General features: G+C 55.4%; 67 protein-coding genes and 3 tRNA genes (1 of these 70 cut by a window edge). 50 read left to right on the top strand and 20 right to left on the bottom strand.

The window, feature by feature from the left end:
* The 9 genes from BL107_RS03980 to BL107_RS03940 form a co-directional block, all read left to right on the top strand.
* Positions 1-156, top strand: the 3' portion of a protein-coding gene (locus tag BL107_RS03980) for a hypothetical protein (protein WP_009788986.1). 78 nt of this gene lie to the left of the window's left edge; the window shows 156 of its 234 coding nt (coding positions 79-234); its start codon lies beyond the left edge, outside the window; the stop codon is at positions 154-156.
* On the top strand, positions 153-770 hold the full coding sequence (locus BL107_RS03975; RefSeq protein WP_037988036.1) for a phycobiliprotein lyase: 618 nt from the start codon (positions 153-155) through the stop codon (positions 768-770). Before BL107_RS03980 ends, BL107_RS03975 begins: the two co-directional genes overlap by 4 nt.
* 2 nt (positions 771-772) lie before the next feature.
* On the top strand, positions 773-1,480 hold the full coding sequence (locus BL107_RS03970; RefSeq protein WP_009788984.1) for a 15,16-dihydrobiliverdin:ferredoxin oxidoreductase: 708 nt from the start codon (positions 773-775) through the stop codon (positions 1,478-1,480).
* Positions 1,477-2,250, top strand: coding sequence for a phycoerythrobilin:ferredoxin oxidoreductase (locus tag BL107_RS03965; protein WP_009788983.1), 774 nt, complete (start codon positions 1,477-1,479; stop codon positions 2,248-2,250). Before BL107_RS03970 ends, BL107_RS03965 begins: the two co-directional genes overlap by 4 nt.
* A 184-nt stretch (positions 2,251-2,434) precedes the next feature.
* Complete coding sequence (locus tag BL107_RS03960; protein WP_006169891.1) at positions 2,435-2,953, top strand: phycocyanin subunit beta; 519 nt, start codon at positions 2,435-2,437, stop codon at positions 2,951-2,953.
* 42 nt (positions 2,954-2,995) lie between these two features.
* Positions 2,996-3,484 carry a phycocyanin subunit alpha gene (gene cpcA / locus BL107_RS03955; protein ID WP_009788982.1) on the top strand — a complete coding sequence of 163 codons (489 nt, stop codon included), beginning with the start codon at positions 2,996-2,998 and terminating at the stop codon, positions 3,482-3,484.
* A gap of 70 nt (positions 3,485-3,554) precedes the next feature.
* Positions 3,555-4,133: a chromophore lyase CpcT/CpeT gene (locus BL107_RS03950; protein WP_009788981.1), complete on the top strand. Its 579-nt coding sequence runs from the start codon at positions 3,555-3,557 to the stop codon at positions 4,131-4,133.
* Between the two features lie 110 nt (positions 4,134-4,243).
* Positions 4,244-5,623 carry a HEAT repeat domain-containing protein gene (locus BL107_RS03945; protein ID WP_009788980.1) on the top strand — a complete coding sequence of 460 codons (1,380 nt, stop codon included), beginning with the start codon at positions 4,244-4,246 and terminating at the stop codon, positions 5,621-5,623.
* Positions 5,624-5,657: 34 nt separating this feature from the next.
* Positions 5,658-6,131 carry a low molecular weight protein-tyrosine-phosphatase gene (locus BL107_RS03940; protein ID WP_009788979.1) on the top strand — a complete coding sequence of 158 codons (474 nt, stop codon included), beginning with the start codon at positions 5,658-5,660 and terminating at the stop codon, positions 6,129-6,131.
* Here BL107_RS03940 and BL107_RS03935 read toward each other — a convergent pair.
* Positions 6,115-7,641: a bifunctional pantoate--beta-alanine ligase/(d)CMP kinase gene (locus BL107_RS03935; RefSeq protein WP_071984226.1), complete on the bottom strand. Its 1,527-nt coding sequence runs from the start codon at positions 7,639-7,641 to the stop codon at positions 6,115-6,117. The two genes, BL107_RS03940 and BL107_RS03935, sit on opposite strands and share 17 nt — an antisense overlap.
* On the bottom strand, positions 7,638-8,225 hold the full coding sequence (locus tag BL107_RS03930; protein WP_009788977.1) for a septal ring lytic transglycosylase RlpA family protein: 588 nt from the start codon (positions 8,223-8,225) through the stop codon (positions 7,638-7,640). The genes BL107_RS03935 and BL107_RS03930 overlap by 4 nt, the downstream gene beginning before the upstream one ends.
* Before the next feature lie 286 nt (positions 8,226-8,511).
* On the opposite strand from BL107_RS03930, the gene purM reads away from it, so the two are divergent.
* Positions 8,512-9,549, top strand: coding sequence for a phosphoribosylformylglycinamidine cyclo-ligase (gene purM, locus BL107_RS03925; protein WP_009788976.1), 1,038 nt, complete (start codon positions 8,512-8,514; stop codon positions 9,547-9,549).
* A gap of 118 nt (positions 9,550-9,667) precedes the next feature.
* Entirely contained in the window at positions 9,668-10,288 is a 621-nt protein-coding gene (locus tag BL107_RS03920; protein WP_037988031.1) for a hypothetical protein, read from the top strand.
* 11 nt (positions 10,289-10,299) lie between these two features.
* Here BL107_RS03920 and BL107_RS03915 read toward each other — a convergent pair whose 3' ends face one another.
* Together BL107_RS03915 and BL107_RS03910 are read right to left on the bottom strand one after the other, a co-directional pair.
* Positions 10,300-11,283 carry an aldo/keto reductase gene (locus BL107_RS03915; protein ID WP_037988030.1) on the bottom strand — a complete coding sequence of 328 codons (984 nt, stop codon included), beginning with the start codon at positions 11,281-11,283 and terminating at the stop codon, positions 10,300-10,302.
* A 370-nt stretch (positions 11,284-11,653) separates the two neighbouring features.
* Positions 11,654-11,724: transfer RNA gene (locus tag BL107_RS03910), tRNA-Cys, on the bottom strand.
* 60 nt (positions 11,725-11,784) lie between these two features.
* Here BL107_RS03910 and BL107_RS03905 point away from each other — a divergent pair.
* Both BL107_RS03905 and BL107_RS03900 read left to right on the top strand, forming a co-directional pair.
* The gene (locus BL107_RS03905; protein WP_037988733.1) at positions 11,785-12,993 is read left to right on the top strand and encodes a lipid-A-disaccharide synthase-related protein; all 1,209 of its coding nucleotides are present in this window, start codon (positions 11,785-11,787) and stop codon (positions 12,991-12,993) included.
* A gap of 25 nt (positions 12,994-13,018) precedes the next feature.
* The gene (locus BL107_RS03900) at positions 13,019-13,276 is read left to right on the top strand and encodes a hypothetical protein (protein ID WP_009788970.1); all 258 of its coding nucleotides are present in this window, start codon (positions 13,019-13,021) and stop codon (positions 13,274-13,276) included.
* Between the two features lie 14 nt (positions 13,277-13,290).
* On the opposite strand, the gene BL107_RS03895 is transcribed toward BL107_RS03900, so the two are convergent.
* Positions 13,291-13,935, bottom strand: a complete 645-nt coding sequence (locus BL107_RS03895) for a ribonuclease D (RefSeq protein ID WP_009788969.1) — start codon at positions 13,933-13,935, stop codon at positions 13,291-13,293.
* A 102-nt stretch (positions 13,936-14,037) separates the two neighbouring features.
* Here BL107_RS03895 and BL107_RS03890 point away from each other — a divergent pair, with 102 nt between their 5' ends.
* The 3 genes from BL107_RS03890 (at position 14,038) to BL107_RS03880 (ending at position 15,889) form a co-directional block, all read left to right on the top strand.
* Positions 14,038-14,433 carry a helix-turn-helix transcriptional regulator gene (locus BL107_RS03890; protein ID WP_009788968.1) on the top strand — a complete coding sequence of 132 codons (396 nt, stop codon included), beginning with the start codon at positions 14,038-14,040 and terminating at the stop codon, positions 14,431-14,433.
* A 64-nt stretch (positions 14,434-14,497) separates the two neighbouring features.
* The gene (locus BL107_RS03885) at positions 14,498-15,055 is read left to right on the top strand and encodes a cofactor assembly of complex C subunit B (protein WP_009788967.1); all 558 of its coding nucleotides are present in this window, start codon (positions 14,498-14,500) and stop codon (positions 15,053-15,055) included.
* A 3-nt stretch (positions 15,056-15,058) separates the two neighbouring features.
* Entirely contained in the window at positions 15,059-15,889 is an 831-nt protein-coding gene (locus tag BL107_RS03880) for a hypothetical protein (protein WP_037988027.1), read from the top strand.
* Here BL107_RS03880 and hemF read toward each other — a convergent pair.
* Positions 15,882-16,970 (bottom strand): oxygen-dependent coproporphyrinogen oxidase, encoded by a 1,089-nt coding sequence (hemF, locus tag BL107_RS03875; protein WP_037988024.1) that lies wholly within the window; start codon positions 16,968-16,970, stop codon positions 15,882-15,884. The two genes, BL107_RS03880 and hemF, sit on opposite strands and share 8 nt — an antisense overlap.
* A 116-nt stretch (positions 16,971-17,086) precedes the next feature.
* Here hemF and BL107_RS03870 point away from each other — a divergent pair, with 116 nt between their 5' ends.
* From BL107_RS03870 to BL107_RS03835, 8 genes are all read left to right on the top strand, one after another.
* Positions 17,087-18,169, top strand: coding sequence for an Mrp/NBP35 family ATP-binding protein (locus BL107_RS03870; RefSeq protein WP_009788964.1), 1,083 nt, complete (start codon positions 17,087-17,089; stop codon positions 18,167-18,169).
* Positions 18,170-18,171: 2 nt separating this feature from the next.
* Positions 18,172-19,410, top strand: coding sequence for a rod shape-determining protein RodA (gene rodA, locus BL107_RS03865; RefSeq protein WP_009788963.1), 1,239 nt, complete (start codon positions 18,172-18,174; stop codon positions 19,408-19,410).
* Positions 19,407-20,774 carry a sensor histidine kinase KdpD gene (locus tag BL107_RS03860; RefSeq protein ID WP_009788962.1) on the top strand — a complete coding sequence of 456 codons (1,368 nt, stop codon included), beginning with the start codon at positions 19,407-19,409 and terminating at the stop codon, positions 20,772-20,774. Before rodA ends, BL107_RS03860 begins: the two co-directional genes overlap by 4 nt.
* Before the next feature lie 113 nt (positions 20,775-20,887).
* Positions 20,888-21,319, top strand: coding sequence for a photosystem I reaction center subunit II PsaD (locus BL107_RS03855; protein WP_009788961.1), 432 nt, complete (start codon positions 20,888-20,890; stop codon positions 21,317-21,319).
* A gap of 58 nt (positions 21,320-21,377) precedes the next feature.
* Positions 21,378-22,898: an anthranilate synthase component I gene (locus BL107_RS03850; RefSeq protein WP_009788960.1), complete on the top strand. Its 1,521-nt coding sequence runs from the start codon at positions 21,378-21,380 to the stop codon at positions 22,896-22,898.
* A complete protein-coding gene (gshA, locus tag BL107_RS03845; RefSeq protein ID WP_009788959.1) occupies positions 22,895-24,037 on the top strand; it encodes a glutamate--cysteine ligase in 1,143 nt (380 codons plus the stop codon). The genes BL107_RS03850 and gshA overlap by 4 nt, the downstream gene beginning before the upstream one ends.
* Before the next feature lie 30 nt (positions 24,038-24,067).
* Positions 24,068-27,055: a phosphoenolpyruvate carboxylase gene (ppc, locus tag BL107_RS03840; RefSeq protein ID WP_009788958.1), complete on the top strand. Its 2,988-nt coding sequence runs from the start codon at positions 24,068-24,070 to the stop codon at positions 27,053-27,055.
* 3 nt (positions 27,056-27,058) lie between these two features.
* Positions 27,059-27,514, top strand: a complete 456-nt coding sequence (locus BL107_RS03835) for a hypothetical protein (protein ID WP_009788956.1) — start codon at positions 27,059-27,061, stop codon at positions 27,512-27,514.
* A 17-nt stretch (positions 27,515-27,531) separates the two neighbouring features.
* Here BL107_RS03835 and BL107_RS03830 read toward each other — a convergent pair.
* Positions 27,532-27,605: transfer RNA gene (locus BL107_RS03830), tRNA-Arg, on the bottom strand.
* Positions 27,606-27,711: 106 nt separating this feature from the next.
* Here BL107_RS03830 and recF point away from each other — a divergent pair.
* A complete protein-coding gene (gene recF, locus BL107_RS03825) occupies positions 27,712-28,806 on the top strand; it encodes a DNA replication/repair protein RecF (RefSeq protein WP_232192753.1) in 1,095 nt (364 codons plus the stop codon).
* A gap of 30 nt (positions 28,807-28,836) precedes the next feature.
* Positions 28,837-29,298 carry an adenosylmethionine decarboxylase gene (gene speD, locus BL107_RS03820; protein WP_009788953.1) on the top strand — a complete coding sequence of 154 codons (462 nt, stop codon included), beginning with the start codon at positions 28,837-28,839 and terminating at the stop codon, positions 29,296-29,298.
* An 8-nt stretch (positions 29,299-29,306) separates the two neighbouring features.
* Here speD and larE read toward each other — a convergent pair whose 3' ends face one another.
* Entirely contained in the window at positions 29,307-30,185 is an 879-nt protein-coding gene (gene larE / locus BL107_RS03815; protein ID WP_037988021.1) for an ATP-dependent sacrificial sulfur transferase LarE, read from the bottom strand.
* Positions 30,186-30,238: 53 nt separating this feature from the next.
* Between larE and BL107_RS03810 the strand changes: the two genes are divergently transcribed.
* Positions 30,239-31,387 (top strand): cob(I)yrinic acid a,c-diamide adenosyltransferase, encoded by a 1,149-nt coding sequence (locus BL107_RS03810; protein ID WP_009788951.1) that lies wholly within the window; start codon positions 30,239-30,241, stop codon positions 31,385-31,387.
* A gap of 651 nt (positions 31,388-32,038) precedes the next feature.
* On the opposite strand, the gene BL107_RS03805 is transcribed toward BL107_RS03810, so the two are convergent.
* The 4 genes from BL107_RS03805 to BL107_RS03790 all read right to left on the bottom strand — a co-directional run bounded on the left by BL107_RS03805 (position 32,039) and on the right by BL107_RS03790 (position 34,919).
* On the bottom strand, positions 32,039-32,476 hold the full coding sequence (locus tag BL107_RS03805; RefSeq protein ID WP_009788950.1) for a hypothetical protein: 438 nt from the start codon (positions 32,474-32,476) through the stop codon (positions 32,039-32,041).
* Position 32,477: 1 nt separating this feature from the next.
* Positions 32,478-32,726 (bottom strand): Nif11-like leader peptide family RiPP precursor, encoded by a 249-nt coding sequence (locus tag BL107_RS13205; protein ID WP_255344616.1) that lies wholly within the window; start codon positions 32,724-32,726, stop codon positions 32,478-32,480.
* Between the two features lie 503 nt (positions 32,727-33,229).
* A complete protein-coding gene (moeB, locus tag BL107_RS03795; RefSeq protein ID WP_009788949.1) occupies positions 33,230-34,396 on the bottom strand; it encodes a molybdopterin-synthase adenylyltransferase MoeB in 1,167 nt (388 codons plus the stop codon).
* On the bottom strand, positions 34,353-34,919 hold the full coding sequence (locus BL107_RS03790; RefSeq protein WP_232192750.1) for a M67 family metallopeptidase: 567 nt from the start codon (positions 34,917-34,919) through the stop codon (positions 34,353-34,355). Before BL107_RS03790 ends, moeB begins: the two co-directional genes overlap by 44 nt.
* Between BL107_RS03790 and BL107_RS03785 the strand changes: the two genes are divergently transcribed.
* Positions 34,906-35,304, top strand: a complete 399-nt coding sequence (locus BL107_RS03785) for a CAAD domain-containing protein (protein ID WP_009788947.1) — start codon at positions 34,906-34,908, stop codon at positions 35,302-35,304. The two genes, BL107_RS03790 and BL107_RS03785, sit on opposite strands and share 14 nt — an antisense overlap.
* Positions 35,305-35,308: 4 nt before the next feature.
* On the opposite strand, the gene BL107_RS03780 is transcribed toward BL107_RS03785, so the two are convergent.
* A complete protein-coding gene (locus BL107_RS03780) occupies positions 35,309-36,202 on the bottom strand; it encodes a fructosamine kinase family protein (protein ID WP_009788946.1) in 894 nt (297 codons plus the stop codon).
* 50 nt (positions 36,203-36,252) lie between these two features.
* Between BL107_RS03780 and crtD the strand changes: the two genes are divergently transcribed.
* On the top strand, positions 36,253-37,755 hold the full coding sequence (gene crtD, locus BL107_RS03775) for a C-3',4' desaturase CrtD (protein ID WP_037988016.1): 1,503 nt from the start codon (positions 36,253-36,255) through the stop codon (positions 37,753-37,755).
* On the opposite strand, the gene BL107_RS03770 is transcribed toward crtD, so the two are convergent.
* Positions 37,745-38,620 (bottom strand): prephenate/arogenate dehydrogenase, encoded by an 876-nt coding sequence (locus BL107_RS03770; RefSeq protein WP_009788944.1) that lies wholly within the window; start codon positions 38,618-38,620, stop codon positions 37,745-37,747. The two genes, crtD and BL107_RS03770, sit on opposite strands and share 11 nt — an antisense overlap.
* 83 nt (positions 38,621-38,703) lie before the next feature.
* Here BL107_RS03770 and BL107_RS03765 point away from each other — a divergent pair, with 83 nt between their 5' ends.
* The 3 genes from BL107_RS03765 to BL107_RS03755 all read left to right on the top strand — a co-directional run bounded on the left by BL107_RS03765 (position 38,704) and on the right by BL107_RS03755 (position 40,892).
* On the top strand, positions 38,704-40,149 hold the full coding sequence (locus BL107_RS03765; RefSeq protein WP_009788943.1) for a helicase: 1,446 nt from the start codon (positions 38,704-38,706) through the stop codon (positions 40,147-40,149).
* 66 nt (positions 40,150-40,215) lie between these two features.
* Positions 40,216-40,464, top strand: coding sequence for a DUF2839 domain-containing protein (locus BL107_RS03760; protein ID WP_037988014.1), 249 nt, complete (start codon positions 40,216-40,218; stop codon positions 40,462-40,464).
* A gap of 83 nt (positions 40,465-40,547) precedes the next feature.
* Positions 40,548-40,892, top strand: a complete 345-nt coding sequence (locus BL107_RS03755; RefSeq protein WP_009788941.1) for a DUF1815 family protein — start codon at positions 40,548-40,550, stop codon at positions 40,890-40,892.
* 6 nt (positions 40,893-40,898) lie between these two features.
* On the opposite strand, the gene recA is transcribed toward BL107_RS03755, so the two are convergent.
* The 6 genes from recA to BL107_RS03725 all read right to left on the bottom strand — a co-directional run bounded on the left by recA (position 40,899) and on the right by BL107_RS03725 (position 46,173).
* Positions 40,899-42,029, bottom strand: coding sequence for a recombinase RecA (gene recA, locus BL107_RS03750; RefSeq protein WP_009788940.1), 1,131 nt, complete (start codon positions 42,027-42,029; stop codon positions 40,899-40,901).
* Between the two features lie 86 nt (positions 42,030-42,115).
* A complete protein-coding gene (locus BL107_RS03745; protein ID WP_009788939.1) occupies positions 42,116-42,865 on the bottom strand; it encodes an HAD family hydrolase in 750 nt (249 codons plus the stop codon).
* Positions 42,866-42,876: 11 nt separating this feature from the next.
* A tRNA-Gln gene (locus BL107_RS03740) sits at positions 42,877-42,948 on the bottom strand.
* A gap of 90 nt (positions 42,949-43,038) precedes the next feature.
* Positions 43,039-44,691, bottom strand: coding sequence for an AAA family ATPase (locus BL107_RS03735; protein ID WP_009788938.1), 1,653 nt, complete (start codon positions 44,689-44,691; stop codon positions 43,039-43,041).
* Positions 44,692-44,713: 22 nt separating this feature from the next.
* Entirely contained in the window at positions 44,714-45,745 is a 1,032-nt protein-coding gene (locus tag BL107_RS03730; RefSeq protein ID WP_037988013.1) for an LdpA C-terminal domain-containing domain, read from the bottom strand.
* The gene (locus tag BL107_RS03725) at positions 45,712-46,173 is read right to left on the bottom strand and encodes an NAD(P)H-quinone oxidoreductase subunit N (protein WP_037988730.1); all 462 of its coding nucleotides are present in this window, start codon (positions 46,171-46,173) and stop codon (positions 45,712-45,714) included. The genes BL107_RS03730 and BL107_RS03725 overlap by 34 nt, the downstream gene beginning before the upstream one ends.
* Before the next feature lie 385 nt (positions 46,174-46,558).
* On the opposite strand from BL107_RS03725, the gene rplC reads away from it, so the two are divergent.
* The 18 genes from rplC to BL107_RS03635 all read left to right on the top strand — a co-directional run.
* Positions 46,559-47,215, top strand: coding sequence for a 50S ribosomal protein L3 (gene rplC / locus BL107_RS03720; protein ID WP_009788934.1), 657 nt, complete (start codon positions 46,559-46,561; stop codon positions 47,213-47,215).
* Positions 47,215-47,850, top strand: a complete 636-nt coding sequence (rplD, locus tag BL107_RS03715) for a 50S ribosomal protein L4 (protein WP_009788933.1) — start codon at positions 47,215-47,217, stop codon at positions 47,848-47,850. Before rplC ends, rplD begins: the two co-directional genes overlap by 1 nt.
* Positions 47,843-48,145, top strand: coding sequence for a 50S ribosomal protein L23 (locus BL107_RS03710; RefSeq protein WP_009788932.1), 303 nt, complete (start codon positions 47,843-47,845; stop codon positions 48,143-48,145). Before rplD ends, BL107_RS03710 begins: the two co-directional genes overlap by 8 nt.
* A 15-nt stretch (positions 48,146-48,160) precedes the next feature.
* Positions 48,161-49,024 (top strand): 50S ribosomal protein L2, encoded by an 864-nt coding sequence (gene rplB / locus BL107_RS03705; RefSeq protein WP_009788931.1) that lies wholly within the window; start codon positions 48,161-48,163, stop codon positions 49,022-49,024.
* A 35-nt stretch (positions 49,025-49,059) separates the two neighbouring features.
* Complete coding sequence (gene rpsS / locus BL107_RS03700; protein WP_009788930.1) at positions 49,060-49,335, top strand: 30S ribosomal protein S19; 276 nt, start codon at positions 49,060-49,062, stop codon at positions 49,333-49,335.
* A gap of 4 nt (positions 49,336-49,339) precedes the next feature.
* Entirely contained in the window at positions 49,340-49,705 is a 366-nt protein-coding gene (rplV, locus tag BL107_RS03695; RefSeq protein ID WP_037988010.1) for a 50S ribosomal protein L22, read from the top strand.
* 18 nt (positions 49,706-49,723) lie between these two features.
* Positions 49,724-50,452: a 30S ribosomal protein S3 gene (rpsC, locus tag BL107_RS03690; protein ID WP_009788928.1), complete on the top strand. Its 729-nt coding sequence runs from the start codon at positions 49,724-49,726 to the stop codon at positions 50,450-50,452.
* A gap of 16 nt (positions 50,453-50,468) precedes the next feature.
* Positions 50,469-50,945: a 50S ribosomal protein L16 gene (gene rplP, locus BL107_RS03685; protein WP_009788927.1), complete on the top strand. Its 477-nt coding sequence runs from the start codon at positions 50,469-50,471 to the stop codon at positions 50,943-50,945.
* 2 nt (positions 50,946-50,947) lie between these two features.
* Entirely contained in the window at positions 50,948-51,157 is a 210-nt protein-coding gene (gene rpmC, locus BL107_RS03680) for a 50S ribosomal protein L29 (RefSeq protein WP_009788926.1), read from the top strand.
* Positions 51,158-51,172: 15 nt separating this feature from the next.
* Positions 51,173-51,460, top strand: coding sequence for a 30S ribosomal protein S17 (gene rpsQ, locus BL107_RS03675; RefSeq protein WP_006169854.1), 288 nt, complete (start codon positions 51,173-51,175; stop codon positions 51,458-51,460).
* Positions 51,457-51,822 (top strand): 50S ribosomal protein L14, encoded by a 366-nt coding sequence (gene rplN, locus BL107_RS03670; protein WP_006169852.1) that lies wholly within the window; start codon positions 51,457-51,459, stop codon positions 51,820-51,822. The genes rpsQ and rplN overlap by 4 nt, the downstream gene beginning before the upstream one ends.
* Before the next feature lie 2 nt (positions 51,823-51,824).
* Entirely contained in the window at positions 51,825-52,181 is a 357-nt protein-coding gene (gene rplX, locus BL107_RS03665; RefSeq protein ID WP_006169851.1) for a 50S ribosomal protein L24, read from the top strand.
* Between the two features lie 41 nt (positions 52,182-52,222).
* Entirely contained in the window at positions 52,223-52,762 is a 540-nt protein-coding gene (rplE, locus tag BL107_RS03660; protein WP_009788925.1) for a 50S ribosomal protein L5, read from the top strand.
* Positions 52,763-52,781: 19 nt separating this feature from the next.
* A complete protein-coding gene (rpsH, locus tag BL107_RS03655) occupies positions 52,782-53,183 on the top strand; it encodes a 30S ribosomal protein S8 (RefSeq protein ID WP_009788924.1) in 402 nt (133 codons plus the stop codon).
* A gap of 16 nt (positions 53,184-53,199) precedes the next feature.
* On the top strand, positions 53,200-53,739 hold the full coding sequence (gene rplF / locus BL107_RS03650; RefSeq protein WP_009788923.1) for a 50S ribosomal protein L6: 540 nt from the start codon (positions 53,200-53,202) through the stop codon (positions 53,737-53,739).
* Between the two features lie 33 nt (positions 53,740-53,772).
* Complete coding sequence (rplR, locus tag BL107_RS03645) at positions 53,773-54,141, top strand: 50S ribosomal protein L18 (RefSeq protein ID WP_009788922.1); 369 nt, start codon at positions 53,773-53,775, stop codon at positions 54,139-54,141.
* 14 nt (positions 54,142-54,155) lie between these two features.
* Positions 54,156-54,797, top strand: a complete 642-nt coding sequence (rpsE, locus tag BL107_RS03640; RefSeq protein ID WP_009788921.1) for a 30S ribosomal protein S5 — start codon at positions 54,156-54,158, stop codon at positions 54,795-54,797.
* A gap of 6 nt (positions 54,798-54,803) precedes the next feature.
* Positions 54,804-54,983: uL15 family ribosomal protein (locus BL107_RS03635; RefSeq protein WP_009788920.1), on the top strand; the 180-nt coding region annotated here is incomplete at its 3' end.

Here is a 54,983-nt window from a genome sequence, read left to right as displayed (position 1 = left end):
CGCCTTTATAACGACGTGGTTGGGATAGGAAAAAAACTTCGCCTATCCCAAAAAAAAATCGATGCAACGGTTAATGAGCATCCTGAATTAACACGAATTGATGAGATCCTTAGTCAACTGAAGCATCAGCGCGACAATCAGGCTCTGAGCTCATGAAGCCTCTGGTTTCTCCACCAATGACGATGGCAGACTTCTTTGAAGCGAGCCGTGGTACCTGGCTGAATCGACGCGTTGTTCATCATTTGGATAGCCAAGATGATGAATTTGCCGATTCAAATTTGATCATTGAGCCATTTGATTCAACAGATCCTGTTGTTGAAAACGTTTGCCAAGCTCTGAACATCAGAGCAAGCGAAGCCAATGGTGGGGCAAGATTTTGGTGGGAGAGCAACCTGATGAAAGAAGCCCAAAATGACGATTACGCAGCGGTCGTTGTTGATGCACCCAACCCGGACGATCCAACAAAGGGCTTTCTATTGAGAGATAAAGGATACGTAGAAAAAAAGTCGGTCGTTAGCACTTATTACTTCGCAGACGATGGCGTGCTCACCATCAAAACCCGGTACGACACCAACGTTGGAATCGAACGCTGCTGGTTTGTGAGTGACCAGATCAGGATGCGGGTGAGTTCGATTCAGTTCCTAGACGGTGTTGCCATGACCACGTACTGCACAGAATTTCGCTGCCCAAGCCAGTCCGACATTGTTGAGCTATCAGCCGCCGCGAAAGCACGAGCTGATGCTTCTCCTTCCGACACCGCGAGGAATTAGCCGTGTTTGATCCTTTTCTCGACCAATTACACGCCGACATCACCGCACGGGGAGGAACACCGGCCGAGGTTCCTGATGGTTTAGCCGAATGTCATTCAGCCAAAGGAACCAGCGTGATTCGGAGTTGGCTGTGGCAAGTCCCAGGCTTTCGCCGCTGGCGCGTCACCCGCTTGGATGCAGGCGAAAGCCTTCAGGTTTTGAATTCTGTGGCCTATCCCGATTACGGCTTTGATCACCCACTAATGGGTGTTGACCTGCTGTGGTTTGGCGCAAGACAGAAACTGGTGGCCGTGCTGGATTTTCAGCCGCTTGTTCAAAACGAGGCCTACTTCGATCGATACTTCGACGGTCTTAAAGCTTTAAATCGTCAATTTCCAGACCTCAATGGCGAAGAAACCATGCGGTCCTTCGATCCAAATCAATATTTCTCCTCTTGGCTGCTGTTTTGTCGTGGCGGAGCAGACCAAGCCCAAACGTCACTCCCACCAGCCTTTAGTGCTTTTCTGAAGGCTTACTGGGCGCTGCATGATGCTGCGAAGAACACTCCAGCAACGATCGCCGCGGATGAAGTGAAGCGGTTGCAAGAGAACTACGACGTTTACAGCGCTGAACGCGATCCTGCCCATGGGCTATTCACCAGCCATTTCGGCAAGAACTGGTCTGACCAATTCCTGCATGAGTTTCTCTTTCCTGCATCAGGCCAGTCATGACCACCACACGACACAGCAGCACTGATTCCATCAACATTCCAGGCTGGGGTTGGCAACCTTTTCTGGAGGATGCAGTCCAGGCACTTCAACCGCTGAATCTTGCGCCTTACCCAGTCGCGAACGACTTCTTATACAAGCAAGGCCAAACGGGTTCAAAGGCAAAGCCAGTTCCCGTAACCACAGCCACCTGGGCATGCAAAACAGACAAATTTCGGCAGGTGAGAGCAGCCTGCGTCTTCGGAGGCGCTGCAGCATCGGTTCTGAATTTCGTCATCAATCCATCGGCAAGGTTTGACCTTCCCTTTTTTGGTGGAGATCTCGTCACGCTGCCGTCTGGCCATCTTCTCGCCCTCGATCTTCAGCCCGCCGATAAATCGGATGCTGCCCACACCCAACCTGTCTGGGACAAATTGATCCCGATTTTTGAGCGTTGGCGCTCCAAGCTTCCCGATGGTGGGCCGATCCCTGAAGAAGCTCAACCTTTCTTCTCTCCAGGCTTTCTTTGGACCCGGTTGCCGCTTGGAGACGAAGGGGACCAACTAATTGAAAGCGTTGTACGTCCAGCCTTCAACGACTATCTCAGGCTTTATCTGGAGTTGGCCGAAGCAGCGAAACCGGTGACAGACGATCGCCGCGACCACCTGCTTGCAGGACAACGGCGCTACACCGATTACAGAGCAGAGAAAGATCCAGCAAGGGGCATGCTCACTCGGTTTTACGGCAGTGAATGGACCGAGAACTACATCCATACGGTGCTGTTCGACCTCTGATCGTTGACTGAGCAAGGAAGGGCTGGAAAATCCCTGTCTCAGAACGGGGATTAAGCATTATGAACAGCAGTCGAAAGGCTCCAGCCCATTTCGAGAGAATGTTCCCAGACCCAGCTGGGACCTTCTCAAGATGTCCTTCTGGTATCTCTGATAACCACTTAGACGCAGCCAAGAGGAGTTCAAAATGTTCGACGCCTTCACCAAGGTTGTCGCCCAGGCCGACGCCCGGGGACAGTTCATTAGCACCAGTGAGATTGATGCCCTGGCCGCCGTCGTCTCTGACAGCAACAAGCGTTTGGACGCTGTGAGCCGGATCTCCAGCAACGCTTCAACCATCGTTGCCAATGCTGCACGTCAGCTGTTTGCTCAACAGCCTGCACTGATCGCCCCTGGTGGCAACGCTTACACCTCCCGTCGGATGGCTGCTTGCCTTCGCGACATGGAAATCATCCTCCGCTACGTCACTTACTCAGTGTTCACCGGTGATGCTTCCGTCATGGAAGATCGCTGCCTGAATGGCCTGCGCGAGACCTACCTGGCCCTCGGAACTCCAGGCGCATCCGTCGCATCAGGCGTGAATCTGATGAAAGATGCTGCCCTTGAGATGGTGAATGACCGCAATGGCATCACCGCTGGCGACTGCGCATCACTCAGCAGTGAAATCGGCGTTTACTTCGACCGTGCTGCCGCTTCCGTCGCCTGATCAGGGCACAAGTTTTTCATCTAAATCTTCTAACTCCCCACCATGAAAACTCCCCTTACCGAAGCCGTTGCAGCGGCTGATTCCCAGGGCCGCTTCCTGAGCAACACCGAAGTTCAAGCGGCCTCAGGTCGTTTCAACCGCGCTAAAGCAAGTCTGGAAGCTGCGAAAGGCCTCACCAGCAAAGCCGAAGCTTTGGTGAATGGTGCAGCCCAAGCTGTTTACACCAAATTTCCATTCACAACGCAGATGGAGGGCACTAACTATGCATCTTCACCTGAAGGCAAAGCCAAGTGCTCACGTGACGTTGGTTATTACCTGCGCATGATTACCTACTGCCTCGTTGCAGGTGGTACAGGACCCATGGACGACTACTTGATTGCTGGTTTGAGCGAGATCAACCGCACCTTCGAGCTCTCACCCTCTTGGTATGTCGAAGCTCTGAAGCACATCAAGACCAACCATGGCCTAAGCGGTGATGCTGCCACTGAAGCCAACAGCTACATCGACTATGCCATCAATTCACTGACCTGATCTGATCAGGTATGTGTTCATTTCAAAAAGCCCCCTTCGGGGGCTTTTTTATGCTCTATATATTAAACATATGAAATCTTCTCTTAAACGTTTTCTAGATCTTCTTTGTGGAGAGTACAGCAATCAAAAACAAGCAATCGAAAATCCTCCATTTTTTGCACACATATTTCTAAAGTATAAAGCAATTAATCACTTACAGCCTGGCTCCATACTTTTAGAACAAAGCTATGCAGTAGACCCCAAAAAACCCTACCGATTACGCATGATTAGGGCTGAAGAGACCTCTTCTGGAACAATAAAACTTTGGAATCACGCCTTCAAAGATCCCAAACAATTTACTGAGGCGATGGGAGAACAAACGCAAACAAAAAACATAACTGAGGAAGATCTGATTTTATTAGACAACTGTCATTATCATGTAGTCGAAAAAGACGATGGATACCATGGCGGAATGGAAGCAGGATGTCGCTGCATCGTATGTCGCGATGGGAAAGACTCTTATTTAAAAAGCTCTTTTCACTTGGAAGGCAATAAGTTATCTACCCTTGACCGGGGATATGACCTGAAGACAAATGAACGACTATGGGGATCCATTGCTGGGGAATTTCAGTTCATCCGCACAAGCTCATGGAAAGCTGAGTGGCATTAACCCAGCAGACTCCAAAACCTGCAACAAAGACTGCTCGGCGAGCAATGTCACCAAGATTAAAAATGTTTAGAATATAAATTCAAAACCATCAAACAATACGTCCCAAAAACTTGAGCACAATCAATTCCCCCGAATCCGCAATCAAGGCTCTCGAAAATGAGGATGCTGGTATTCGATATCATGCAGCATGGTGGCTGGGAAAGCATCGGGTCGAGTCTGCTGTTCCAAAGCTGATTGAATGCCTTAAAGATGAGAAAGATCAAACATCTGCGGGTGGCTTCCCTTTGCGAAGGCAAGCAGCACGCTCACTTGGGCTCATAAATGATATTAGTTGCACACCATATCTTCTAGAAACTTTCCAGACTAATGATACTCAATTACACGAAGCATCTTTAAGGGCATTAATTGAAATCAATAATCCTGCGTGTATCGACACGCTGGTCACTTATCTAGATAAAAACATCAAAGATAAACCGATGGAGGCTTTAATTGAGGCACTTACCACTTACGAGGCATGGGGAAGCAATAAGAAGATAGAACCATTCCTAACATCTTCATCAGAGCGAATCGCTAGCGCCGCAGCAGCTTACTTTTACAAATATACCAACAAAATGTATTACTTAAGCAAGATACATTGTTATTTGGAGCATAGCAACCGCTTTATAAGGCAATCGGCAGCATTTGATCTTGCCAAAATTGGGTCCATTGCAAGTACTCAATTAATTTTGAGTGCAGAAATCCCTAACAACATAAAAATGTATTCCTTAAAATCAATCCTCAATAAAACCTTATCTCACCAAAGAATAAATCATGATCAAGACTTATGCGCCCTTAAGAATGAGCAACGGGACATTATTATTAAACTCGACAGTCTCGTCAGGGAGAATTTCGAAGGAACCCTTTCTATAAAAGATGATTTCATTAATAACAACGAAACGACAGACAAATCTGCAGCACACGATAACCTTAAATACTCTGATATCTTGCATCTACTTAGGAGTCGCTCTATTGCCGATCGAAATCTGGGAATAACCCTGCTAGCTAAAAATAAAAATTTTAATGAGTTAAATCTTTCTGATCTTTATTTCAGCGAAACCGATCAAGACATCAAAATGGGGCTTATAAAAGCAATTACCCTTAAAAAAGACAGCCAATCTGAAGCCGCACTAATTGATGCTGTTGGCGTAGAGATTGGAAACCACTGCCAAGGCAACATTCGCCGAGTTGCAGCATCTGCACTTGGCTCAGCTGCACTTAAACTGCATCAAAGCAAACGAAATATACAGACAATACTTGACAAGTTAGCTTGGGCTTTGGTCGAACCAGATGATTGGGGCTTGAGGTATAGCTCATGCTTAGCATTAGAAGAAATCAATGAGGATCGGGCAATTAAAATTCTTTCCCAAGCTTGTCTACTTGAGCCCGATTCAATCGTTTCCCTTCGTATGCGAATAGCTCTATCTACAGAGTTTTGCTTAGATTCCCTCTAGAACGTTTCGTAATACACCTAACCAAGACCGAAGCTTGAAGATTCTGTTCGTCTGCCTCGGGAATATTTGCCGATCTCCGGCTGCCGAGGGGGTGTTCTTGCACTTACTCGCCGAGCGCGACCTCACCGATCAATTTGTAGTGGATTCGGCAGGAACAGGTGGATGGCATGTGGGGAACCCAGCAGATCGCCGCATGCAGGCGGCAGCCAATCGCCGAGGGATTCAGTTACCCAGTCGAGCCCGACAGATCAGTGTTGACGACCTGGTGGATTTCGATCTCATCCTCACCATGGACGATGCCAACTTGTCAGCGGTACGAAGCCTGTCCGATGAGATGGGCGGCCGCGCCACAGCGGAGCTGAAGACAATGCTGAGTTTTGCTCGAAACTTCACTGAAACAGAAGTCCCAGACCCGTACTACGGCGGTGAAGCGGGTTTCGAGCACGTCCTCGACCTGCTCGAGGATTCCTGTTCTGCACTACTCGATGAGTTCACCGCTGGGGAGTAGGCCAAGCCTCTTCAGCCACCCGGTCACGAAACAAACGCACCAGGGCTTCAATCACGACATCAATGTCCATGCCATCCGTCACAAGCTCGATGGCATCATCGGCCTGCATCAGAGGAGCTTCCTCTCGACTGCTATCGAGACGATCCCTCTCCGCGATCTGAGCTTCCAAATCCGCCCGATCTGGCACCGCAAACCCTCGCTGCTCTAAATCCAGAGCCCGACGTCGCGCTCGCTCAGCAACGGTGGCCGTCAAAAACACTTTGAGGTCAGCGTCGGGGAACACAGCCGTTCCAATATCCCGTCCTTCCGCCACCAGTCCCCCCTTCGAACCCATCGCTTTCTGCTGCACCGTTAACGCTTGACGCACAGACCGATGGGCAGCGACGGCAGACACAGAGGCCGTGACCTCAGGGGAACGAATCGCGGTGCTCACGTCCTCTCCATTCACAAGAACCTGCTGTGCCCCTCCCGGTAGGGATTGCAGCTGGATATCTAGATCATTGAGCAGAGGTTCAATGGCCAAACCATCCGATGGATCAACACCTCGCTGCTGAACAAACCAAGTCACTGAGCGATACATCGCCCCGGTGTCGAGATACACAAGCCCTAAGCGCTCCGCGAACGCCCGTGTGACCGTGCTTTTTCCAGCTCCAGCCGGACCATCGATAGCAACAAGAGGCTGGCGAGTCATTAAAAACGCATGATCAATCAACCGCGTTGAGCCACAGCGAACAGCCGCTGCGAGCAATGAGATGGCTGTCTCATGCCCACAAGGTTGAAGCGTGCGGGGATCAACGCGTTGAACGTATTCCACATCAAAGCCTGCATCAGAGAGAGATCCCCGTAGTGCTGAGAGCGGATCAGATGCATCTCCCCGGATCGCCTGTAATGCCTTGGGCAATGCCGCGGCCATGCGTCGCTGATCCGGCGAGAGGTATTGATTCCTGGAACTCAAGGCCAGTCCATCGGCCTCTCGAACGGTGGCGACACCTTGAACAATCACCGGTAGGGCCAAATGGGCGACTAACCAGCGAAGAATCACAAGCTGCTGCCAATCCTTTTCACCAAGCCAAAGCTGGCGGGGACGAACCAGATCCAACAATCTGGCCACAACCGTCACGACCCCATCGAAGTGTCCCGGTCGCACCGCTCCACAAAGGTGCTTCTGCAGACCAGGCGGAACTTGAATCGTTGGTGGATGACGCTCCCCCCCCTGCGGGTAGATCTGTTCCGCCGAAGGTGCCCAAAGCGCTGCAGCACCCCATTGCTCTGCCAATGCCAAATCCGACTCGAGACGGCGGGGGTATCGGGCCAAGTCCTCGTCAGGGCCGAACTGCAGGGGATTCACGAACACACTCACCAAGACCGGTCCCATCGCGGACGCGGCGCGGATCACGGTTCCATGGCCAGCATGGAGAGCACCCATCGTGGGCACAAATTGGAGATCACCCTGCTGAGTGGTGATCCAATCGTTGAGTTGAGCAGTGGTGCGTAGGAGGGGAAAACTCAGCGCAATACCTCGAGCCGAACTTGAGCAATGCCAGAGGCGGTTAAACCAAGACTGCTGGCGGCTCCATGGCCCAAATCAATCACTCGGTGGTGCACAAAGGGGCCACGATCGTTAATCCGAATCACTTCCGAACGTCCATTCCACAAATTGGTGACTCGAACTTTGGTGCCAAACGGCAAGGTGCGATGGGCTGCGGTCATTGTTCCCCGCTGGTACACCTCACCATTGGCTGTGCGGTTCCCAAAAAATCCTGGTCCGTACCAACTGGCCTCCCCCGTGATCACGCGAACGACGGTCGGGACAACTTTGATTTTTGGTGGAGGAAGCACAGCCAGCGCAGGAGCCGGATCCTCGGCTTCTTCCACGTCAGCCGGGGTCAAGCTGGCCTCAATCGATGCCGAGGGAGTGACCACGGGAGGTGTAATCAGATCGCCGGGGTCAATGGGGTCAACAAGATCCTGATCCAAAAAATCAGCTGCATCGACGGGTAGAAGCGTTGCGCTACCTGATATCGCTCCACAGATCAGAAGCAGCGTGAAAGGAACTCGCATGCCATGCAAACCAACGAAAGCAAGAGCCGACATCACCCGGCGCTAACCCAAGAAAGTTTTTGAAAAAAGAGGAGTCCAAAACTTAGGCAGGAATGAGAAGCACGCTCCTCAAGAACGAACCTCTGCCCCAGCACAGCCAAGACGCAGCGATAGCGCCTTGAATCGCCTCAAGCACTGCATAGACGCCCAACAGAGGCCGAAACCCATTGATAAGCGGAAGACGTGATTGACATCAGCAGGCATGATCAGCCTGCGGACACCTGTGCACCCGGACCACCAACTTGGTGAAGGAGCAGGATCATGAAATCGGATTCAATCCATGGACTACAAGAGCGCAGGTGTTGATGTAGAAGCTGGACGTGCTTTTGTTCAGCGCATCAAAGCGTCTGTAGAAGCCACCCACCGCCCAGAAGTAGTTGGGGGTCTCGGCGGATTTGGTGGCCTCATGCGTCTTCCAACTGGCCTGCGCAAACCCCTTCTGGTTTCCGGGACGGACGGAGTCGGCACCAAGCTGGAGCTTGCCCAAAACCATCACTGCCACCACGGGGTGGGCATTGATCTTGTGGCGATGTGCGTCAACGACGTGATCACGTCTGGAGCCGCTCCCTTGTTTTTTCTCGACTACATGGCGACTGGGGCTCTTAGCCCAACCGCCATGGCCGAAGTGGTCGAGGGAATCGCAGATGGCTGCCGTCAGAGCGGTTGTGCACTACTTGGAGGCGAAACAGCTGAAATGCCAGGGTTTTACCCCAAAGGGAGATACGACCTCGCCGGCTTCTGCGTTGCCGTTGTCGAGGAAGACGACCTCATCGATGGACGATCCATTTCACCGGGGGATCGCATCATCGGGATTGCCAGCAGTGGAGTGCACAGCAACGGATTCAGCCTCGTCAGGAAGGTTTTGGAGAAGGAAGGCATCAACGAAACCACCCAATACGGCCCTGATCACCGACGACTCCTCAACGACCTTCTCGCTCCAACAACGCTCTACGCCTCATTGGTTCAACAACTCCTCAGCAACGCCATCAGGATCCATGGCATGGCCCACATCACTGGTGGGGGATTGCCTGAAAATTTGCCCCGCTGTCTGCCAGAGGGCACGACGGCCAAAATCGAGGCTGAAGCATGGCCTCGATCTCCTTTATTTCAGTGGCTGCAGTCCGCAGGAGCGATTCCAGAACGCGATCTTTGGCATACGTTCAATATGGGAATCGGGTTCTGCCTCGTCGTACCAAGAGAAGCGGAACCAACTGCCTTGGATGTTTGTCGTTTGAACAACCACCAGGCATGGGTCATTGGTGAAGTGCTGAAGGCCCCTGCAGGGGAGCATTCAGCCTTACAAGGACTACCCAGCTAATTGCATCAGTTTCCAACCTGGTTGGATTTCAGCTCTCGACAGCTCAATCAAGTCAATAATGTTGTGTGAGCACATCGGACGATTTTCCGATAGCAACGCCGATACATCGTCTTTTTCTATGCCATTTGATAAGCCACAGCGCCTTACTCGGCGTCGCTCATCGGCGGGCCCCGTACCCCCTAGACGTCCCCTTGAGTCTGGCCCAGGCCACCGGCAGAGTCCGCGCCCAACGTTTTTAACGCTTCGGGACCACGGAAAAGTGTTTGTGGCAGACATGCCACATTTGTCTGACGGCCAGTTATCCCATATTCATAAGGAAGCCGACGAAGTTTTCACCAGCCTTGAACGTCGAATCCAAGAGCTGGAACAAGAACTCAGCCACAGCCCGCAAGACCGAGACACATTGATCAAAGCGTCGACTAAACGCGATGTGACTCGGCGTTTTTTGCGAGCCATCCAAGAAGAGCAAGAGCAACGGCGTAACAATCCCGCCATCCGACATGCAGCGGGTGAATCTCTTCCCCGAACGTTTCTTGAAGTTGCACGCCACCGCTTACCCGGCGCCACCTTCGATTCACTGCTCCAAGAAGCGCTCACGGCATGCGAACAACAACAAGCTGCCGCAGCTGAGGCTGAAGCAGAGACACCGGCTACAGAAAAGGTCGTACCCATTCGAGTCGACAGCGACAGCCTGCCAGTGGTGGTAAGCCCAGCGCCCGAGTCAGTATCGGAAGCCTGAACCCAGACACTTCAACGGCTTTGAAACGGATTGGAGGGCATGCGGGCGATGCAGCGCTCCCTCGCTTGCGTGAGTGCAAAGCATTCAGCATCCGATAACTGCCAGGTGAGTGCCGCAGCCACATCCATTGCTTGCCGAGGCGATCGAAGACCTGGAATTGGCGATGTTCCAGTGGCTCGACACCAATTCAAGGCCACCTGAACCATCGATACCCCCCGTTCCTGCGCGATAGCTGCAAGCAGCTGCCTGATTTGAAGACTGTCCGGCAAGAGTCGGCGAAACAATCGTTGGCGCACCCAGGTCGATGGCCGAGGTGTCTGGCCCGGCTTACAGCCCAGCACCCCAAAGGCCAAAGGGCTATAAGCCAACACTTCAATATCCAGCGACTGACAAAGATCCAACAACTCTTGCGCTTGTGCCACTCCCGGAGACAACAACGACCATTGGATTTGGACACTGCGCAGCTTGACCCCTCGCTCCCTCAGCCGGGTCTCCATCCAACGCAAACGGCGAGGCCCCACATTCGACACCCCCAGCTCGTCCACTTGCTGAGCCTGAACCAGATCGGCCAAGCCATCCAGGAGCGCCGCCTCCTGCCAAGGCGCATACCGCGCTGTACTCCAGTGCAATTGCACCCGCTTCAAATGGCCACGCAATCGCTCCCGACTAGCATCAAAAGCGCGATTCAGCCCCCTTCGGCCCTGGCGCCAGGGAAAGGGAGCCAACTTGGTCGCCACCACTAATTGGGAACGACGCGATGCCGGCAGAGCATCAATAAAGCCTCCAAGAAGACTTTCGCTGCGGCCATTTAAACGACCCGTACCGTAGGAATCGGCCGTGTCGATGAGATTCAAACCTGAGCTGAGAGCCTGGCGAAACGTGGCAGCTAGGCGCCCATCATCTGCGTTTGGGTCATACCCCCATACAAATTCGTTGCCCCAGGCCCAGGTTCCAAAACCGATGCTGTTCAACCGGCACGAGCCTCTGCCAGCCATGATCACCTTCCCGAATCAAATTTTTGATGTCTGACCACAAAGCGTCGGAATCATCTCCGTGCCTCTCACCCCAAACCGCAGATGAAATCGCGCCAGCGGAGGTCGAACGAATTCTGTGCAACCACTGCCGTCGCACAGCAAACAACGGAATCCGTTGCTTGGGTATGTGCGTTGCAGACAACGACTACTAAATGGAAGAGACCGTCGAAGCCAAGGGCAATTTTGAAGCGTTGATGAAACGCGTGAATCCCAAGGAGATTTGGGAGACTGGAATCAATGAAACGGTGCCCAGCCGTTAAACCGATTGTGTTGTCGAACGAAAGACCACCCAAACAGCAAACGTTGCGACTCGTTCGGTCGATCTTGAAAAAGGCGGCACCCAGATTCGAACTGGGGATAAAGGATTTGCAATCCTCTGCCTTACCACTTGGCCATGCCGCCGCAGGGGAACGTCTAGTCCCTCAAAAGGATCGTATCAGCCATGGTTCAACAGCACTTCTGGTGATCTGCAACGGCCATGGAGAAGATCTCATCGCCCTGCGCATCCTGGAGGCGGTCCATCGCCTCAAACCTCAACTTCCATTGGAAGTGATGCCTCTGGTGGGCCAAGGGAGAGCCTTTACAGCAGCGGTGAAGGCAGGTTGGCTGCAACGGATTGGTCCAACAGCAACTCTGCCAAGTGGGGGGTTCAGCAACCAAAGCCTGCGGGGCTTGCTACGAGATCTTGGAGCGGGATTACCGCTCTTGAGCTGGGGTCAATGGCAACTCGTTCAACGACGGGCTCAGCAAGGACGCTTTCTGGTCGCCGTTGGGGATCTTTTACCTCTGCTGATGGCCTGGGCCAGTGGCGCTGGTTTTGGATTCATTGGAACGCCAAAAAGCGATTACACCTGGCGAAGCGGTCCTGGCCGACATCTGAGCGATCGATATCACCGCCTGAAGGGCAGTGAATGGGATCCCTGGGAATGGATGTTGATGCGCTCCAAGCGGTGCCAATGGGTTGCGATGCGTGATCAACTCACAGCCCGAGGACTGCGTCGCCATCGGGTGGCGGCCCAAGCGCCCGGCAATCCAATGATGGATGGCCTCCAACGACGGACGATTCCGACAGCACTTCAGCGGTGCCGAAGAGTGCTTGTGTTGTGTGGAAGCCGAATGCCTGAAGCCCAGGCGAACTTTGATCGTTTGCTGAGGGCGATCAATCTGGTGAATTCAGCGGTGCCGATGGCTTTCCTTGTCGCAGCGGGAGCCGAACCCTCAGAGGACGGGTTTCAAAGAAGCTTGGAACAGCTGGGCTTCAGGCAAAGTTTGCCTCCATCCGATCAACTCAACGCAGAAAGCTGTTGGGTGAAGGGCCCCTGCATGCTGCTCATTGGACGATCCTGTTTTGAAAGCTGGAGCGGCTGGGCTGAAGTGGGCCTTGCCACGGCTGGAACAGCCACGGAACAGCTGGTAGGCCTTGGCATTCCAGCCCTTTCATTACCGGGTCCCGGCCCCCAATTCAAGACAAGCTTTGCGCGCAGGCAAAGTCGATTACTTGGCGGCTCAGTTCAGCCTTATTCATCCCCGATTGCGCTGGCAACGGCCCTCGAACATCTTCTTGCAGACGCAGATTTGCGCAGGAGGCTGGGCCAGATTGGCCAGCGGCGCATGGGAGCATCAGGGGGTAGCGATCGGCTCGCCAGGCTGATCCTTGATCACCTGCACTGATACTGAGGAGCCCGAGAAGAGAGCGATGGCGTCGATCCAAGATCCGGTATACGTAAAACTCTGCGCCCAGCTCGCCAGCAAACTCAGCATCAGCTTGGCGAGTGCTCGGCGCCAAGTGGATCAAGCCGCCGCCAAAGAGGGGAAGCGTGATGTGGAGACGCGTCGGTTGCTTGTCCAGTCGATGTTGGATGCCCTCGATAAGAGTGGCAGCGAAAGTGCTGCGACCCTTGACGATCTACTCAAAGACAGTGAGGGCAACAGCAATTTCATCCTTGAGGACTAACGACCAGATCGAGCTCAATGCTCAAAGGTTTGGTTAAACCGCATCCGATCCAATTCAGCTATTACGGGAATACAGGTGAAACAGCGCTGCGCCAACTCCCAGCGCCCCTCCCGACGCAACATCGTTTCCAGCTGATTTCTCGCTGGGAGTAAGTAGCGAACATCGTTAGCGGCGTAGGCGAGCTGCACATCAGTGAGCTCATCAACCCGTCCCCAATCGCTGCTCTGAGCTCCCTTATCGAGTTCGACTCCCACCAACTCCATCACCAAGTCCTTCAATCCGTGTCGTGGGGTGTATGTCCGTCCCAAACGGCTGCCCACCTTGGTGCAAAACAAGGGCTGAACAGCAATATCAAGCCCAGCCGCAAGGGCAGCCACATCGAAGCGAGCGAAGTGAAACACCTTCTCCACGGATGCGGCCTCAAACAAACGCTGAAGGTTGGGGGCAGTGGATTGACCCAGACCGATCCGCACGCACGCGACACGATCTTGCGCATCAGCGATCTGAACCAAACAAAGGCGATCGCGGCCATGGATCAGACCCATGGCTTCGGTATCGACCGCAAGACTGGGCATTTGGAGATATCGCTCCGTCCAAGACGCATCCAAGTCCCCATCGAACACAGCGAACTCGGCAGGAATGGAAGGAGAACCGGCCATGGACCCAGCAGATGAATCAACCCAGTCTCGCCGGCGGAGATCTGAAAATCCAAGCCAATCCCTCTTGAAACTCAAAATGAGATCGACTTTGATGGGGGAAGTGTGTTCCTCGTCGTGTTCTCTCGTCGCAAGCCCTCACGCACCTGCCTCGCAGACATCGAACAGTACTTTCATCAGCCACCACCACAGTTCCTCGATCTGGAACTCGCGGTGTGCTGGATTTTGGAATGCCTTCTCAAGGACGACAGTTACCCCTCCTGTCTCCTGCAGAAGCTGATCCAAGCCGAACCCCAATTACGACTGTCTGAGACTGTGCTTCAACAGGCTTTGGACTTCCTTGAGCAACAAGGATCGATCAGCAGCTACACCCAACGCTGCCCATCAAGGGGCCGCCCACGCCGGATGTTGCACCTACAAGCTTCAGCACGCAACGAAGCCGAACGCCTGATGGGCCCATGGAGAACATGGCTGGATTCCCATCGATTCGCATTGAACTGAATCGAAACGGTCCCCCTTCGAAACGGTCCCCCTTAGAAAGGGGGCATCGAATTGAGGGGGATCCATGCCGTCGGGTTTCCAGTCCGTCCTGCTGCTCACAATCCTCCTAGCCATTGGTCTGGTGTTTTTCTTGCGCGCTGCCAGCAAGGACCGCACAACTGTGGTGGATATCACTTCACCGCAATCTCCACTGGCCGTTCTGGAAGGACTCAGCAACTGGCTGGAACAACGCGGCTGGAGCCGCAATGGCGGCGACGCAGAACGACAGGTTCTTCGCTTTCAAGGACAGGTGGCCTCAAGCCAACCCCTCGCCATTTTGCTGTCCATTCTTGGCACCATCGGCTCAGCCTGCTTCGGATTGGTACTGCAGCAGCTAGCGCCCCAACTGGCCTGGTGGTCGCTTCTACCGCTCGTGGGCCTAGGCCCTCTTGCTGGCGTGATCTACAGCAGCCGCGCTGCGCGCACGGAAACGCTGGAATTGCGCCTACTGGATGCACCAGCCCAGGGAGGAAGCGCCTTGCGGTTGCGAGCGCACCGGGATGAATTAATTGCAATTGAACTCGAACTGGCCGAGTCGCTCCAGCTTGCGAGTGATGGATCCCTGCTGACATCACCCATCTAAACCATGCCTTTCCCGAACTGGATGCGTCGCCCAACCATCTCTGTTCCGCTGTCCATCAGCGTTTTGGCCTTCACGGGGATGGGCTGTCATCAGGCTCACAGCCAACAAAATTGGTTACCCGTGGCGAAGCCTGTAACCCCGCAACGCCTTGGATCCGACCTCAACAACTGCCCGCTGGCAGCGAATCCGGATCCCTTGCTGGGCCGCCGCACCAAACAGTCCGGACGGTGGGTCGGTCGAGGGGCAGTGCCGTCAACCACCCCGATCGTGGTGATGGCAGGCCATGCCGACTCTCAAAACCTGGGTAGTGCTGGAACGCCTGGCTATGCCGTTGACGTCCGCAAACAGCCGCCAATGGACGGCTCCATGCGTGACGAGCTCTACTGGAATCTGCAAGTGCAAAACGCCGTTGTGCGTCTCGGACGGGAGCGAGGTCTGAACATCACCTCGTATGTCCCGCCCTCACTCACCATCCGAGATGACAACGACCCCAGAACCAATTGGTCGCAAGCTCGCGTTCGCTCCGGCAAGGGGCACTACATCCTTGAAATTCACTTCGATGCCTACAGCCCCTACGGATTTGGTTCGGGACTGATCCCCGCCCTTAATCGCCCTCTGAATGAGCTGGATGAGTCCATCGCCCAGTCTTTTGGACGCTTCCCCAGATTGTTTCGAGGCGGTCTTGGAGGCCCTCGACGCGGAATCGGCATTCTTGAGATAGGGATGCTCGAGCCTCCGTTGGAGCAAAAACTTCGCGATCAAACAACACGAGCCCAGACCATTGAATGCCTGGGTGCAAGGGTCGTTAACGCTCTGATGAAAGGGGTTAGTTGATCGCCTGATGAGGCCGGCAACGATCTTCAAGCGATGGATCGCCCAACCAATCTTGGGGAGTCGTGAACAAGTCCGTTAAAAGGGCTTCGCGAGAGCCAGCCTCAGCGGTATACCCGTACTCCCAACGCACCAGTGGTGGCAACGACATCAGGATCGATTCCGTCCGACCGTTGGTTTGGAGTCCAAAAATCGTGCCGCGATCCCACACAAGGTTGAACTCCACATAGCGACCACGGCGGTAGAGCTGAAAATCCCGCTCGCGATCGCCATAGGACGTCGCATGGCGCTTTTCGACAATCGGTGCATAGGACGGCAAAAATGCTCTGCCATTGGCCTGACCAAGGCTGAACAGTTGTTCCCAACTCAGCGGGGTTGCACCCAGTTCCGATGAAACCTTGGCTGCTGCCCCTGTTGGATCCTGCCCCTTGTAGAGCGTTCCTCTCGAATCCTGGTAGTCATAAAAAATTCCACCAACACCACGGGTTTCATTGCGGTGTTTCAAGTAAAAGTATTCGTCGCACCATGGCTTAAACACCTTGTGCAGGTTGGGATGCACAGAATTGCAGGCCTGTTGATGGGTGCGATGGAAGTGACGTGCATCGTCGAGAAAGGGGTAATAAGGCGTGAGATCCGCTCCACCTCCAAACCACCAGACGGGACCAGCCTCGAAATACCGGTAATTGAGATGCACCGTCGGGATATAGGGATTACGGGGATGCAGCACCATCGACGTCCCGGTGGCAAACCAAGGATGTCCCTTGGCTTCTGGCCGTTGTTTCAGGATTGAGGGCGGTAACTCGTTTCCCTGAACCTCAGAGAAATTCACACCCCCCTGCTCAAACACCCGCCCTTCGCGCATCACGCGCGAGCGGCCACCTCCACCCTCAGGGCGAACCCAACTTTCTTCTTGGAATCGCCCCTCCCCATCCAGTGCCTCAAGACCCGCGCAGATTTCGTCTTGCAATCCCATCACCATCGAACGGGCCCGATCCCGCGAATCGGTGGGCGGCAGCTCCAGCTGGGGCGTGGATTGATCGTTCTCCTGGCGTCCGAGAACGCGGCGAATCAGGGCGCGGACCATTCCTTCAAAATGAAACCAGTGAAAAAACTTAAACAGGTCAGACCAGGCCACGACAAGACACCGTGAGGGTCTGTCATGGGAGCCCCCCTAGAATTTGAACCTGATCAGAGCAACAGATGACATCGGCCGAGCAGGCGACCAGGGCGCTCGAACAGATCAAAGACGCTGGAAGCGGCAAAACCACACTGGAACTTGGCTGGATTGATCAGGTCCGCATTACTCCGCCACGGGCAGTCTTTCGTCTCAATCTTCCTGGGTTTGCCCAAAGCCAGCGTGAACGTATTGCCGCTGAAGCTCGCGAGCTTTTGATGGGTCTTGAGGGAATCAACGACGTCCAAATTGAAGTGGGTCAAGCGCCCACTCCCAGCCAGGGCAGCATCGGCCAGGCGGGCCATGGTCAACCGGCTGAACGCCAATCGATTCCAGGTGTTCGTCAAGTCATCGCGGTTAGCAGCGGCAAAGGGGGCGTCGGCAAAAGCACGGTGGCCGTCAATCTCGCCTGCGCTTTGGCTCAACAAGGATTGAAGGTTGGCCTTTTAGATGCAGACATCTACGGCCCCAACGCTCCCACCATGCTGGGGATCGCCAACCAAACACCTGAAGTCACCGGCAGCGGAGACACGCAAAGAATCAAGCCGATTGAGAGTTGCGGCATCGCCATGGTGTCCATGGGACTCCTCATCGATGAGCATCAGCCAGTGATCTGGCGAGGGCCGATGCTGAATGGCATCATCCGCCAGTTTTTGTACCAGGCGGAATGGGGTGAACGGGACGTTCTCGTCGTGGATCTTCCGCCAGGTACCGGAGACGCACAGCTGTCCCTGGCTCAAGCGGTCCCCATGGCAGGCGTGATCATCGTGACGACGCCTCAACTGGTGTCGTTACAAGATGCCCGCCGTGGCTTAGCGATGTTTCGACAACTGGGGATCCCAGTTTTAGGTGTCGTTGAAAACATGAGCGCTTTCATTCCCCCCGACATGCCCGATCGGCGATACGCCCTATTCGGCAGTGGCGGAGGGCGTCGACTGGCCGATGACTATGACGTGCCGTTGTTGGCCCAAGTTCCGATGGAGATGCCCGTCCAGGAAGGTGGTGACAGCGGCAGTCCAATTGTGATCAGCCGCAGCAGCTCTGCGAGTGCAAAGGAGTTCACAGCCCTTGCCGAACGGGTTCAGCAACAGGTCGCGACGCCGGCCTGAGCATGTTCGCCAGGAATCCCCGCCAAAAACCTCAACGGGAGTGGATTCTTTGGGGGTTACCGATCGGCATGGTCGCCATTGCTGGTCTTCTCATTGCGAGCACTCAGCGCCAAGCGGACTACGCGGATTGGTACCACCACTGGATTACGGCGGGCGTCGGCGTTGTCGTGGCGTTCATCCTCGAGCGCTTACCGCTCCAGCGGCTTAAACCATTTCTCCTTCCAATCTTCGGGCTCACCGTCGCCAGCCTGGTTGCGGTTCGCCTCATTGGCACCACCGCCCTTGGCGCCCAACGCTGGATCAGCATTGGAGGCATTCATGTTCAACCCTCGGAATTCGCCAAAATTGCGGCGATTCTTCTGCTTGCCGCTGTGCTTTCAAAGCATCCAGTGGAACGACCGGTGGATGTCTTACGCCCGCTTGGGGTGATCTCAATTCCGTGGCTACTGGTTTTCATCCAGCCCGATCTCGGCACCTCCCTCGTTTTCGGGGCCCTGATGTTGACGATGCTCTATTGGTCTGGAATGCCCATTGAGTGGGTCATTTTGCTCCTATCCCCGCTCGTAACAGCTCTATTCGCCGGCATTTTTCCGTGGGCGATGGTCATCTGGATCCCATTGATGGCACTGCTGGCCTATCGGTCGTTGCCCTGGAAACGCTTCGCTTCAACCATCACGATCGCGATCCATGGAGCCATGGCCATCGTGACTCCATGGCTATGGATGCATGGTTTAAAGGACTATCAACGCGACAGGCTCGTGCTGTTTCTTGATCCCAGTCAAGATCCCCTAGGTGGTGGATACCACCTCCTGCAAAGCACCGTAGGCATTGGATCTGGAGGCCTATTTGGGGCAGGACTGTTGCAGGGTCAACTCACAAAACTGAGATTCATACCTGAACAACACACCGATTTCATCTTTAGTGCTCTCGGAGAAGAAACCGGCTTTATCGGGTGCCTTCTCGTTGTTCTGGGCTTTGCTTTATTGATGGCACGATTGCTTCAAGTCGCCAGACATGCGCGCAGTGATTTCGAATCTCTCGTGGTAATCGGCATCGGCACGATGCTGATGTTCCAAGTGGTTGTGAACATCTTTATGACCATCGGCCTTGGTCCTGTGACTGGAATTCCCTTGCCATTCCTGAGCTATGGACGCTCAGCGATGGTCGTGAATTTCATTTCCTTGGGACTGTGCCTCTCGGTGGTCCGCGAAAGCCGTCGCTCCTTCGCTGGCCTCCGTTGAGCTCACCCACCTTCACCGACCTGCGGAAGCGACTTGCCGAAGGAGTGCACCCTGGACAATGCGACGAGATCGGTGTTCGCCGCCTGTGGTGGGCGGCCCTGGACACCCTCCAACAGGAACTGATTCGCCTCAACGTCAGCCAAGGGATCTGGCTCGCAGCCCCCCTTCCAGCGCTACATGAACCCGAGCTCCTTCAACATCTCCAGGGATGGGTTTGGGCGCCAGAACATCTCGATCAATTGAGACGCGGGGTGGCGGCGCTACCGGCTCGCCTAGGACTCCCCATCAAAGGGGGAATGGAAGCTAGAGGCGAGGGGCTTTTCAACTACCAACGCCTTGCCTTGCGCCACGACGATGGCCAAGACCCTGTGCTTTTGGTCATCACACCTTGCTTGCAGGTGGCGTTGGCTCTGCATGGAGAACCGCAGCAACGTCAATTGCTGATGCGCTGCGACCCCACCAGCTTGGGCGACGTTTTGTCTCTGCTCGGACGACGCTTAAAAGATCAATCTCCAAACGATGCGGAGCAACTTCATGCCGCCCTGGAAGCCCTGGGGCCTCTCCACAGTGATGACGATTTCACAGGGCGATTTTGGCCCAGCATCGCTGAACGGCTGACGGTGTCTGCGCCTGCGCTGATGCTGCAACCCGTTGTCTCCCCAGCAACAAAACCAGAGAACGCCTCAGACGACCTCAACTTGCTGGAAGCACTGACCCATGAGGTGCGAACGCCTCTGGCCACGATCCGCACATTGATCCGTTCCTTAGTCCGTCGCAAGGATCTGCCAGACCTGGTGATGAAACGCCTCAAACAAATTGATGTGGAATGCAGTGAACAGATCGATCGATTTGGATTGATTTTTCATGCTGCGGAACTCCAACGTCAGCCCACTGAAGCCAACTTGGCCCACACCGATCTGGAGTCGATTCTGCGCAGCTTGGCGCCGGGTTGGAGCGAGCAACTCAAGCGACGCGAAATCAGCCTGAGCCTGGATTTGGATCGCGGCTTACCCACTGTGATGAGTGACTCCCACCGCTTGGAAGCCATGTTGGGCGGCTTGATTGACCGGAGCAGCCGCGGCCTCCCGGGAGGAAGCGAATTACACCTTGGACTTCAAGCCGCAGGAGCGCGCGTAAAGCTCCAACTCCATGTGGTTCTGCCGGGCAGTGCCACAAGCCCAGCCAATGCTTCTCCGGCCAGGGAGGAGCTGGGCACTGTGTTGAGTTGGGATCCAACGACGGGAAGCCTTCAACTCAGTCAAGACGCCACCCGACAAATGATGGCGAGCCTGGGAGGTCGGTATCAACCCCGTCGAGACCGAGATCTCACCGTATTTTTTCCGGTCCAGAGCGACGCTGATTGATCCCAAACCATCGCGTTTGTTCAGGGGTGTGAAGCTTGCTATCGGCCCACGAATTACGGTCTGATCGCGGTGCTACTTTTCAAATCAATCAGCCCGTCTGGATTTTTTTCACCATGACAGCATCGGCGTTGAATGGTCAGCTGCCTCAGCACATCGCCAGCACTGGTGGCTTGCTGAACTCCGCGGAAACAGAGGAGAAGTACGCGATCACCTGGAGCAGCAACTCAGCTCAAGCCTTTGAACTACCTACGGGTGGTGCAGCAATGATGAATTCGGGCGAAAATTTGATGTATTTCGCTCGCAAAGAGCAGTGCCTGGCACTTGGCACCCAATTGCGCACCAAGTTCAAGCCTCGGATCGAAGACTTCAAGATTTACCGCATCTATCCCGGCGGTGATACCGAATTCCTCCACCCCAAAGATGGTGTGTTCTCTGAAAAGGTGAATGAGGGACGTCCCATGGTGGGCCACAACCCCCGCCGGATCGGACAGAACGTCGACCCATCCACCATCAAATTCAGCGGTCGCAATACCTACGACTCTTAAGTCGGTCAGCACTTCCCAGGGGCTCTGACTCCTGGGAAAGGGCTGTAATGATGCACGCATGTTCAGTCCTGATCGCGACGCCTTTCGCAAGGCTGCAGCCAACGGCGCCAATCTGATTCCATTGGCCCAGAGCTGGCCAGCAGATCTGGAAACGCCTCTCACCACCTGGATCAAGGTTGGTGCCAACCATCCACCAGGAGTTTTGCTGGAATCCGTCGAAGGGGGTGAAACCCTGGGTCGATGGAGTGTGATCGCTTGTGATCCCCTTTGGACAGCATCAGCAAGGGGCAATCAACTCATCCGGCGGTGGAGAGATGGACGTGAAGACAGTCTGGAAGGGAACCCCCTCCAATCCCTACGGACTTGGCTTAATCCTTACGAGTGCGTCAATTTGCCCGGGCTGCCGCCCCTCGGGCAGATCTACGGAATGTGGGGGTATGAGCTCATCCAATGGATTGAGCCCACCGTTCCCGTTCACCCCAGGCTGAGCAGCGATCCACCCGATGGGATCTGGATGATGATGGATGCCATCCTGATCTTCGATCAGGTGAAGCGCCAGATCACAGCCGTTGCCTTTGGTGATCTCACCAGCGGAGCCTCAGAAGATGAGGCCTGGCAGAGCGCTTTGGCCCGAATCGAAAGATTGAGGGAGCGCATGAACGCTCCACTTCCAGCGGTCGAGCCCTTGCAGTGGGATGCCAATGCTCGCGATCTGCCTGATGTTTCCAGCAATCGCAGCCAAGCCGAATTTGAAACGGCCGTTCGAACCGCCAAAAGCCATATCGCAGCGGGAGATGTGTTCCAGCTGGTGATCAGCCAGCGACTCGAGGCCCATGTTCCCCAGAGCCCATTGGAGCTTTACCGCAGCCTGCGGATGGTGAATCCCTCGCCATATATGGCCTTCTTCGATTTCGGTGATTGGCAGCTCATCGGATCCAGCCCTGAGGTCATGGTGCAAGCGGAACCAGCCGCCAACGGCATTCAGGCCAGCTTGCGTCCAATCGCCGGGACGCGACCCCGCGGGAAAACCCCACTGGAAGACCGAGACCTTGAAGTAGACCTGCTAGCCGACCCCAAGGAACGTGCCGAGCACGTCATGCTCGTTGACCTCGGACGAAATGATCTCGGGCGCGTCTGTTTACCCGGAAGTGTTTCCGTCAAAGACCTCATGGTGATTGAGCGCTACTCCCACGTGATGCACATCGTGAGTGAAGTGGAAGGATGTCTTGCTCCACACCATGACGTTTGGGATCTGCTCATGGCCTCATTCCCAGCAGGGACAGTGAGTGGCGCTCCAAAAATTCGGGCTATGCAACTCATCCATGCTCTGGAACCCGATGCGCGAGGGCCCTACTCAGGGGTGTACGGCTCCGTTGACTTGGCCGGTGCACTGAATACGGCCATCACGATCCGCACGATGGTCGTGCAACCCAATGGCAGCGGAGGCTGTCGGGTGAAGGTCCAAGCTGGGGCTGGCGTCGTGGCCGATTCCAAGCCAACGGCCGAATACGAAGAAACCCTCAACAAAGCCCGCGCCATGCTCACCGCTTTGGCTTGTTTAAACCCGGCTGAATCATGACTTCACCTCTTTTACTCAAGGGCTTCGAAGTCGAGTTATTCACAGGATTACCCTCCGGCCAAAACGTTGGCGTCGCCAGCGATGTAGCGGCAGCTCTCGATGATTTCGTCACCGAACCTGACTGTCGCAATGTGGAGTACATCACAGCTCCAATCGCTGAATACGGCCAACTCAGCGAAGCGCTCCTTCAACCGCGTCGTCGGTTGAGAACCTGGCTCGCCTCCCGCAATCTCACCTTGCTTCCAGGCAGCACCCTCAGCCTCGGAGACAGCAGCTGCTTTGAGCGTTCTGATCCTGAGAATCCATATCACAGCTTTATTGAATCGACCTACGGCACGAGGGTTGTCACCGCCAGCATTCATATCAATCTCGGCATTACCGATCCCGAGTGGTTATTTGCAGCGGTGCGGCTCGTGCGCTGTGAAGCCGCCCTTCTTCTAGCGCTGAGCGCCAGCTCACCATTTTTAGATGGACGTTTCACAGGGCACCATTCCCAGCGTTGGCAACAATTTCCACTCACCCCCGCGCAGGTGCCCCTGTTTCGGGATCATCGCCATTACATCGAGTGGGTGGAAGCGCAATTGGCCTGCAAGAGCATGCGCAATGAGCGACACCTATGGACGTCAGTTCGACCCAATGGTCCAGCCCGTCCCCATGACTTGAATCGCGTCGAGCTTCGCATTTGCGACCTCGTCACAAACCCCGATGAGCTCCTCGCCATGACGGCGTTTCTCGAACTGAGATTGTTGTCGTTACGCGATCAGCGTGAACGCCTCGACCCGCTGCTCGCTAGTTCCCTCTCGGCAGACGAGCTGGCGACGCTCAGTGACAGCAATGATGCAGCTGTCGCTCACGCCAGCCTCGAGGCTGAACTCCACCACTGGAAAGACGGTCAGACCATTCGCTGCAGCGATTGGATCCAATCGCTGATCGATGACGTCACGCCTATGGCGGCACAACTCAATCTCGAATCAGTCCTCACGCCACTTCATGCGGTTCTCAAGGACGGAAATCAAGCGATGCGCTGGGCCGCAGCACATTCAAAGGGTGATGACATCTCGCAGTTACTTCAAGCCTCAATCGAAGAAATGAAGGAGCAAGAGCTCCAACGCCCCATCGCGCGCCTCTCTTTGGGATGATCATGGAGTCCCGAGCAGCGCAGAGTCTTCATGCCCGAGTCCACCGCCCATGCACTCCAAGGCGAACAGCCCAAGGAGAGCGGTGTGACTCCCGGTGCCGGACGATTGCTCCAGAACCGTTTGGTGTTGGTGGAAGACCTTTGGCAGACGGTTCTGCGCAGCGAGTGTCCGCCGGAACAAAGTGATCGCTTACTGCGGTTAAAACAGCTGAGTGATCCCGTCGCCCTGGAGGGGCGAGACGGGAAAAGTACAAGCGAAGCGATTGTTGAATTGATCCGTGCCATGGATCTTTCAGAAGCGATTGCAGCCGCGAGAGCTTTCTCGCTTTACTTCCAGCTGATCAACATCCTCGAACAACGCATCGAGGAAGACAGCTACCTCGACAGCCTCAGTCCCCGGAAATCGGAGGACGGAGGCCGCCGGGAGGCCTTTGACCCCTTTGCTCCCCCATTGGCGAGCCAAACCGACCCCGCCACATTCGGCGAAGTCTTCGAGCGACTCCGGCGCATGAACGTGCCGCCAGCCCAAGTTGAAGCCCTGCTTCAGGAGCTGGATATTCGACTGGTCTTTACCGCCCATCCCACAGAGATTGTTCGCCATACCGTCCGCCATAAGCAGCGACGGGTCGCCAATCTTCTCCAACAACTGCAGTCCGACTCGCCCATGGCGCTTCAAGTCAAGGACGACTTGCGTCAACAACTCGAAGAGGAAATTCGGCTTTGGTGGCGGACCGATGAGCTGCATCAGTTCAAGCCAACGGTTCTCGATGAAGTGGATTCAACCCTTCATTACTTCCAGCAAGTGCTGTTCGAAGCCATGCCCCAACTGCGGCGACGGCTCACATCATCACTTCACCGCCACTACCCCGATGTACAGGTTCCGCAGGCTTCGTTCTGCACCTTTGGATCTTGGGTTGGTTCCGATCGGGATGGCAATCCCTCCGTCACAACAGAGATCACTTGGCGCACCGCTTGTTATCAGCGTCAGCTCATGCTTGAGCTGTACATCAGCTCGGTGCAGGCACTTCGCAATCAGCTGAGCATTTCAATGCAGTGGAGCCAGGTTGCTCCTGCGTTGCTGGAGTCCTTAGAAATGGACCGGCTGCGCTTCCCAGAGATCTATGAACGACGCGCGGCGCGTTACCGACTCGAGCCTTACCGACTGAAGCTGAGCTACATCCTCGAACGCTTGGAACGCACGCTGAAGCGCAACGATCAGCTTTCAGATGCGGGGTGGAAGAGTCCGAAAGATGCCATTCCAACCGATGGACCGCCTGGCTCAGAGGCGCTCCATTACACCTCCGTCGATCAATTCCGAAACGACTTGGAACTGATCCGCAACAGCTTGATCGGCACCGAGCTCACCTGTGAACAGCTCGACACCCTGCTGCATCAAGTCCATATCTTTGGTTTCTCACTAGCCAGTCTCGATATCCGTCAGGAGAGCACCCGCCATAGCGATGCAATTGATGAACTCACGCGTTTTCTCGAGTTGCCACAGCCCTACGGCGAGATGGAAGAGTCCACGCGTGTGGCCTGGTTGATCGAAGAGCTCCGTACCCGCCGTCCGTTAATTCCTACGGCAGTTCGCTGGTCAGAGACCACCGCGGAGACCATGGCCGTTTTCCGCATGTTGCATCGACTGCAAGAGGAATTCGGCCAGCGGATCTGCCACTCCTATGTGATCTCGATGAGCCACACGGCCTCCGATCTCTTGGAGGTGTTATTGCTCGCGAAGGAAGCGGGATTGGTTGATCCAGCCGCCCGCAAAGCGTCCCTGCTGGTGGTGCCACTGTTCGAAACGGTGGAAGATCTACAACGTGCACCAGCCGTCATGGACGAGCTGTTCAATACACCCCTTTATCGCGACCTACTCCCGATGGTGGGGATCCAAGGCCAGCCCCTACAGGAGCTCATGCTTGGCTACTCCGACAGCAATAAAGACTCAGGCTTCCTCTCGAGCAACTGGGAGATCCACCAAGCCCAACTTGCCCTCCAAGACCTATCCAGTCGACAGGGCGTTGCCCTTCGCCTGTTTCATGGTCGCGGCGGTTCCGTGAGCCGTGGCGGTGGACCGGCATATCAGGCCATCCTGGCCCAGCCCAGTGGAACCCTTCAGGGTCGCATCAAAATCACCGAGCAAGGGGAGGTGCTGGCTTCGAAGTACAGCCTGCCGGAGCTTGCCCTTTACAACCTTGAAACGGTAACCACAGCCGTTGTACAGAACAGCTTGGTGACCAATCAGCTCGATGCCACACCGAGCTGGAACCAACTGATGAGTCGGCTCTCTGCACGCTCCCGTGAGCATTACCGCGCCTTGGTGCATGACAACCCCGACCTGGTGGCTTTCTTCCAGCAGGTGACACCGATTGAGGAGATCAGCAAGCTGCAAATCTCCAGTCGACCCGCCCGACGCAAAACTGGAGCCAAAGATCTGTCGAGCTTGCGGGCAATCCCTTGGGTCTTTGGCTGGACACAAAGCCGGTTTTTGCTCCCGAGTTGGTTTGGCTTCGGCACAGCCTTAGCCGAAGAGGTGAAAGCAGACCCAGAGCAACTCGATCTTTTACGGCGACTGCACCAGCGCTGGCCATTTTTCCGAACCCTCATTTCCAAGGTGGAGATGACCCTCTCCAAAGTGGATCTCGACTTGGCGCATCACTACATGAACAGCCTGGGCAAACCAGAGCAACGTGAGGCCTTTGAGGCAATCTTTGCTGTGATTTCGACGGAATACGCCTTAACGCGCAAACTGGTCTTGGAGATCACTGGACAACCACGGTTACTCGGAGCCGATCAGGGATTGCAGCTTTCCGTGGACCTCCGGAATCGCACCATCGTGCCCCTGGGATTTCTCCAGGTTGCGCTGCTGAAACGGCTACGGGATCAAAATCGTCAACCGCCGATGAGTGAAAGTCCAGGAGCACCCGAAGACACCCGCACTTACAGCCGTAGTGAGCTGCTCCGAGGAGCCCTACTCACCCTGAATGGCATCGCTGCTGGCATGCGCAACACCGGCTGAACCTTGCTTCCCTTCCTTCAACAGCCTGCCGTCCCCAAACTGCCAAGCGGATACAGGCTCGACACCACTACGACCCCAAGCCCAGCCGCCATCAATCGGCTGCTTGAATCGTGTCAAGAGACCACCCACGATGAACAACGGTGGCCCCTCGCGCTAGAGCGCAGCCTTTGGCAGATCAGCATTTTTGAAGAAGCGGGGGACGAACTCGTCGGATTCGTTCGAGCCACGAGCGACCTAGCCCTGAACGCCAATCTTTGGAACCTCGCAGCACGGCCAGGCCCTGATCAAGCCGATATCTACGCCGTTGTTGTGCATCGAGCTCTTCACATCCTGCGCCGCGATCTGCCGGGATGCAGCCTGTCGGTATCTGCACCACAATCAGCCCTCGAAGCATTGCGCGGCAACGGATTTGTGATTGATCCGAATGGAATTCGAGCGATGGGACTCAGGCTGAACTAAGTCGCAACGGATAAACACGAGCATGGAGGGACTCGAACCCCCGACCCTCAGAACCGGAATCTGATGCTCTATCCAACTGAGCTACATGCCCACTGATCGGCTGGATGCCGCAGCAGAAGATCGGCCTACAGACCGGTCCTTAACAGGTACCTTAACCAAGCACCGCCCGATCACCCATCCGGCTTCACAAGCTCCAATTGCAGGGGTTCCGGAACCACTCCGTTCTGCAGTTGGAGCTGACCGAGTCGCGTTTGCTTGTGATTGGTCCCAACGGGATCGGGAAATCCAATCTGCTTGAAGCCGTGGAGCTACTGGGCAGCCTGCGCTCCCATCGCTGCAGCCAGGATCGCGACCTCATCCAATGGGATCGCCCACTCGCTCTGCTGCGTGCAGACGTGGGGGATGGCGACCGCTTGGAACTCGAATTACGTCGGCGTGGGGGCCGCCAAGCTCGACGCAACGGCAAAGTGCTGGATCGGCAACTGGATCTGATTGGCCCCCTGCGCTGTATCGGCTTTAGTGCCCTTGATCTAGACCTCGTGCGGGGCGAACCAGCCCTACGCCGCCAATGGCTCGACCGGGTGGTGCTGCAACTGGAACCTGTCTATGCGGATCTGATCAGCCGATATACCCGCTTACTTCGGCAAAGAAGTCAGCTGTGGCGTAGCCACCGACAAAACACTGCAGAACGCAGTGGGCTCCTCGATGCCTTCGACGTTCAAATGGCCCTGATCAGCACCCGCATCCATCGACGCCGACGCCGGGCCTTGCACCGCCTTGAACCGATTGCCCAGCGTTGGCAATCGCATCTCAGCAGCGGGAAAGAACGTCTAGAGCTTCGCTATCAACCGGGAAGTCGACTGGATGGGGAGGAAGCCGAAGAACCCTGGCGGTTGGCAATTGAAGAACAACTACGCAACCAACGGGAGGACGAAGAACGTCTCGGGAACTGCCGCGTCGGACCGCATCGCGATGAGATCAACATGGTGCTCGGCGAAAGCCCCGCCCGTCGCTTTGGGTCCGCAGGTCAGCAGCGTTCACTGGTCCTAGGCCTGAAGCTCGCCGAACTAGAGCTAGTCAAGGAACTTTGTGGGGAACCGCCGCTCTTGCTCCTTGATGACGTGCTCGCCGAACTCGATCCAATCCGTCAACAACTTCTCTTGGAGGCCGTTGGGAATGACCACCAATGCCTGATTAGTGCCACCCATCTCGATGGTTTTCACGAGGGCTGGCGTCAGGAGGCTCAGATTCTTGGGGAAAATGAACTCAAAGAAGGAATGAACGTCGGATAGTCTCGTCACCTGTTTTTCAATTTTCGCCTGATGGAGCAGAGCTTGTCTGCCCTGCATCCCCACCCGGGATGGGGGGACACCGCCCTTCAAGCCACCGACATGGTGGGCAAACATTGCATTCTCGAGCTGTATGAATGTGATCCCAGCCGGCTCAACGACGAATCTTTTTTGCGGACCACCATCACAACTGCAGCAAAACGTGCTGGTGCCACGCTGCTCAATTTGATCACCCATCGATTCGAGCCCCAAGGGGTGACTGGATTGGCCTTACTGGCTGAGTCCCACATTTCCATCCACACCTGGCCTGAATCTGGGTACGCAGCCGTTGACGTGTTCACCTGTGGTGACCACACCATGCCCGAACAGGCTTGTGCTGTGCTGTGTGAGGCCTTGCTGGCCAAGCGTCATGCCCTAAAAAGCTTTCTCAGGGAAACGCCTGCGGACATCGCAACAGGAGTTCGCGAGCCGTCTGCGGTGTCGATCACCCTTTGAACCTGGGTTCAGCCATCGCCGATAACAACCTGTTCTAAGCGACGGTTGTTATCGGACCCATGCTTTCGATTCAGCTTTCCGCTCACGAGTCCCTCGAGGTCCAAGCTCACCGAGGTGAAACCCAGGGATTGAAAAAATGCCACAAGCCCATCGGTCGATGACAACGCCAACACGGCACTGATCTGTTCCTCTGGGACTTCAATCCGTGCAGCAAGCCCATGGCTGCGGACGCGCACACGTTGAAACCCCCGAGCAATCAACCAAGCTTCGGCTTGTCCCACCTGGTTGAGACGTTCCGCCGTAATCCCTTCGCCATAGGGGAAACGAGACGACAAACACGGTTGAGCCGGCTTATCCCACCAGGGGAACCCAAGGGCACGGGATAGCTGACGAATCGTGGCCTTGTCAATCTTCAATTCAGCAAGCGGAGAGCGCACTCCGGCCTGACGCGCTGCATCAATTCCTGGTCTGTGATCGCCGAGATCGTCCAAATTCACGCCATCAATCACCAAGGCATCCCCAGCTGCTGTTGCAATCGGTTTGAGGTGTCGGTGCAATTCCCGTTTGCAGGCAAAGCAGCGATCCACAGGGTTGCTGCTGTAGGCGGGATCCTCAAGTTCCGCCGTGGGCAGCTCCTGATGACGGATCCCAATCCAACCGGCCTGATGACGTGCTTCTTGCAGAAGGTGGGGCGCCAACGCCGGAGACACGCCTGTTACCGCAACAGCAGATTCGCCTTTGCACTCGTAGGCAATCGCCGCAACAAGAGTGCTGTCGACCCCACCTGAATAGGCGATGCAAAGCGACGAAGACACCTCCATCCATTGGCGGAGGTCTGCTAGCTGCTGCTCCTGCTTTTTCGGCAATAACTCCTGCAACTGGAACATCAGCAGATGAAACGGGGCGATGTCGTTAGGCTCCAACGGTAAGAGCCGGCACCATGCCCCGAAGCATCGGCATTGTCACTGCCGCAGATAGCCGCGAACGCAGCCATGGTCAGCTGCACATCTACGACGGTGAGGGCAAAGGCAAAAGCCAAGCAGCACTCGGCGTCGTCCTGCGCACCATCGGCCTGGGAATCTGCGAACAGCGTCGAACCCGTGTTCTGCTGCTTCGGTTTCTGAAAGGGCCCGGACGGGCCTATGACGAAGATGCCGCCATTGAAGCGCTGCAACAGGGTTTCCCGCACTTAATCGACCACCTACGGACGGGCCGAGCCGACCACTTCACCGCCGAAGAATCCACCCGTTTCGATCGCGATGAAGCCCAACGGGGCTGGGTGATTGCCAAGGGAGCCATTGCTAGCGCTCTCTATTCAGTGGTGGTGCTCGACGAACTCAATCCCGTGCTGGAGCTCGGTTTGCTGGATATCGATGATGTGGTGCGCACCCTGAGCAACCGACCGGAAGGGATGGAAATCATCGTGACCGGACGGGCCGCCCCTTCAGCGCTCGTACAGGGTGCCGATCTTCACTCAGAAATGCGGGCCCATCGCCGCCCCGGCATGGAGGGCGACAGGGTGATTCCCCTCAGCGTTAACAGTGGGATCGAGATCTACACCGGAGAAGGCAAAGGCAAATCCACCAGTGCCTTAGGCAAAGCACTTCAGGCCATCGGTCGGGGCATCAGCCAAGACAAGAGCCATCGCGTTCTAATCCTGCAGTGGCTAAAGGGGGGAACCGGCTACACCGAGGATGCAGCCATTGCGGCACTTCGTGAGAGCTACCCCCACTTGGTCGACCATCTGCGATCGGGCCGCGATGCCATCGTCTGGCGCGGGCAACAGGAACCCATCGACTACGTGGAAGCCGAACGGGCCTGGGAAATCGCCCGTGCCGCCATTTCCAGTGGTCTCTACAAGACCGTGATTTTGGATGAACTCAACCCCACCGTTGATCTAGAGCTTTTACCGGTGGAACCGATTATGCAAACGCTGCTGCGAAAACCGGCCGAAACCGAGGTAATCATCACAGGACGCTGCAAGAACCAGCCCGCCTACTTTGATCTCGCCAGCATCCACTCTGAGATGGTGTGCCACAAACACTACGCCGAACAAGGTGTCGATCTCAAGCGAGGAGTGGATTATTAGCGAAATAAAGGGCGGTCAGAACAAAAAAATGAATCCAACATGCAAAAGATAGCTAGCTAGACGAATGACTTAAATAGGCTGGATCTAACATTGATAGACATTAAGACTTAGCCTGCAAGTCGACAGCAGCAGGAACGATCTAACGCTGCGCTGCAAGCCCAGTTATAGGAATGGATTACATCATCAGCAGGAATAGATAATGCATTGGCCAGGGAAATAGCTCCAACTTCACCAGCCAGCTACTGCTGTTGTGTGCGCTGATGTTGTTGATGGGAAACAACACTTCTCTGGATTGTCAAGAAGCCATACAGAGGCACAAACAACAGCAGCAAGTAGAGCACGGAGCACTAGATATGGTGCATTTCTTGCATGCAATACTAGCAAGGGCACTACATAGCGCAAGCATGCAACCAGATGCAGAGAGCCGCCCTGGCAAGTGCAATCTCCGTTATTGCGATATCAGTTCGTGCCAATCAGATATTTCCAGCTGGCGGGAACAGTGGAACTGCTTGCCCCTCTGGATCTCTATACCTACACAAAAGGCTCAAGACATTTAAAAGATTTTGCTGGGATTTTTACAAGCTTGAATGATACTCGATACTAGAATTAACAAGCCAAATAAAAGACAATTAGAAGGCGAAAATACTTCATTTAAAATTGATGACTATTATATCCTTCTCGGCTAATTTCTTTTGAAAATACATGAGAAGTAATACAAATAAAATCGCCATCCTCCTGGTCAGACCGAAGAAACTCTACGTGAATACCTGCATCATCCAAGTTAAAAATATTGCTGACATAGCAATCTATGGCCAGGCTTAAATCCTTAAAAGTTCCAACACAATTAAAACTAAATCCATCAAGAATGCAGATCTTAAAAAATGCATCTACAAGACAACTGCATTGCTCGGGTTGATTCACTAACTGCTTGATAAGCTGTGATCGATTGAAATTATTCTCCTCATAGTCTGACATTTGATGTATTAGATTATGATACCAATTGAATGGTTCTGCGGCAGCAGCCAAACTTTCGTCGAATTCCATCAAACGAATAAGCTGAAGTGCAGCGGCGTAGGATTTCTGATTCATATTAATTGGAATACCATCCTCGAATGCCAGCCTTTCTTTTAAAAGTGCGGTCTTGATACAACCAAATATCTGCTGAAGACACGTGGTATCCCGCCTCCTCGGCGATCTTCACTAATTCGTTATCGCTATTTGCAATGCTGATTCGATGGCGCAACCTACAATCGCTTTTTACATTCTCTAAAAAGGCTTCCGCCTGTCTGCGTCGCTCCGAGGCGTGGTAAAAAGCAAACGGTTGAACTTCTTTTACCAAGGCTTTGCTCCTAATACAATATCAAGTCTGCAACAAATTAAGCCATGAATTCAAAGTTATTTTCATTACTTAAGTATTTAGACTATCTCGCAATAATTGGTCTTATAGATTCATCAAGTTTTGTTTTTGCTGATTTTTAGGCTTCTTTATTTTCGCTGCAATCCTGGAGGGAGTTGTGACGATGATCTCTCAACAAATGAACATGTTAGTTTTTTCAGCGGCAGTGCAGAAAGTCAATTCGATACTGTTCTAAACCATAAGCAACTACTGCATCAACTTCTTCATGTGTTGGGCTATCTCCCAGCACAGCACGACAAACCTTGCATTCAAAATTTCTCTCTACTTTATTAGATGGAAGTAATATTTATAATAAAATTACTCCATCACTCAAATACAAAGGCACTGCATTTGATCGCCACGAATATCAAGAAGAGCGTATTTTGCAAGACCAGGTAAAAACCTAAATTTGAATCAAATCCTCAATATTTTAAAGAACAAGATTATTAGTAACGGGGCAACATTGGATCAACCTCTTGAGCCCAGGCATCGATACCTCCTGTCACGTTTGTTGCCAAGATTCCATGCTCAGCAAGGAGTTGAGCGGCTTTCGCCGAACGCATCCCTAACTTGCAGTGCACAAAGAGACGGCGCCCTTCTGCCAGGGAGCGGACCTGCTCAATCGCCTCTCCGCTTTCAATCTTGGAGAGTGGAATAAGTACCGCAGAAGGGATCACCACAATCTCTGCTTCAGCAGGATTGCGAACATCAACAAGCGCCAAATCACCAGCATCTCCATCGAGAAGAGCTTTGAGCTCAGTAACACTGATCGTTTCCATCGCAAAAGAATCCATCTCTGTTGTGGCTGCACCACAGAACTGCGAATAGTCAATCAGGTCCTTGATCGGAGCACGACCAGAATCACGCCGCAGCGTGAGTTCTCGAAAGCGCATGGATAGAGCATCCACCACCAGCAAACGGCCATCGAGGCAACGACCAATGCCAGTGATTAACTTGATCGTTTCAGTGGCCTGAAGTAGGCCAATCAAACCCGGCATCACACCCATCACCCCTGCCTCTGAGCACGAGGGGATCGCACCAGGCGAAGGAGGAACAGGCAACAAATCGCGGAAGTTAGGACTTTCAGGATTGCAATTGAAAACAGTGACCTGACCTTCAAAGCGTTGAACAGAGCCATAAATCAGTGGCTTGTCTGACAACACACAGGCGTCATTAATTAAGTATCGACTAGCAAAATTGTCGGTGCCGTCGCAGACAACGTCGTAGTCCGCGATTAGATCCATGACGTTGCTCATATCAAGCATCATGTCGTGCACATCAACCTGGCAATGAAGGTTCAACGCCTGAAGACTTTTGGCAGCAGACCTGGCCTTGGAGCGACCCACCGCATCGGAGCGATGAATGACTTGACGCTGCAGGTTTGAGAGCTCAACAGCATCTCCGTCAACGATGCCAATGCGACCAATCCCCGCTGCAGCTAGATACAAAAGAAGGGGAGAGCCCAAGCCCCCTGCGCCAACACAGAGCACTGCTGCGGCCTTGAGACGCTCCTGTCCGGCAAGTCCGACTTCCGGAAGAATGAGCTGTCGGGCATAGCGCCCCCGCTCATCAGAGGACAGGGTCTGCTGTGGGGTGGGATGACTTGGCTGCATGGATGGGATTTTCCCAGATCTCAATCGGGATTTCGAGGGGAACCCGATCAGCACCCAACCACCAGGCACGCAGCTTTCGCATGCCAGACAAAATCAGCATCAACTGATTGGGTTCCGCCCAATCACAATCCCAAATTGACGGTTCTGGTGCCGTTTTGGGGTGGGAATGGCAGACACCCAAGACCTGCAAGCCATGCAACCTGGCCCATCGCTGCGCTGCAATTTGTTCCCTGGGATCCAGCGCAAATCGGGTCTCACGATCTCCTAAAGCATCACTCACCCAGTCTGATTTGCCCCATGCATTGCAGGTAGGCCAAAGCGTTACGAGCCTCAGCCGTGAGGTTCGCAGACCTGTTCCGAGGAGCAAACCGCATCCTTCTTGGGGGGCCACCGCCAGTAACGAACGCTGGAGAACAGTGAGGCATTGGAGATCGAAGCCTAAGAGTGATGGCGCAAAGGGCTCCTCACCGATACGCTCAGCTGAATGAGTTAAGAATTTCACCGACCCCATGAGTGACGCCACCACCGAAGTGAAGGATGACGCCACCGGCAACACCTTGACACCCGACGTCGGCGCAACCGCATCATCGAGTGAAGAGACCACTTCATTTGCTGATCGCTACAGCGATGTTTTGGGGAAGGTGAATCAGACCCTCGACCAGGTTGATTGGAATCAGATGGGTCGCATCGGCAAAATCGTTGGGATTTTTGCAGCCGTGATCGTTGCTCAGATTCTGATTAAAGGAATCCTCGACACGATCAATCTGCTACCAGTTGTGCCCGGTTTGCTTGAGCTATTGGGCGTTGTTGTTGTGGGCCAATGGAGCTGGAAAAATCTCGCCACTAGCGACAAACGCAGTGCTCTTCTCCAACGTGTTCAAACCATCCGTCAGGAATATTTGGGCTGATCCATCAAGAGGACATTTGCCGGGCTAGTCGACGAAGACAAGCTCGGCTTTGGTTGAGATACCCACCGCCAAATAAATTGGCATGGTTTAACAAGTGGTAAAGGTTGTAGATCTCTAAACGCTCTTGCGCGCCTGGTATCGGGGGCAAGATGTCGTCATAAGAACAGTAGAAGTCTTCTCGAAATCCACCAAAGAGATGGGTCATCGCCAGATCGACCTCTGCGTCTGCCCACCAAGATGCTGGGTCGTAAACCGAGCCGCGGCCATCGATCAATGAACTTGCGTTGCCCCCCCAAAGATCTCCATGGACCAAGGTCGGAATCACTTCTCGCCGATTGAGTCGATCCGCCACACCCTCCAAGAAGGCCTCCTCCTCAGCAAGACTCATTCCCAACCGGTTGCACAATTTCAGTTGCGGTCGAAGGCGTAGATCAGCGAAGGCATCTCCCCAACGCATCCGCCACCCCCCCGGCTGCGGTCCTGCGCCGATATACCCATCTCGGTGCCATCCAAAACGCTGGGGGTTCTGTTCACGTGAAGCCTGATGCAGGAGAGCTAGGCCACGTCCAAGGGACTGCTGATCCCCTCCTCCCAATGGCAACCATGGCAGCAGCAAAACAGCACCATGGGGCAACTGAACCAAGGACAAAGGCTGAGGAACAACCAAGACATCTGAATCCACGTATTGACCGAGAGCCGTCAGCGCCTCAGCCTCCACATCGAACAGATCGAAGGCATCAGCAGAACCGGTTTTGGCAAACAATTGACGACCATCGCTCAGCCTGAGCTGCCAGGCCTGATGAATACAGCCTCCTCCCACCGGCGAAACATCGGTGATCTTGAGTCCCACGAGAGGTCCATCCGCCGCGACGAGATCGTCCCGGAGACCAATATTCATCCTCAAACTGCCGCTGTTGTTGCCAGCATGGCTCTAATCAGTACACGGTCTTGACGAAACACCGCGTGATTGTGATCGGTGGTGGCATCGCAGGCCTCACTGCAGCCGCCCTACTGGCCCACGACGGAGTAGCGGTGACCTTATTTGAGGCCCATCGCCAAGCAGGAGGCTGCGCTGGCACCTTTCGCCGCGGCCCTTGGATTTTTGATGTTGGTGCCACCCAAGTGGCAGGCCTCGAACCCGGTGGGAGCCACGCAAGAGTCCTTCAGCATCTTGGGTTAGCTCTACCCAAAGCGAGCTTGCTCGATCCAGGCTGTGTCGTCGACCTTGGCGATGGTTCAGAACCCATCAGTCTTTGGCACGACCCAACGCAGTGGGCTGAAGAACGAGTTCGTCAGTTCCCTGGCAGCGAACGGTTTTGGCAACTCTGCGAACTGCTACACAACAGCAACTGGGCATTCGCCGGGCGTGATCCTGTCGTCACACCCAGATCTTGGTGGGACCTCAGCACGCTGGTCTCAGCCTTACGGCCTGAGACGTTGGCATCAGGACTGTTCACAACGTTCTCAATCGCCAATCTCCTGCAGCTCTGTGGCTGCCAAAACGACAAGCGACTGCGTCGTTTTTTAGATCTACAACTCAAGCTCTATTCCCAGGAGCCCGCAGATCGCACGGCAGCTCTTTACGGCGCCACTGTTCTACAAATGGCTCAAGCCCCACTTGGGCTTTGGCATCTTCAGGGGTCAATGCAAGTGCTCAGTGCACAGCTCTCTCAGGCCATCGAAGCTGCTGGGGGGGAGATCCGACTCCGTCATCGCGTCCATGCAATGCATCCTTCGAAAGAAGGCTGGACCGTCTCAACGGCAGGGGCTGACGCGCCATCACAGACATGGCATGCGAGTGACGTGATCTGCAGCCTCCCACCGCAATGTTTATTGGACTTGTTACCAGCAGACGCCACACCTGATCGTTACCGGCAACGGCTCACAACCCTGCCGGAACCCAGTGGAGCCCTAGTGCTGTACGGCGTTGTCCAACGGAGTGCTCTGCCAACCGACTGTCCAGGCCATCTTCAACGGGGCACGGAAAACCCCGGTTCGTTGTTTGTTTCGATCAGCAGAGAAGGCGATGGCCGCGCCCCCATCGGGGAAGCCACCTTGATCGCCAGCGTGTTCACACCAACGGCCGACTGGTGTGAGCTTGATGAATCCGCCTACCAGAGCAGAAAAACAGAACGGCTGAAGGCGATGAAACATGAACTCAACGCATGGCTCGGCCTCAGCGATGACGATTGGCTCCATACGGAGTTGGCCACACCGCGCGGCTTCGCCGGCTGGACCGGACGGCCCCGCGGCATGGTGGGTGGCCTCGGACAGCACCCAAGCCGGTTTGGCCCCTTTGGCCTCGCAGGCCGCACTCCCTTGCCAGGGCTGTGGTTATGCGGCGACAGTCTCTACCCCGGAGAAGGCACTGCTGGTGTAACTCTCTCCGCACTGAATGCCTGCAGGCAGCTGATGGAGCGTCGGGGGCTTCAACTGAGTTTCAGTCGTTGACACCAGCTGGCATATCCAGAAATCCCGGCCGCAACGCCTGGGTTCTCTTCAATTCGATCTGCAGCTGAGGCCAGTTCTCCTGCAACACAGCATCCTCAAGCTGTTCAAGACTCCATCGATACGCCGCGAGGCTCCGAAGCAAGGCCTCACGATTCGTCGAAGCCATCGCCACACCGAGGTCGGGATTTCCACCACCAACCCTCGTGGTGTCGGCAAATCCACTAGACGCCAAAACAAGCGCTAAGCGTCGAATCTCTGGATCACGCTCATCTCCAACGGCCCGTAACAGTGCCGCACTCACCAAAACGGGCATATGGGAGATCAGAGCCACCGCCTGGTCATGTTGTGCAGCGGCAGCCGTCAACCAATGACTCCCCAGGCTGAGGGCGAGGGACTGGACCATCGCTAAAGCCGATGGATCCGTTTTTGGTTCTGGAGTGGCAATCCAAGGACGGCCTCGAAACAAACCTTTGATCCCTGCCTCGACACCCGCCAACGCCGTTCCCGCCATTGGATGGCTGGCCACAAATCGAGGATGACGTCCTCGCCAGGCCTCCAGCACTGGCTGTTTCACCGATCCCACATCCGTAATCACCGCCTCTGCTGGCAACGCCTCAAGCAACGAGGGCTCGGGATGCAGCAAAAGGGGAATTGGCAACGCCAAGATCACCAAATCGCAGCCGTCCAAACAGGCGGGATCCGTACTCACATCCGACACCAAACCGCGCTCTTTCGCCCGTTCAGCCGTCGCTGAACGATGGACCAATCCCTGTACATCCCAACCATCAGCCTGCAGATCCAAGCCCAACGATCCTCCGATGAGCCCTAGTCCAACGATGCCAACGCGTTTTGTTTCCCTCGCCATCAGGCTCGATCGCTCGTAACGCCATGTTGATCGATGGCTCGCAATGAGCCATCTGGCGCAACAACGCTGCTTATGGTTTCCCAATGCTGGAAGCCCAGGCCCACCACCGGCTTAAGACCCTGCTGAGGCAGGAAGAATCCGACTGGCCCCACCACTTAACGCTGAGTCGTCTCGTAGGACGAAGTTTGCGGCGGCGCGACACCACGCTGTTGCAACTGCCCCCAAGCAGCGGGGAACGCTGGTGGCTGGGTGTAATGGTGCCGTTATGTCTGAACCCAGGTGCTGCAGCCATTGTTTTAACGACGGCCCAGCGCAAATGGCTGCTACAACTCGAACTTCCCCGACTCAAAGAACAAGGATTGCAACTGCCCTGCTGGCAAGGGCTCACCCCCCCACCTGGCCAGCAGCTTTGGATCCTGAATACCGATGAACTGATTGCAGTTCATCAAAACAATCTTTTGGGTGAGCGACAGTTACTCATTCCCGATGCAGATCAACTGAGTGATCGCCTACGCCGAAGTTTGGCCATCAGGATTGATCACCACGATTGGGAACGGCTACGCCAAGCGCATCCGGTGACGGACCAGGCCCTCCTTGATTTGCATGAACGACTCAGTCGGCAGGTGTTCCAAGAAGCAGCGAGGGCCGACGATTGCATCCGTTTACAAGGCGGAGCCTGCCAATCACTGCGCGATCTCCTTCATCTCATCGAGCCTTGTCCAGAGCCCTGGACGGCCCTGCTCGCAACAGATCCTGTCCAGTGGGCTGAATGGGCAGAACTCGACCATCGCCTCCTGCAGTGGACTTGGCAGCTCGAACCCCTTGAGCCACTGCAATTGCTCAGTGGTTTGCTCAAAAATCGACCCGTTTTAATGCTGAGCGAATCGGGGGAATGCTCTCGAATCGAGCACGAACTCACTCAAGCCAACGTCTCAATCACAGTGACAGCCAAGTTGAGGGAGCAAGAGCTAGAAGAACCATTACCGCTGTACGCCCCTCGCCGGCAGCCTTTACCCAACACAGAGGTTTATGCCCAGCACCTGCTGGAACAAAGTCGACGCCTAATCCTGGGCCGAACGGGTCTCACCATTGTTCTGGTCGACGACCAACAATTACGACGACAACTCACCAGTGCCCTTGCAGCAGAGTTTGGGCGGCGGGTTGTTGAAGAATCCACAGCTCCAGAAAGCAACGGTGTCATTAGCGCCCATTGGCACTGGTGGCTGCAGCACCACGAACAGGTTCCTGCCCCAGAACAGTTGATCGTGGCGCTGCTACCAATCGCCAGCCTCAGTTCACCCTTAACAGCCTCGCGGGTGGAACGGTTAAAGCGACGCGGCGAAGACTGGTTTCGCACATTGCTTCTACCCGAAGCCCTCAGCCTGATACCCGGCGCCATCGCGCCACTTCGCAGGGCTGGCGGACGTTTAGCCGTCCTTGATGGACGGCTCCGTGGGCGATCTTGGGGTGATCAAGTGCTGAAGCAACTGGAGCCATGGAGACCATTGCAACGCCTACTCCCGGACTAATGACTCGTCTGGATTCAGCCAACCACGGCATCCGTCTTTAACCTCCAATCATCACTAAAACCGTGAATGGGAGAAGCTCGTCGCCGCGCTGTTCAGGGCTTACCCCCACGTCAGCCCAAAAAAAACTCGAAACCCGTGGACACCTCTCCAAGGGTTGTGCCTTGGTTACCACTCACAAAAAATCAGACTCAACAATTCGTGGCCGTCACCACGCGGGGGGCATGGTTTGGCATTGGTGCCATGGTGCTTCTTTGGATCACGGTGCGCTTTATCGGACCAGCGGCTGGATGGTGGACGCTGTCAGACATGCCCTGACCACCTGCTGCACCGGAGCAGCCGCCCCATCAACCACGAATCAAAAGAAAACCTTTAGGATTGAGTCTACTTAAGACTCGGCCATGTTTCCTCGGCTTGCGGAGCATTACAAGTCCGTTGTACAGGATCTAGTTATGAGTCTTCAGGCATTAACGAAAAGCCTGAAAAGCACTGGAACTAACGCCACTTGTTATTCATGCGGGGATGGCCGAGATGGCCATGGAGCCTCCTTTGTTGCAGAGATTGGAGAGGGGCACATGGTGCGCTTCCTGGTTTCCGATTTCGGCATTAGCTGGGTTGAGTCCAGGAATGGAAGGGAGCTCGTCAAGCTGGAAGGAGCAGAGGCCATCCATGAGCTCCAACGAATGGCCGACCTCGTACAAATGAGCCAAGGCGCCATCGCGGCACCAATGGCTCAAACGGCTTAAACGAACTTAAGCAGCAGCGTTGGCTCCTTTCGTTTCGACCGGCTTATCCGATGCAGCCTTTGCCCCAGCTGGCGCCAAAGACTTCACCGTATTAGCGGTGACTTCAGTGCCCTCACTGAGCTTTTGACGCACCAACGTTTCAATCGTGGTTGCAGCTTCGGGGTTCTGTTCCATCCAAACGATGGTGTTGTCGCGACCTTGGCCAATGTTGTCGCCTTCGTAGCTGTACCAAGCACCTTTACGAACCACCACGCCGGTTTCTTCTGCAAGATCCAGCAGACAACCAAGCGTACTGATGCCGCGTCCGAACAAGATATCGAATTCCGCGATACGGAATGGAGGCGCAACTTTATTTTTGGCCACTTTCACCTTGGCTCGAATTCCAAACTCCTCTGTGCCCTTTTTCAGAGTTTGAATTCGCCGTATATCAAGACGAACTGATGCATAAAACTTCAGAGCGTTACCACCAGTGGTGGTCTCAGGATTTCCATACATCACCCCAATCTTCAAACGCAACTGGTTCAAGAAAATCACCGTGCAACCAGACTTGCCGATGTTTCCTGTGATTTTTCGCATCGCCTGACTCATCAGACGCGCCTGACTGCCAACGGAGACATCTCCCATCTCACCCTCGATCTCTGAGCGAGGGGTTAAGGCAGCCACAGAGTCGATCACCACAATGTCGACAGCAGCAGAACGAACGAGCTGGTCAACAATCTCCAGTGCCATCTCACCGGTATCCGGCTGGGACACCAAAAGATTTTCAACATCAACGCCCAGGGATGCCGCGTAATGGGGATCAAGTGCATGCTCAGCATCGACAAACGCTGCAACACCGCCACGCTTTTGAACCTCAGCAATCGCATGGAGCGTCAGCGTGGTTTTACCTGAACTTTCAGGGCCATAGATCTCAACTACACGTCCTTTCGGATAACCACCACCGAGGGCCAAATCAAGGGTCAACGCCCCCGTCGAGATGGTTTCCACCCTCATGCGGGAGGCATCACCAAGGCGCATGATTGAGCCTTTGCCGAAGTTGCGCTCGATTTGACCGAGCACCAAATTCAGCGCCTTATCGCGCTCTCCGGAGGAACGAGCATCGGAACCGGGAGCGGTGGTTTTCATGTCAGCAGGCATGGAATCAATCTGAAGCTAAGGAACGAGAGACCCAATGCCACAGAAGCGCCGAATCGTCTCAGATAGTACAAACGTACGTTAACGGCTTATGGCCAGTGCGCTAGGGGTTTGGCAAAAGCAACCAAATCAATCAGCTGGATGCCAGATGGCAATCCAATGAGGTCAGAGGGTTTCAGATAGCCCCATCGAACTAACCAGCACTGAAGAGACTCCAGCCCAGGCGTCGAGCAAACCATTTCCAGCGTTGCGCGCCGATCTTCGATGAAGGAATGGACGCGACGCTGGGTTTGCAAGCGCCGCAACACATCAGGCTTCGCCCCGGCCTCTCGCCCATCCAGGCGCCAAGGCGTCAAAGCGAGACTCTCCAGCAATTCAGCCGTAAAAGCTGCGCTCTTTGTTGTTAAAACCGCCCAATCAACACCCTCACCATCCAGGGATTGCAGCCGCTCCACCAAGCCTGGGAAGGGGCGATGCAACGCCAACCATGCAGCGCGATCACTGCGGACCGCCTCCTGTCGTGTTTGATCGAGCGCAGGCTGCAACTGATCGGGCTGCCAACCACGACGCTCCATCGCTCGGCGTTGCTGCCCGGCGTAATCATTCAGCCAATGCTGCAGATCCAGCTGAGGAAGCTCAGCGGCGAGCAACACCATTTCCCAGCCGTGGTGGACCCAAGGGCGCAGAATTCGAAATGCGTCAGGCACGACATCCGAGGTCAAACCCGACACGTCTGCCCCAAGTGCGCAACTGGCATGCCAGGAGCTCCACCAATATTCGGCCATTCCGTCGACGATGACTCCGTCGAAATCGAAAACAACGAGAGGACGGTCCGACATATCGGAAAAAACTGGGCCGCTAGGATTCGAACCTAGGAATGGCGAGACCAAAACCCGCTGCCTTACCGCTTGGCGACGGCCCATTGATACAGATGTGATGCCCTTCGGCTATCTCATCTGGGCCTACATAGTTACCCATACAACGTTGACCTTCGTCAATCCATCAAATCCACTTAGGGAGGGAACACCCTGAGTCGACCATGTTCCGCTTGCCCAAAGACATCACAACGCAAGCGATACCGGCTCACCAATTCGGCCTGCAAACCTCGCACCCGTTCCGTTCGGGGCACGAGCTCAACAGGTCGGCCTTGAGGCATCACCACCTGTTCAATCGCCAGGCGGCATTCCTCTAAACCGGCGAGCTCATCATCGTTTCCGCTTAAATCAACCAGGACAGCATTTGGCTCAGGAGCAGAAGCTCGTCGACTCAAAAGGCGCTCTAAAGCACGCTCGATTTGCGGAAGGGTGTCAGCTTTGATTACCAAGATCGGCACGTGCTGGTCTTTGGCTTGACGACGCAATGCAGACGCACGGCCGAGTCCTTGCCGCACGCTGAGGACCACATCAGCATCACAAAGGTCGTCGACGAGGCGAGCTGGCCAGCGATGACGTCGAATCACCTGCTCCACCAATTGCGGTGTGATCCCACAACACAGCACCTGAAGAGCACTGGTGCGCACGGCTTCGTCGATTAGCTGGGGCTGGGGCGAATCGACAGGGGATAACGATGGTGATTTGGGTTCGGATGACGGCCCTAAGCGGGGCGAGCGAAGAGAAGAGGCAACTGCTCCGTAAGGACGGCGCAGCGGGCCCTTTAAATCCTCTGGCTCAAACCGTCGCATCCCTCCTTCGCTGGTGAGTTCACGCTGCTCAACCCTTGGTTTTTGTCCACGAAGGAGCTGATCAACGGTGGCAGCCACATCAGCATGAATCGACCAGCGATGCCGGCTATGCATCTCCACCGCCAATGGAAAGGTGGGTTCTGCAGCACGCTCCAACACGGTTTTTTGCGTACGACGACGACGAGCCTCGTCGTCCCCAAGCGTGACCGACTGAATTCCCCCAACCAAGTCGCTCAGCGTTGGGTTTTTGATCAAATTGGCTAGTGCGTTGCCATGGGCCGTCGCCACAAGCATCACGCCTCGCTCCGCAATGGTGCGAGCTGCCATCGCTTCGAGCTCTGTGCCGATTTCATCAATCACGATGACCTCAGGCATGTGGTTTTCCACGGCCTCGATCATCACCTGATGCTGACGTTCCGGACTTGAGACCTGCATCCGTCGGGCCCGGCCGATCGCCGGATGGGGGATATCACCATCACCAGCAATCTCATTACTGGTGTCGATCACGACAACCCGACGCTGCATTTCATCAGCCAGAACTCGGGCAATTTCTCGCAATGCTGTTGTTTTTCCGACCCCCGGTCGTCCCATCAGCAGCAACGATTTGGCGCTGTCGAGAAGGTCGCGAACCATGGCGACGGTGCCAAACACTGCACGGCCGACACGACATGTGAGACCAACCACTTCTCCCTGCCGATTTCGTATGGCACTGATTCTGTGGAGGGTGCGCTCAATTCCGGCGCGATTATCCGCACCGAACCGACCCAATTTGTCGACCACAACAGCGAGATCGTCTCGCGTGATCGCACGATCCCCTAAGGCGCTTACACGACCTGGATAGCGCGCTTCCGGAATCCGCCCCAAATCGAGCACCACCTCCAGGAGTTGGTCATGACTCGCTTCTAGAGACAACGCAAACTGCACCGATTGCGGCAGCAGATCGAGAAGTCGATCGAGATCATCCGTGACCCGCTGCGTACCCATGAGCTCAAACACTCATTGCTTTTTAGCAAGGGCGATTCATCCATGGCGTCACCAACTCGCGCGCCAATGCCACAGCCTGCTCCAAACCCTCAGGCCACTCCCTTAGCGACTCACCTCGCAATTGGGCCTCCTTCAAGAGCGGAAGAAGGAGCCGGCGTGCCACACCACCGAAAGCAATCCCTGCGGGTTGTTCATCGCCATTGAGATAGTGCAGGGTGTGGTGGTTGGTACCACCGGCCAACTGGAGAGGGCCAGGAGGCGCGATGGAACGCATCGCCCTCCAAAGCTGAACCGCAGAGCGGGCAGTCCCAGCCCCCACATCACCGCTCATCGGCCGTCCATCGAGCTGCCACAGCGGGCTAAAACCGCGGCATCGCAGACGGGCATGCCGCCGCCAAAACGTTGTTGCGAGTTCCTCAGCTGCCATGCCATGGGCTTCCAAACCACAACTCACGGCCAGGCGTCGCAACGAAAGTGATGCCTGATCAAGGCTCTGCAACAAGGTCTCGAAACCTTCGTCATGACCGGGAGCTGTATGGATCTCAATGGCGTCGGGGCGTATCGAGATCAAGAGCTCTGCAACTGCCCCCAAGCCAAGTCGGTGATCCCGTTCCTCAATCAAGCCATAGGGACAGGCTGGCAGGCAGCGTCCGCAGCCGTAGCAAAGCAAGGAGTTAACAGCTCCGCGATCGCCAATGGCTTCAGCGGGACATACCCGCTGACAAGGACGTTCACACTGAGGCGGGCAGACTGCCGGGTCGAACCAAGCCTTGCGAAAGTGAAGGTCCAATCCATCGCTGAGGCTCACCATCAGCCATGGACGCCAACCCGTTCGCGACTCCGCCCAATCCAGACCCTGTCGCGCCGCATGCGCAACGGCTGGGTCGGCAGCCACATCCACACAATGAACTCCCGCTGTGGCGAACACCGCACACAGGTCTGCAATCGCAGGAAGATCTTGGTTGCTGGCACCACAAATTAATTTGACCCAACGGCCACGAACCAGCGACTCCTCAGGACCTAGGCGTTTAGTAGAGCTTTCATTGGCTGCCATCGGAGGCTCCGCGCTCCACCCATCTCCACGATGATGCGTAAGCGAGGTTCTCGCTTACAAAGATCGCAAAGAGACAACAGCTCTGAGCGCGACAAAACCTGACCCTCGAGAATCCACAGCGCGACTGAATCGTCTCCCTCGAGGAGATCTCCGATCAGCGGGACAACCTGCTGAACCTCACCAACGGCTGCACCGCGTCCAACACAGTTGTGACCAAGGTGAGGCGGACGAATTCCGTGCTTTTGGGTTAAAAACACTTCTGGGTCACCCAAGCCACGAGCCGATGTCATTCGTGTGCGATACCCCGCACCGCGTAGGCGACGGAGAAGACGCGTCTCAGCACCTCCTTCGAGGGGAGCGTGGACGGCAAGGCATCCATTGGCTTCGAGATCTCGACGGAATCCCCGACCGGTGAGAAGCAGGGGCATGGGGGCATGCATGACTGGCGGAATTCTGGCAGCTCAACAGGCGACTTCGGCAAGGCGCTTTCAGTGGTGATGTAGGTTTGTTGTTTGTTCTGCGTTTCTGTGCCCGTCCGCTAGCCGGGCCTCCAGTCGGCAGAACAGATTCGGCGATTGCGCCGGATCTTTAGGCCAGAGCGGTTTTCAATTCTTTTTGAAATTCCGCCGAGAAACTTTTTGAGCAATTCGTTGCCCAAACAAGTCTCAGCCTCGCTGAATCGTTCGCTAGCTCCATTCGAACTCCTCCATTCCTTGGGCGTCGTTCGAACCACGACTGCGTTACTCCGATCAGCACTTTTGCTCTATCCGAGAAATCGGGTGGTGCTTGTCCCCGCTGGCGCTTTCTCCCCCCATGTCAATCGGCATTCTCGGGAAGAAGTTGGGCATGTCCCAGCTCTTCGACGAGCAGGGCAGAGCGGTCCCCGTCACTTTGATCGAGGCCGGTCCCTGCCGCATCACACAACTCAAAAACGATGACACCGATGGCTATGCCGCGGTGCAGATCGGTTTCGGCGAAACCCGCGAGAAATTGATCAACAAGCCTTCTAAAGGCCATCTCACCAAATCCGGTGAAGATCTTCTGCGACACCTACGCGAGTACCGCGTCGACAACGTCGACGGCCTCGAGTTAGGTGGGTCCATCACAGTCAGCGACTTCGAAGCTGGTCAAAAAGTGGATGTAAGCGGCGACACCATGGGTCGCGGTTTTGCAGGTCTTCAGAAACGCCACGGTTTCAGCCGCGGCCCGATGACCCACGGTTCTAAAAACCACCGGCAACCGGGCTCCATCGGTGCTGGCACCACGCCAGGACGGATCTACCCGGGTAAACGGATGTCTGGCCGTTATGGCGGCAAGAAAACAACCACCCGCGGGTTGACCATCTTGCGCGTCGATAGCGATCGCAATCTTCTGGTTGTTAAAGGTTCCGTGCCTGGCAAACCGGGCGCACTCCTGAACATCAAGCCAGCAGTGCGTGTGGGCGCAAAACCTGCCAAAGGAGGTAAGTGATGGCTAGTTGTGTAGTTCGCGATTGGCAGGGGAAGGAAGCTGGCAAGGCAACCTTGGACCTCAAAGTGGCGAAAGAAGCCACAGCAGTTGACTTGATGCACCGTGCAGTCCTGCGACAGCAGGCCCACATGCGCCAAGGCACTGCAAGCACACTCACCCGGTCAGAAGTCCGTGGTGGTGGCCGCAAGCCCTACAAGCAGAAAGGAACAGGCCGTGCAAGGCAAGGTTCTGTTCGAACTCCTCTGCGTCCAGGCGGCGGCATCATTTTTGGACCCAAGCCTCGGAGTTACAACCTTGCGATGAATCGCAAGGAACGTCGCTCGGCCCTGCGCACAGCGCTCATGGCTCGTATCGACGACATCACTGTTGTGAAGGACTTCGGGACATCCCTTGAAGCTCCAAAAACACGTGAGATCACGGAAGCCCTCGGACGCCTCGGCATCGCCGCAGACACCAAGGTGTTGATCGTTCTGACGAACCCATCCGAAATGGTCCGTCGCTCCGTCCGCAACCTGGAGAAGGTCAAGCTGATTTCAGCGAATCACCTCAACGTCTTCGACCTTCTCCACGCCAATTCTTTGGTCGTGGGAGAGGACGCTCTCACAACCATCCAGGAGGTTTACGGAGATGACTGAGCGTTTCCAATCCCGTCTGGCGGATGTCATTCGCCGACCACTGATTACCGAAAAGGCCACCCGTGCACTCGAGTTGAATCAGTACACCTTCGAGGTGGACCACCGCGCCGCTAAACCAGACATCAAAGCCGCCATCGAGCAGCTCTTTGATGTCAAGGTCACCGGCATCAGCACCATGAACCCTCCTCGACGATCCCGTCGGATGGGCCGCTTCGCTGGCAAACGTGCCCAAGTGAAGAAGGCAGTGGTGCGCCTAGCGGAGGGCAACTCGATCCAACTCTTCCCCGAATCCTGAGGAGTCTGAATCGTCATGGCAATCCGTAAATTCCGCCCCTACACCCCCGGTACACGCACCCGCGTTGTCACCGATTTCAGTGAGGTCACCGGCCGCAAGCCGGAAAGAAGCCTTGTGGTGTCGAAGCACCGCAAAAAAGGCCGCAACAACAGAGGCGTCATCACTTGTCGCCACCGAGGTGGTGGTCATAAGCGTTTGTACCGCCTCGTTGATTTCCGCCGCAACAAGCACGGCGTAACCGCCAAGGTGGCTGCGATCCACTACGACCCCCATCGCAATGCGCGATTGGCCTTGCTCTTTTACGCCGATGGCGAAAAGCGCTACATCCTTGCTCCAGCAGGAGTTCAGGTGGGCCAAACCGTCGTGTCTGGGCCAGAAGTTCCGATCGAAAACGGCAACGCAATGCCGCTTTCAGCCGTACCGCTTGGTTCGAGCGTGCACTGCGTCGAGCTTTATGCCGGTCGCGGTGGACAGATGGTTCGAACCGCTGGTGCCAGTGCTCAGGTCATGGCCAAGGAAGGCGATTACGTCGCTCTCAAACTGCCCTCCACCGAGGTTCGGTTGGTCCGGCGTGAGTGCTACGCAACCCTCGGCGAAGTTGGTAACTCAGAAGTTCGCAACACAAGCCTCGGCAAAGCCGGACGTCGCCGTTGGCTCGGACGGCGGCCTCAGGTTCGAGGCAGTGTGATGAACCCCTGTGACCACCCTCACGGTGGTGGTGAGGGCCGAGCACCCATCGGTCGCTCCGGTCCTGTGACGCCTTGGGGCAAACCCGCCCTCGGTCTTAAGACCCGCAAGCGGAATAAACCCAGCAACCAATATGTGCTCCGGAAACGTCGCAAGACGTCCAAGCGGAGCCGTGGCGGACGCGATTCCTGATGCCAACCATCACTTTGCCGCTTGCTTAAACCGCTATGGGACGTTCACTCAAAAAAGGACCGTTTATTGCTGACAGCCTGCTTCGCAAGCTTGAAAAGCAGAACGACAACGACGACAAGTCCGTGATCAAAACCTGGTCACGTGCTTCCACAATCCTGCCGATGATGATCGGCCACACCATTGCCGTTCACAACGGCAAGTCCCACATTCCAGTGTTTATCACTGAACAAATGGTGGGACACAAGCTGGGGGAGTTCGCTCCTACCCGCACCTTCAAGGGCCACATCAAAGACAAGAAAGGAGGCCGCTGACGCCATGACTTCGTCTACATCAACGGCTATCACCGCACAGGCCCACGGACGCTTCATCCGCGGCTCTGTATCGAAGGTGCGTCGTGTACTCGACCAAATCCGAGGCCGCACCTACCGCGACGCTCTGATCATGCTCGAGTTCATGCCCTACCGCTCCACCGGCCCGATCACCAAGGTGCTTCGGTCTGCGGTAGCCAACGCCGAAAACAACCTCGGTCTCGATCCAGCCTCCTTGGTGATCTCGAGTGCCAGTGCCGACATGGGTCCTTCCATGAAGCGGTACCGGCCCCGGGCCCAAGGCCGGGCCTTCCAGATCAAGAAGCAGACCTGCCACATCAGCATTGCTGTGGCAGTTCAGACCGACTCCTGACCCCCGGACTCCGACCCAATGGGACACAAAATCCACCCAACCGGTCTGCGCCTGGGGATCACCCAGGAGCACCGGTCACGCTGGTACGCCTCCAGCAAGACATACCCGGCGCTTCTTCAAGAAGACGATCGGATTCGCAAGTTCATCCACAAGAAATACGGGTCTGCAGGTATCAGCGATGTGCTGATCGCCCGCAAAGCCGATCAACTGGAAGTTGAACTCAAAACTGCACGCCCCGGTGTCCTCGTCGGACGTCAGGGCAGCGGCATCGAAGATCTTCGTGCCGGTATCCAGAAAACTGTCGGTGACAAGAGCCGCCAAGTGCGGATCAATGTTGTCGAAGTTGAACGTGTCGACGGCGATGCGTTTCTGTTGGCCGAATACATCGCCCAACAACTGGAAAAACGTGTGGCGTTTCGCCGCACAATCCGGATGGCTGTTCAGCGCGCTCAGCGCGCTGGTGTTCTCGGCCTAAAAATCCAGGTGTCAGGCCGTTTAAACGGCGCTGAAATCGCCCGGACCGAGTGGACTCGTGAAGGTCGTGTCCCCTTGCACACCCTGCGTGCTGACATCGATTACGCCACCAAAGTGGGTAAAACCACTTACGGCGTGCTCGGTATCAAAGTTTGGGTGTTCAAGGGAGAAGTCCTGAGCGAACAGTCTCAAACGATGCCGGTCGGGGCGAACCCCCGTCGGCGGGCCAGCCGTAGGCCCCAACAGTTCGAAGACCGCTCAAACGAGGGTTGAACCGGAGGCCTAAACCATGCTGAGTCCAAAACGCGTCAAATTCCGTAAACAACAGCGAGGCCGCATGCGCGGCGTCGCCACCAGAGGCAACACGATTGCTTTTGGTGAGTTTGCGTTGCAAGCCCAAGAGTGTGGCTGGATCACCTCGCGTCAAATCGAGGCCAGCCGCCGTGCCATGACCCGCTACGTCAAACGTGGCGGCAAGATCTGGATTCGGATTTTTCCGGATAAGCCAGTCACCATGCGCGCCGCTGAAACCCGAATGGGTTCCGGTAAAGGCAACCCAGAATTCTGGGTCGCAGTGATCAAGCCAGGTCGCATTCTCTTCGAGATGGGTGGTGAAGAAATCACCCCCGAAATCGCGAAAGAAGCCATGCGCCTGGCGCAATACAAGCTGCCAGTCAAAACCAAATTCATCGCCCTCGGTGATGAGGAGAAAACAGCTGGCGCCAAAGCCCCTGCTGCTTCTAACGCCGTCACCGTGGAGTCCTGACCATGGCCCGTCCCAACACCAGCGAGGTTCGCAACCTCTCCGATGCGGATATCACCGAAAAAATCGACGGTTTACGCCGCGAACTTTTTCAGCTCCGCTTCGAGCAGGCCACGCGCCAACTCGCCAACACTCACCGTTTCAAAGAGGCCCGCATCAAGCTGGCCCAGCTGCTGACGGTGCAGTCGGAGCGGCAACGCTCCACCGCGTCCTGATCCCCATCTCTAACCATGGCAGTTAAAGAACGGGTCGGCACCGTCGTCAGCGACAAGATGGAGAAAACAGTGGTGGTCGCGGTGGAAACCCGCTTCCCTCACCCCATCTATCAAAAGACGGTCAGCCGCACCACCCGCTACAAAGCCCACGACGAAGACAACTCCTGTCGTGTCGGAGACCGTGTTCGCATCACGGAAACCCGTCCGATGAGCCGTCAGAAACGTTGGGCGATTGCTGAAGTACTCAGCCACAGCCCAAAAGCTGCAGCTGCTGAAGCGAAAGCAGAGGAGGCCAACCAGTGATCCAACAGGAATCGTTCCTCACCGTTGCCGATAACAGCGGTGCCAAACGCATCCAGTGCATTCGTGTTCTGGGTACCAACCGTCGCTATGCCCACGTCGGCGACGTCATCGTCGCCGCTGTCAAAGATGCGATGCCCAACATGGGTGTCAAAAAGTCTGACGTGGTCAAAGCTGTGGTGGTCCGCACCAAAGCAACACTGCGTCGTGAAACCGGCAATTCGATCCGGTTTGATGACAACGCTGCCGTAATCATCAACGACGACAAAAACCCCAAGGGCACTCGCGTCTTCGGACCTGTTGCCCGCGAACTGCGTGAGCGCAGCTTCACCAAAATCGTGTCCCTCGCTCCGGAGGTGATCTGACCATGGCGACAGCAACCTCCAAACCGAAGGCCGTTGAGCGCATCAAAATGCGCATCCGAAAAGGTGACACCGTTCAGGTGATTGCCGGAAAAGACAAGGGCAAAACCGGCGCAGTTCTCCGGACACTGCCCAATGAAAACCGCGTCATCGTGGAGGGCGTCAATATGCGCACCCGTCACGAGAAACCCTCCCAAGAGGGTGAAAGCGGTCGCATTGTCACCGAGGAAGCATCACTGCATGCCTCCAATGTGATGCTCTATTCCACCGATAAAAAGGTGGCAAGCCGCGTTGAAATCGTTGTCGAGAAAGACGGCACGAAGAAGCGCAAGTTGAAGAAAACCGGTGAAGTCCTCGACTGATCCCGACTTCTGACCAAGCCCAGAAGCACCTCACCCCCGTTATGTCACTCAAGAAGCGCTACCGGGAGACCATTCAGCCCAAACTGCTGAAAGATCTCTCCCTCTCCAACATCCACGAAGTCCCGAAGGTGGTGAAAGTCACCGTCAACCGCGGACTCGGCGAAGCTGCGACGAATGCCAAGTCTCTCGAGGCTTCGGTCAAGGAGCTTGCACAGATCACCGGCCAAAAAGTGGTTGTGACCCGTGCGAAAAAAGCAATCGCAGGTTTCAAAATTCGCCAAGGCATGCCGATTGGTTGTGCCGTCACCCTTCGCGGTGATCGGATGTACGCCTTCCTCGAACGGCTAATCAACCTTGCACTGCCCCGAATTCGGGACTTCCGCGGAGTGAGCGCAAAAAGCTTTGACGGCCGCGGCAACTACACCCTCGGGGTGAGGGAACAAATCATTTTCCCTGAAATTTCCTTCGACAAGATCGATGCGATCAGGGGCATGGACATCACCATCGTGACCACTGCCCGTTCTGACGAAGAGGGCAGGGCCCTCCTCAGCGAGATGGGAATGCCATTCCAGAGCAACTGAGCCCTCCCCGTCTATACCTATGGCCAACCACGATCCAATTTCTGACATGCTCACCCGCATTCGTAATGCGAGTGAAAAGCGTCACGAGACCACAAAGATTCCCGCCTCACGGATGACCCGCAGCATCGCGAAAGTGTTGCAGCAAGAAGGTTTCATCTCCGAAATCAACGAAGAAGGCGAAGGCTTCAGAGCCGAATTGGTGCTCTCCCTCAAATACAGCGGCAAGCACCGTTTGCCCACCATTCGCTCCATGCAGCGTGTGAGCAAGCCAGGTCTCCGCATCTACAAGAACACTCGTGGCCTTCCCAAGGTCCTCGGAGGGCTTGGTGTCGCGATCATCTCAACCTCGAAAGGGGTCATGAGTGACCGCGATGCTCGCCGAGAGGGCGTCGGCGGCGAAGTGCTCTGTTACGTCTACTGATCCGGAGCTGAGAACCATGTCACGCATTGGAAAAAACCCTGTCCCCGTCCCGGACAAAGTCACTGTTTCCCTCGACGGTCTAACCGTCAAAGTGAAGGGACCAAAAGGTGAACTCGAGCGCACTCTTCCAGAGGGCGTCAGCGTTAGCCAAGAAGCCAACACGATCGTTGTTGCACCCACGAGCACCAAACGGATCTCACGGGAACGCCACGGCCTGAGTCGCACCCTCGTCGCCAACATGATCGAAGGTGTCCACAACGGCTACAGCAAAGTTCTTGAAATTGTTGGTGTGGGCTCCCGAGCCCAAGTCAAGGGAACAACGCTCGTCGTGAGTGCTGGTTACAGCCATCCCGTGGAGATGCCAGCTCCAGCGGGCATCACCTTCAAGGTGGAGAACAACACCAGGGTGATTGTTTCCGGCATCGATAAAGAATTGGTCGGCAACGAAGCCGCCAAGGTTCGCGCCATTCGTCCCCCTGAGCCTTACAAAGGCAAAGGCATCAAATACGAGGGCGAGCACATCCTGCGAAAGGCAGGCAAGTCCGGCAAGAAATAACGCTCTTCCAGACCTTCCTCCCCTTCAAACACCATGTCCAAACTTTCCCGCAAACAACAGACGCAGAAGCGCCATCGGCGCCTCCGTCGTCACATCACCGGCACATCCAACCGTCCACGGTTGGCTGTGTTTCGCTCCAACAATCACATCTACGCCCAGCTCATCGACGACGCTGCTCAGAGCACCCTCTGTTCAGCATCCACCGTTGACAAGGAACTTCGTTCTGGACTCAAAGACAACGGTGGAAGTTGTGACGCCTCCGTCGCTGTCGGTGCACTCGTCGCCAAGCGCGCGATCGCCAAGGGCATCGAGCAGGTGGTCTTCGATCGAGGTGGCAACCTCTATCACGGTCGGATTAAAGCCCTTGCCGACGCTGCCCGGAAAGCGGGCCTTCAGTTCTGATCCCTGCTTTACCCATGACAGATTCTTCTCCTCAATCCAATCCCAACGCCGTACCTGGTGCAGCTGATGTACCAGCGGCGGCCCAAGGGCAGCAACAAGAGCAACGCCGCGGCGGCGGCGGCCGTGGTGACCGACGTGGCGATCGTCGCGGCGGACGTCGCGGCCAAGATCGCGATTCCGAATGGCAAGAGCGCGTCGTTCAAATCCGACGGGTCTCCAAAACCGTCAAAGGCGGCAAAAAGATGAGCTTCAGGGCCATCGTTGTTGTCGGAAACGAAAAAGGACAAGTCGGTGTTGGGGTTGGCAAAGCTGGTGACGTGATCGGTGCCGTCCGCAAGGGCGTCGCTGATGGCAAAAAGCACCTGGTGAAGGTGCCTCTGACCCGTCACAGCTCAATTCCAACCCTGTCGAATGGTCGGGATGGTGCAGCTAGCGTTCTAATTCGCCCTGCAGCCCCGGGTACTGGCGTTATCGCCGGTGGTTCCATTCGTACAGTGCTTGAACTCGCCGGCATCAAAAATGTCTTGGCCAAACGTTTAGGCAGCAAAACTCCCCTCAACAACGCAAGGGCTGCCATGGTGGCCCTATCCAGTCTTCGTACCCATAAGGAGACTGCAAAAGAACGGGGAATCTCCCTCGAGCAGATCTACTCCTGATTCGCGATGACTCTCCGACTCGACTCCCTCAAAGCCAACAAAGGCGCTCGTCGCCGCAAATTGCGCAAGGGCCGTGGCATTGCCGCTGGTCAGGGTGCTAGCTGCGGCTTCGGCATGCGTGGCCAAAAATCCCGCTCCGGCCGACCAACCCGTCCTGGGTTCGAAGGTGGACAGATGCCTCTGTAC

Origin of the sequence: Synechococcus sp. BL107 (genome assembly GCF_000153805.1) — a bacterium.
Lineage (GTDB): Bacteria > Cyanobacteriota > Cyanobacteriia > PCC-6307 > Cyanobiaceae > Parasynechococcus.
The sequence above is the reverse complement of the archived record's forward strand: the minus strand, read 5'-3'. Positions and strand labels throughout refer to the sequence as shown.

Coding starts and splice junctions, on each gene's coding strand:
- BL107_RS03975 (WP_037988036.1), top strand. CDS start 153: ATGAAGCCTCTGGTTTCTCCACCAATGACGATGGCAGACTTCTTTGAA.
- BL107_RS03965 (WP_009788983.1), top strand. CDS start 1,477: ATGACCACCACACGACACAGCAGCACTGATTCCATCAACATTCCAGGC.
- BL107_RS03960 (WP_006169891.1), top strand. CDS start 2,435: ATGTTCGACGCCTTCACCAAGGTTGTCGCCCAGGCCGACGCCCGGGGA.
- cpcA (WP_009788982.1), top strand. CDS start 2,996: ATGAAAACTCCCCTTACCGAAGCCGTTGCAGCGGCTGATTCCCAGGGC.
- BL107_RS03950 (WP_009788981.1), top strand. CDS start 3,555: ATGAAATCTTCTCTTAAACGTTTTCTAGATCTTCTTTGTGGAGAGTAC.
- BL107_RS03930 (WP_009788977.1), bottom strand. CDS start 8,225: ATGTCGGCTCTTGCTTTCGTTGGTTTGCATGGCATGCGAGTTCCTTTC.
- purM (WP_009788976.1), top strand. CDS start 8,512: ATGGACTACAAGAGCGCAGGTGTTGATGTAGAAGCTGGACGTGCTTTT.
- BL107_RS03920 (WP_037988031.1), top strand. CDS start 9,668: ATGCCATTTGATAAGCCACAGCGCCTTACTCGGCGTCGCTCATCGGCG.
- BL107_RS03915 (WP_037988030.1), bottom strand. CDS start 11,283: ATGGCTGGCAGAGGCTCGTGCCGGTTGAACAGCATCGGTTTTGGAACC.
- BL107_RS03900 (WP_009788970.1), top strand. CDS start 13,019: ATGGCGTCGATCCAAGATCCGGTATACGTAAAACTCTGCGCCCAGCTC.
- BL107_RS03895 (WP_009788969.1), bottom strand. CDS start 13,935: ATGGCCGGTTCTCCTTCCATTCCTGCCGAGTTCGCTGTGTTCGATGGG.
- BL107_RS03885 (WP_009788967.1), top strand. CDS start 14,498: ATGCCGTCGGGTTTCCAGTCCGTCCTGCTGCTCACAATCCTCCTAGCC.
- BL107_RS03880 (WP_037988027.1), top strand. CDS start 15,059: ATGCCTTTCCCGAACTGGATGCGTCGCCCAACCATCTCTGTTCCGCTG.
- hemF (WP_037988024.1), bottom strand. CDS start 16,970: ATGGTCCGCGCCCTGATTCGCCGCGTTCTCGGACGCCAGGAGAACGAT.
- BL107_RS03870 (WP_009788964.1), top strand. CDS start 17,087: ATGACATCGGCCGAGCAGGCGACCAGGGCGCTCGAACAGATCAAAGAC.
- rodA (WP_009788963.1), top strand. CDS start 18,172: ATGTTCGCCAGGAATCCCCGCCAAAAACCTCAACGGGAGTGGATTCTT.
- BL107_RS03855 (WP_009788961.1), top strand. CDS start 20,888: ATGACAGCATCGGCGTTGAATGGTCAGCTGCCTCAGCACATCGCCAGC.
- BL107_RS03850 (WP_009788960.1), top strand. CDS start 21,378: ATGTTCAGTCCTGATCGCGACGCCTTTCGCAAGGCTGCAGCCAACGGC.
- gshA (WP_009788959.1), top strand. CDS start 22,895: ATGACTTCACCTCTTTTACTCAAGGGCTTCGAAGTCGAGTTATTCACA.
- ppc (WP_009788958.1), top strand. CDS start 24,068: ATGCCCGAGTCCACCGCCCATGCACTCCAAGGCGAACAGCCCAAGGAG.
- speD (WP_009788953.1), top strand. CDS start 28,837: ATGGAGCAGAGCTTGTCTGCCCTGCATCCCCACCCGGGATGGGGGGAC.
- larE (WP_037988021.1), bottom strand. CDS start 30,185: ATGTTCCAGTTGCAGGAGTTATTGCCGAAAAAGCAGGAGCAGCAGCTA.
- BL107_RS03810 (WP_009788951.1), top strand. CDS start 30,239: ATGCCCCGAAGCATCGGCATTGTCACTGCCGCAGATAGCCGCGAACGC.
- BL107_RS03805 (WP_009788950.1), bottom strand. CDS start 32,476: ATGAATCAGAAATCCTACGCCGCTGCACTTCAGCTTATTCGTTTGATG.
- moeB (WP_009788949.1), bottom strand. CDS start 34,396: ATGCAGCCAAGTCATCCCACCCCACAGCAGACCCTGTCCTCTGATGAG.
- BL107_RS03785 (WP_009788947.1), top strand. CDS start 34,906: ATGAGTGACGCCACCACCGAAGTGAAGGATGACGCCACCGGCAACACC.
- BL107_RS03780 (WP_009788946.1), bottom strand. CDS start 36,202: ATGAATATTGGTCTCCGGGACGATCTCGTCGCGGCGGATGGACCTCTC.
- BL107_RS03770 (WP_009788944.1), bottom strand. CDS start 38,620: ATGGCGAGGGAAACAAAACGCGTTGGCATCGTTGGACTAGGGCTCATC.
- BL107_RS03765 (WP_009788943.1), top strand. CDS start 38,704: ATGCTGGAAGCCCAGGCCCACCACCGGCTTAAGACCCTGCTGAGGCAG.
- BL107_RS03760 (WP_037988014.1), top strand. CDS start 40,216: ATGGGAGAAGCTCGTCGCCGCGCTGTTCAGGGCTTACCCCCACGTCAG.
- BL107_RS03755 (WP_009788941.1), top strand. CDS start 40,548: ATGTTTCCTCGGCTTGCGGAGCATTACAAGTCCGTTGTACAGGATCTA.
- recA (WP_009788940.1), bottom strand. CDS start 42,029: ATGCCTGCTGACATGAAAACCACCGCTCCCGGTTCCGATGCTCGTTCC.
- BL107_RS03745 (WP_009788939.1), bottom strand. CDS start 42,865: ATGTCGGACCGTCCTCTCGTTGTTTTCGATTTCGACGGAGTCATCGTC.
- BL107_RS03735 (WP_009788938.1), bottom strand. CDS start 44,691: ATGGGTACGCAGCGGGTCACGGATGATCTCGATCGACTTCTCGATCTG.
- BL107_RS03730 (WP_037988013.1), bottom strand. CDS start 45,745: ATGGCAGCCAATGAAAGCTCTACTAAACGCCTAGGTCCTGAGGAGTCG.
- BL107_RS03725 (WP_037988730.1), bottom strand. CDS start 46,173: ATGCCCCTGCTTCTCACCGGTCGGGGATTCCGTCGAGATCTCGAAGCC.
- rplC (WP_009788934.1), top strand. CDS start 46,559: ATGTCAATCGGCATTCTCGGGAAGAAGTTGGGCATGTCCCAGCTCTTC.
- rplD (WP_009788933.1), top strand. CDS start 47,215: ATGGCTAGTTGTGTAGTTCGCGATTGGCAGGGGAAGGAAGCTGGCAAG.
- BL107_RS03710 (WP_009788932.1), top strand. CDS start 47,843: ATGACTGAGCGTTTCCAATCCCGTCTGGCGGATGTCATTCGCCGACCA.
- rplB (WP_009788931.1), top strand. CDS start 48,161: ATGGCAATCCGTAAATTCCGCCCCTACACCCCCGGTACACGCACCCGC.
- rpsS (WP_009788930.1), top strand. CDS start 49,060: ATGGGACGTTCACTCAAAAAAGGACCGTTTATTGCTGACAGCCTGCTT.
- rplV (WP_037988010.1), top strand. CDS start 49,340: ATGACTTCGTCTACATCAACGGCTATCACCGCACAGGCCCACGGACGC.
- rpsC (WP_009788928.1), top strand. CDS start 49,724: ATGGGACACAAAATCCACCCAACCGGTCTGCGCCTGGGGATCACCCAG.
- rplP (WP_009788927.1), top strand. CDS start 50,469: ATGCTGAGTCCAAAACGCGTCAAATTCCGTAAACAACAGCGAGGCCGC.
- rpmC (WP_009788926.1), top strand. CDS start 50,948: ATGGCCCGTCCCAACACCAGCGAGGTTCGCAACCTCTCCGATGCGGAT.
- rpsQ (WP_006169854.1), top strand. CDS start 51,173: ATGGCAGTTAAAGAACGGGTCGGCACCGTCGTCAGCGACAAGATGGAG.
- rplX (WP_006169851.1), top strand. CDS start 51,825: ATGGCGACAGCAACCTCCAAACCGAAGGCCGTTGAGCGCATCAAAATG.
- rplE (WP_009788925.1), top strand. CDS start 52,223: ATGTCACTCAAGAAGCGCTACCGGGAGACCATTCAGCCCAAACTGCTG.
- rpsH (WP_009788924.1), top strand. CDS start 52,782: ATGGCCAACCACGATCCAATTTCTGACATGCTCACCCGCATTCGTAAT.
- rplF (WP_009788923.1), top strand. CDS start 53,200: ATGTCACGCATTGGAAAAAACCCTGTCCCCGTCCCGGACAAAGTCACT.
- rplR (WP_009788922.1), top strand. CDS start 53,773: ATGTCCAAACTTTCCCGCAAACAACAGACGCAGAAGCGCCATCGGCGC.
- rpsE (WP_009788921.1), top strand. CDS start 54,156: ATGACAGATTCTTCTCCTCAATCCAATCCCAACGCCGTACCTGGTGCA.